The 56,893-nt window shown below is 63.0% G+C and carries 52 protein-coding genes and 1 pseudogene (1 of these 53 cut by a window edge); 17 read left to right on the plus strand and 36 right to left on the minus strand.

Features of this window, described 5'->3' with window-relative positions; all coding sequences use genetic code 11:
* Positions 1-213: 213 nt before the first annotated feature.
* The 4 genes from ACQ4WP_RS19435 to hemC are packed head-to-tail and all read right to left on the minus strand — an operon-like array spanning position 214 to position 4,357.
* Entirely contained in the window at positions 214-1,410 is a 1,197-nt protein-coding gene (locus ACQ4WP_RS19435; protein WP_436523474.1) for a heme biosynthesis protein HemY, read from the minus strand.
* Positions 1,411-1,414: 4 nt separating this feature from the next.
* Positions 1,415-2,569 (minus strand): uroporphyrinogen-III C-methyltransferase, encoded by a 1,155-nt coding sequence (locus ACQ4WP_RS19440; RefSeq protein WP_436523476.1) that lies wholly within the window; start codon positions 2,567-2,569, stop codon positions 1,415-1,417.
* Complete coding sequence (locus ACQ4WP_RS19445) at positions 2,566-3,348, minus strand: uroporphyrinogen-III synthase (protein ID WP_436523478.1); 783 nt, start codon at positions 3,346-3,348, stop codon at positions 2,566-2,568. Before ACQ4WP_RS19445 ends, ACQ4WP_RS19440 begins: the two co-directional genes overlap by 4 nt.
* Positions 3,341-4,357: a hydroxymethylbilane synthase gene (gene hemC, locus ACQ4WP_RS19450; protein WP_436523480.1), complete on the minus strand. Its 1,017-nt coding sequence runs from the start codon at positions 4,355-4,357 to the stop codon at positions 3,341-3,343. The genes ACQ4WP_RS19445 and hemC overlap by 8 nt, the downstream gene beginning before the upstream one ends.
* A 221-nt stretch (positions 4,358-4,578) precedes the next feature.
* Here hemC and ppc point away from each other — a divergent pair, with 221 nt between their 5' ends.
* From ppc to ACQ4WP_RS19470, 4 genes and pseudogenes are all read left to right on the plus strand, one after another.
* Positions 4,579-7,425 carry a phosphoenolpyruvate carboxylase gene (ppc, locus tag ACQ4WP_RS19455; RefSeq protein ID WP_436523482.1) on the plus strand — a complete coding sequence of 949 codons (2,847 nt, stop codon included), beginning with the start codon at positions 4,579-4,581 and terminating at the stop codon, positions 7,423-7,425.
* Between the two features lie 433 nt (positions 7,426-7,858).
* Positions 7,859-8,044 (plus strand): annotated as a pseudogene (locus ACQ4WP_RS19460) (PAS domain-containing protein); the annotation flags it as partial.
* Positions 8,045-8,114: 70 nt separating this feature from the next.
* On the plus strand, positions 8,115-9,380 hold the full coding sequence (locus tag ACQ4WP_RS19465; RefSeq protein WP_436523484.1) for a PAS domain-containing sensor histidine kinase: 1,266 nt from the start codon (positions 8,115-8,117) through the stop codon (positions 9,378-9,380).
* Between the two features lie 55 nt (positions 9,381-9,435).
* Positions 9,436-10,575, plus strand: a complete 1,140-nt coding sequence (locus tag ACQ4WP_RS19470) for an HAF repeat-containing protein (RefSeq protein WP_436523486.1) — start codon at positions 9,436-9,438, stop codon at positions 10,573-10,575.
* A 63-nt stretch (positions 10,576-10,638) separates the two neighbouring features.
* Here ACQ4WP_RS19470 and rpoD read toward each other — a convergent pair whose 3' ends face one another.
* Positions 10,639-13,197, minus strand: coding sequence for an RNA polymerase sigma factor RpoD (gene rpoD, locus ACQ4WP_RS19475; protein WP_436523488.1), 2,559 nt, complete (start codon positions 13,195-13,197; stop codon positions 10,639-10,641).
* 567 nt (positions 13,198-13,764) lie between these two features.
* Here rpoD and ACQ4WP_RS19480 point away from each other — a divergent pair.
* Together ACQ4WP_RS19480 and ACQ4WP_RS19485 are read left to right on the plus strand one after the other, a co-directional pair.
* Positions 13,765-14,265 carry a ProQ/FINO family protein gene (locus ACQ4WP_RS19480; protein WP_436523490.1) on the plus strand — a complete coding sequence of 167 codons (501 nt, stop codon included), beginning with the start codon at positions 13,765-13,767 and terminating at the stop codon, positions 14,263-14,265.
* Between the two features lie 9 nt (positions 14,266-14,274).
* Positions 14,275-14,916, plus strand: a complete 642-nt coding sequence (locus tag ACQ4WP_RS19485; RefSeq protein ID WP_436523492.1) for a 3'-5' exonuclease — start codon at positions 14,275-14,277, stop codon at positions 14,914-14,916.
* A gap of 167 nt (positions 14,917-15,083) precedes the next feature.
* On the opposite strand, the gene ACQ4WP_RS19490 is transcribed toward ACQ4WP_RS19485, so the two are convergent.
* Together ACQ4WP_RS19490 and ACQ4WP_RS19495 are read right to left on the minus strand one after the other, a co-directional pair.
* Positions 15,084-15,431 (minus strand): DUF4870 domain-containing protein, encoded by a 348-nt coding sequence (locus tag ACQ4WP_RS19490; RefSeq protein WP_426072398.1) that lies wholly within the window; start codon positions 15,429-15,431, stop codon positions 15,084-15,086.
* A gap of 252 nt (positions 15,432-15,683) precedes the next feature.
* Positions 15,684-17,111: an aminotransferase-like domain-containing protein gene (locus tag ACQ4WP_RS19495; protein WP_436523494.1), complete on the minus strand. Its 1,428-nt coding sequence runs from the start codon at positions 17,109-17,111 to the stop codon at positions 15,684-15,686.
* 173 nt (positions 17,112-17,284) lie between these two features.
* Here ACQ4WP_RS19495 and ACQ4WP_RS19500 point away from each other — a divergent pair, with 173 nt between their 5' ends.
* Positions 17,285-17,992, plus strand: a complete 708-nt coding sequence (locus ACQ4WP_RS19500; RefSeq protein WP_436523631.1) for a c-type cytochrome — start codon at positions 17,285-17,287, stop codon at positions 17,990-17,992.
* Positions 17,989-19,263, plus strand: a complete 1,275-nt coding sequence (locus ACQ4WP_RS19505; protein WP_436523496.1) for a c-type cytochrome — start codon at positions 17,989-17,991, stop codon at positions 19,261-19,263. The genes ACQ4WP_RS19500 and ACQ4WP_RS19505 overlap by 4 nt, the downstream gene beginning before the upstream one ends.
* Positions 19,264-19,313: 50 nt before the next feature.
* Here ACQ4WP_RS19505 and ACQ4WP_RS19510 read toward each other — a convergent pair whose 3' ends face one another.
* Positions 19,314-19,949 carry a class I SAM-dependent rRNA methyltransferase gene (locus ACQ4WP_RS19510; protein WP_436523498.1) on the minus strand — a complete coding sequence of 212 codons (636 nt, stop codon included), beginning with the start codon at positions 19,947-19,949 and terminating at the stop codon, positions 19,314-19,316.
* A gap of 186 nt (positions 19,950-20,135) precedes the next feature.
* Between ACQ4WP_RS19510 and ACQ4WP_RS19515 the strand changes: the two genes are divergently transcribed.
* Positions 20,136-20,921: a head GIN domain-containing protein gene (locus tag ACQ4WP_RS19515; RefSeq protein ID WP_436523500.1), complete on the plus strand. Its 786-nt coding sequence runs from the start codon at positions 20,136-20,138 to the stop codon at positions 20,919-20,921.
* Positions 20,922-20,981: 60 nt separating this feature from the next.
* On the opposite strand, the gene ACQ4WP_RS19520 is transcribed toward ACQ4WP_RS19515, so the two are convergent.
* Complete coding sequence (locus ACQ4WP_RS19520; RefSeq protein WP_436523502.1) at positions 20,982-21,524, minus strand: YaeQ family protein; 543 nt, start codon at positions 21,522-21,524, stop codon at positions 20,982-20,984.
* Between the two features lie 39 nt (positions 21,525-21,563).
* Entirely contained in the window at positions 21,564-22,433 is an 870-nt protein-coding gene (purU, locus tag ACQ4WP_RS19525) for a formyltetrahydrofolate deformylase (RefSeq protein WP_436523504.1), read from the minus strand.
* Between the two features lie 30 nt (positions 22,434-22,463).
* Here purU and ACQ4WP_RS19530 point away from each other — a divergent pair, with 30 nt between their 5' ends.
* The 4 genes from ACQ4WP_RS19530 (at position 22,464) to ACQ4WP_RS19545 (ending at position 24,385) form a co-directional block, all read left to right on the plus strand.
* On the plus strand, positions 22,464-22,775 hold the full coding sequence (locus ACQ4WP_RS19530) for a hypothetical protein (protein ID WP_436523506.1): 312 nt from the start codon (positions 22,464-22,466) through the stop codon (positions 22,773-22,775).
* Between the two features lie 3 nt (positions 22,776-22,778).
* Positions 22,779-23,291, plus strand: coding sequence for a phasin family protein (locus ACQ4WP_RS19535; RefSeq protein ID WP_436523508.1), 513 nt, complete (start codon positions 22,779-22,781; stop codon positions 23,289-23,291).
* Positions 23,292-23,326: 35 nt separating this feature from the next.
* Positions 23,327-23,722, plus strand: coding sequence for a KGG domain-containing protein (locus tag ACQ4WP_RS19540; protein WP_436523510.1), 396 nt, complete (start codon positions 23,327-23,329; stop codon positions 23,720-23,722).
* 150 nt (positions 23,723-23,872) lie between these two features.
* Positions 23,873-24,385, plus strand: a complete 513-nt coding sequence (locus ACQ4WP_RS19545; protein WP_096234633.1) for a YgjP-like metallopeptidase domain-containing protein — start codon at positions 23,873-23,875, stop codon at positions 24,383-24,385.
* 132 nt (positions 24,386-24,517) lie between these two features.
* Here the strand turns inward: ACQ4WP_RS19545 and ACQ4WP_RS19550 are convergent, their stop codons facing one another.
* The 12 genes from ACQ4WP_RS19550 to ACQ4WP_RS19605 form a co-directional block, all read right to left on the minus strand.
* Positions 24,518-25,114 (minus strand): PEP-CTERM sorting domain-containing protein, encoded by a 597-nt coding sequence (locus tag ACQ4WP_RS19550; protein ID WP_436523633.1) that lies wholly within the window; start codon positions 25,112-25,114, stop codon positions 24,518-24,520.
* A 330-nt stretch (positions 25,115-25,444) separates the two neighbouring features.
* Positions 25,445-25,990, minus strand: a complete 546-nt coding sequence (locus ACQ4WP_RS19555; protein ID WP_436523635.1) for an LOG family protein — start codon at positions 25,988-25,990, stop codon at positions 25,445-25,447.
* A gap of 11 nt (positions 25,991-26,001) precedes the next feature.
* Positions 26,002-26,775: a tetratricopeptide repeat protein gene (locus ACQ4WP_RS19560; RefSeq protein WP_436523512.1), complete on the minus strand. Its 774-nt coding sequence runs from the start codon at positions 26,773-26,775 to the stop codon at positions 26,002-26,004.
* A 41-nt stretch (positions 26,776-26,816) separates the two neighbouring features.
* A complete protein-coding gene (locus ACQ4WP_RS19565) occupies positions 26,817-27,488 on the minus strand; it encodes a TetR/AcrR family transcriptional regulator (protein ID WP_034758777.1) in 672 nt (223 codons plus the stop codon).
* Positions 27,489-27,616: 128 nt separating this feature from the next.
* Positions 27,617-28,210, minus strand: coding sequence for a phasin family protein (locus ACQ4WP_RS19570; protein ID WP_436523514.1), 594 nt, complete (start codon positions 28,208-28,210; stop codon positions 27,617-27,619).
* A 135-nt stretch (positions 28,211-28,345) separates the two neighbouring features.
* On the minus strand, positions 28,346-31,984 hold the full coding sequence (locus tag ACQ4WP_RS19575; protein WP_436523516.1) for an EAL domain-containing protein: 3,639 nt from the start codon (positions 31,982-31,984) through the stop codon (positions 28,346-28,348).
* Positions 31,985-32,285: 301 nt separating this feature from the next.
* Complete coding sequence (locus tag ACQ4WP_RS19580; RefSeq protein ID WP_436523518.1) at positions 32,286-33,242, minus strand: esterase/lipase family protein; 957 nt, start codon at positions 33,240-33,242, stop codon at positions 32,286-32,288.
* Positions 33,239-34,873 carry a GMC family oxidoreductase gene (locus ACQ4WP_RS19585; RefSeq protein ID WP_436523520.1) on the minus strand — a complete coding sequence of 545 codons (1,635 nt, stop codon included), beginning with the start codon at positions 34,871-34,873 and terminating at the stop codon, positions 33,239-33,241. The genes ACQ4WP_RS19580 and ACQ4WP_RS19585 overlap by 4 nt, the downstream gene beginning before the upstream one ends.
* A 10-nt stretch (positions 34,874-34,883) precedes the next feature.
* Positions 34,884-35,408, minus strand: a complete 525-nt coding sequence (locus ACQ4WP_RS19590) for a hypothetical protein (protein WP_436523522.1) — start codon at positions 35,406-35,408, stop codon at positions 34,884-34,886.
* Between the two features lie 86 nt (positions 35,409-35,494).
* The gene (locus ACQ4WP_RS19595) at positions 35,495-36,673 is read right to left on the minus strand and encodes an MFS transporter (RefSeq protein ID WP_436523524.1); all 1,179 of its coding nucleotides are present in this window, start codon (positions 36,671-36,673) and stop codon (positions 35,495-35,497) included.
* A gap of 89 nt (positions 36,674-36,762) precedes the next feature.
* Positions 36,763-37,665 carry a LysR substrate-binding domain-containing protein gene (locus tag ACQ4WP_RS19600; RefSeq protein WP_436523526.1) on the minus strand — a complete coding sequence of 301 codons (903 nt, stop codon included), beginning with the start codon at positions 37,663-37,665 and terminating at the stop codon, positions 36,763-36,765.
* The gene (locus tag ACQ4WP_RS19605; RefSeq protein ID WP_436523528.1) at positions 37,662-38,426 is read right to left on the minus strand and encodes an RNA methyltransferase; all 765 of its coding nucleotides are present in this window, start codon (positions 38,424-38,426) and stop codon (positions 37,662-37,664) included. Before ACQ4WP_RS19605 ends, ACQ4WP_RS19600 begins: the two co-directional genes overlap by 4 nt.
* A 195-nt stretch (positions 38,427-38,621) precedes the next feature.
* Here ACQ4WP_RS19605 and ACQ4WP_RS19610 point away from each other — a divergent pair, with 195 nt between their 5' ends.
* Positions 38,622-39,404, plus strand: a complete 783-nt coding sequence (locus ACQ4WP_RS19610; RefSeq protein WP_035826389.1) for an inositol monophosphatase family protein — start codon at positions 38,622-38,624, stop codon at positions 39,402-39,404.
* 78 nt (positions 39,405-39,482) lie between these two features.
* On the opposite strand, the gene ACQ4WP_RS19615 is transcribed toward ACQ4WP_RS19610, so the two are convergent.
* The 14 genes from ACQ4WP_RS19615 to ACQ4WP_RS19680 form a co-directional block, all read right to left on the minus strand.
* Positions 39,483-41,714: an Ig-like domain-containing protein gene (locus ACQ4WP_RS19615; protein ID WP_436523530.1), complete on the minus strand. Its 2,232-nt coding sequence runs from the start codon at positions 41,712-41,714 to the stop codon at positions 39,483-39,485.
* Positions 41,715-41,764: 50 nt separating this feature from the next.
* Positions 41,765-42,577 (minus strand): LytR C-terminal domain-containing protein, encoded by an 813-nt coding sequence (locus ACQ4WP_RS19620; RefSeq protein ID WP_436523532.1) that lies wholly within the window; start codon positions 42,575-42,577, stop codon positions 41,765-41,767.
* Positions 42,574-43,506, minus strand: coding sequence for a type II secretion system F family protein (locus tag ACQ4WP_RS19625; RefSeq protein ID WP_436523534.1), 933 nt, complete (start codon positions 43,504-43,506; stop codon positions 42,574-42,576). Before ACQ4WP_RS19625 ends, ACQ4WP_RS19620 begins: the two co-directional genes overlap by 4 nt.
* Before the next feature lie 41 nt (positions 43,507-43,547).
* Positions 43,548-44,522: a type II secretion system F family protein gene (locus tag ACQ4WP_RS19630; protein ID WP_436523536.1), complete on the minus strand. Its 975-nt coding sequence runs from the start codon at positions 44,520-44,522 to the stop codon at positions 43,548-43,550.
* 6 nt (positions 44,523-44,528) lie between these two features.
* Complete coding sequence (locus ACQ4WP_RS19635; protein ID WP_436523637.1) at positions 44,529-45,875, minus strand: TadA family conjugal transfer-associated ATPase; 1,347 nt, start codon at positions 45,873-45,875, stop codon at positions 44,529-44,531.
* Positions 45,876-45,923: 48 nt separating this feature from the next.
* Positions 45,924-47,084 carry a CpaE/TadZ family protein gene (locus tag ACQ4WP_RS19640; RefSeq protein WP_436523538.1) on the minus strand — a complete coding sequence of 387 codons (1,161 nt, stop codon included), beginning with the start codon at positions 47,082-47,084 and terminating at the stop codon, positions 45,924-45,926.
* A gap of 37 nt (positions 47,085-47,121) precedes the next feature.
* The gene (locus ACQ4WP_RS19645) at positions 47,122-47,400 is read right to left on the minus strand and encodes a pilus assembly protein (RefSeq protein ID WP_436523540.1); all 279 of its coding nucleotides are present in this window, start codon (positions 47,398-47,400) and stop codon (positions 47,122-47,124) included.
* Positions 47,401-47,410: 10 nt separating this feature from the next.
* A complete protein-coding gene (locus tag ACQ4WP_RS19650) occupies positions 47,411-48,973 on the minus strand; it encodes a type II and III secretion system protein family protein (RefSeq protein WP_436523542.1) in 1,563 nt (520 codons plus the stop codon).
* A 24-nt stretch (positions 48,974-48,997) separates the two neighbouring features.
* Complete coding sequence (gene cpaB, locus ACQ4WP_RS19655) at positions 48,998-49,834, minus strand: Flp pilus assembly protein CpaB (RefSeq protein ID WP_436523543.1); 837 nt, start codon at positions 49,832-49,834, stop codon at positions 48,998-49,000.
* A gap of 16 nt (positions 49,835-49,850) precedes the next feature.
* A complete protein-coding gene (locus ACQ4WP_RS19660; RefSeq protein WP_436523545.1) occupies positions 49,851-51,206 on the minus strand; it encodes a DUF8689 domain-containing protein in 1,356 nt (451 codons plus the stop codon).
* 27 nt (positions 51,207-51,233) lie between these two features.
* A complete protein-coding gene (locus ACQ4WP_RS19665) occupies positions 51,234-51,827 on the minus strand; it encodes an A24 family peptidase (protein ID WP_436523547.1) in 594 nt (197 codons plus the stop codon).
* A 128-nt stretch (positions 51,828-51,955) separates the two neighbouring features.
* Positions 51,956-52,123 carry a Flp family type IVb pilin gene (locus tag ACQ4WP_RS19670; RefSeq protein WP_230541728.1) on the minus strand — a complete coding sequence of 56 codons (168 nt, stop codon included), beginning with the start codon at positions 52,121-52,123 and terminating at the stop codon, positions 51,956-51,958.
* Positions 52,124-52,515: 392 nt separating this feature from the next.
* Complete coding sequence (locus ACQ4WP_RS19675; protein ID WP_436523549.1) at positions 52,516-53,205, minus strand: response regulator; 690 nt, start codon at positions 53,203-53,205, stop codon at positions 52,516-52,518.
* Between the two features lie 39 nt (positions 53,206-53,244).
* Positions 53,245-54,942, minus strand: a complete 1,698-nt coding sequence (locus ACQ4WP_RS19680; RefSeq protein ID WP_436523551.1) for a sensor histidine kinase — start codon at positions 54,940-54,942, stop codon at positions 53,245-53,247.
* 280 nt (positions 54,943-55,222) lie between these two features.
* Here ACQ4WP_RS19680 and ACQ4WP_RS19685 point away from each other — a divergent pair, with 280 nt between their 5' ends.
* The 3 genes in view from ACQ4WP_RS19685 to ACQ4WP_RS19695 are tightly spaced (each overlapping or abutting the next) and all read left to right on the plus strand, a layout consistent with a single transcriptional unit that may run on beyond the window.
* Positions 55,223-55,711 (plus strand): TadE family protein, encoded by a 489-nt coding sequence (locus ACQ4WP_RS19685; RefSeq protein ID WP_436523553.1) that lies wholly within the window; start codon positions 55,223-55,225, stop codon positions 55,709-55,711.
* Positions 55,708-56,328 carry a TadE/TadG family type IV pilus assembly protein gene (locus ACQ4WP_RS19690; protein WP_436523555.1) on the plus strand — a complete coding sequence of 207 codons (621 nt, stop codon included), beginning with the start codon at positions 55,708-55,710 and terminating at the stop codon, positions 56,326-56,328. The genes ACQ4WP_RS19685 and ACQ4WP_RS19690 overlap by 4 nt, the downstream gene beginning before the upstream one ends.
* A protein-coding gene (locus ACQ4WP_RS19695; protein WP_436523557.1) for a vWA domain-containing protein crosses the window boundary here: on the plus strand, positions 56,328-56,893 show its start. 799 nt of this gene lie beyond the right edge of the window; the window shows 566 of its 1,365 coding nt (coding positions 1-566); the start codon lies at positions 56,328-56,330; its stop codon lies off the right edge, out of view. The genes ACQ4WP_RS19690 and ACQ4WP_RS19695 overlap by 1 nt, the downstream gene beginning before the upstream one ends.

Genomic DNA, 56,893 nt, shown 5'->3' on the forward strand with positions numbered 1-56,893 from the left:
CTGCTTGTACGTCATCTCGCCTTTTTCCACCTGCTCGACAACGCTCAATTTAAAAGCCAGACTGTAATCGCGCTGGCTGCGCCTAAACCCTTGTTCCATTTGACACTCCTTCTTTGCGTCGAAAAAGTGTCAACTTATTCCAGGACGGGTCAGCACACACAAAAAAGCCGTTCAGTCTGCACTGAACGGCTTTTTTACGTCTGAATACTCACCTTACAGGATGGTCGCCAGCGCGCACTGCCGGTAATGCGCGGCGGCCTGTTCCGTTTGCTGCAAGGCATCGTGCATCTGCGCCAGCTTCAGGTGGGCGTCGCGCACCATTTGCGGCTCGCTGGCGTCCGACAGGGCTTGCTCCAGGTGGCGCTGGGCCTTGCCCCATAGTTTTTGCTTGAGACACAAGGTGCCCAGGGTCAGGGCCAGTTCCGCATCCAGCGGACGCTGTTTCATCCATTGCTCGCAATGCTCGATCTGCAGCAGCAGGGCTGGCGTGCCGCTCGGGGCCGCCGCTTCGCGGTAGGCGCGCACGACGCGTTCGTCCCAGTCGGCGGCCAGCGACTCTTCGCACACCAGGCGCGCTTCGTCGTGCAAGCCGCGTGCATTCAGGGCCGTGGCGGCGCGGCAGGCGATGTACGGCTTGACCCGGTCCGCGCTGGGCACGGTGGACCACACGCGCATCAAGGATTCGGCGTCATGCGATTGGTCGGACAGCAAATGGTCGTAGGCCAGCTCGCGCAGGCGCGACGACAGGGCCGGATGCAGGGCGCGGTGCTTGTCGAGCGAACGCACGAGGCGCAGCACTTCCGGCCAGTTCTTCGCCTGCTGCTCGGCCTTCAGCGACCATTGCAGGGCGTGGATATGGCGCGTGCCGCTGGCATTGAGTTCGCGCACGGCCGCCAGTGCCGCTTCCGGCTGGTGGTCGTCGACCAGTAATTCCGTCACCGTCATCAAACGGGCCGTCTTCAGGCTCGCATCGCTTTCGACGCGGGCCAGCCAGCTGTCGCGGCGTTCGGACTGGCGCATGCGGTGCGCGGCGCGCGCGCCGATCAGCGCGGCCAGGCCGGCGTTTTCTTCCAGCTCGGCGGCGCGCAAGGCGGCCTTCTCGGCATGGCCGAAACGGCCTTCGAACAGGGCTTTCAAGGCTTCGCGCAAACCCTTGTTGCCATCGCGCTCACGCTTGCGCTGGCGGTAGGCCGCCACTTGCGCCGGCATGCGCACGGTGGCGCGCACGGCGCGCACCAGCAGGTACAGCAGCACGAACAGCACGACCTGCAGCAGCAGGAAGAAGTTCAGCGACAAGTCGATGCGGTAAGGCGGATAGAACAGCACCACGTTGCCGGGGTTGAAACGGGCCGTCACGGCGATACCGATCGCCGCGGCCATCAGGGCGAGTAACCAGAGAAATAGACGCATGGGCTCAGGACTTCGCTTTGTAGTTGCGCACAGCCGTCAGGCTGTCGGACAAGGTTGGCATTTCGATGGCCAGGTTGCTGCCCTGTACCTGGCGCAGCAGGGCTTGCGCCGTCTGCGTGCTCTTGGCACGGGTGTCGAAATACTTGGCCAGCGCATCCTGCGCGGCGATCAGATCATTCCTGAAGGCGGTTTCATTGCGCGACAACAAGGCCATGCGGGCATTGAGCAGGCGCAGCTTGACGTTTTCACGCAAGAAATACGATTGCGTCGGCGACAGCATCAGCGCTTCCGGCGTATCGACGCGGCGGATGCGTATCAATTGACGCACGTCGGCCCACATGTCGCCGCTCCAGGTATTGAAGCCGTCGCGCACTTTTTGCAGCAGCGGTTCCGGCGCCGGCGGCCCTACCAGCTTGCCGCTAGCATCGCGCACGGGCTTGGCCCTGGCCTTGCCCGGTTTTTCCGGTGCGGCCGGCAAGGCCGGCGTTTCATCGGACAGCATCGGCAGCGAGTCGACTTGGGCGATCACGGCATCGAGGCGCAGGGCCACGCCCGTCGAATCGACGCTGGGCAGGGCCTTGAGTTTTTCCATGTCGCGGCCGATGGCGCGGCGGATGGTGATGAATTGCGGCTTGTCCGAGCGCGACAGGCTGCGGTCCGCGTTTTGCAGGGCGATCAGCGCGCCGGGCACGTTGCCGGCCAGTTGCAGCTGCTGGCTGGCCGTCGACAGTACTTGCTCGATTTCCGTCAGCGCCCACTCGTCGCGGTTCTTCGACAAGTCGTTATACAGTTGTTCCAGCGCCAGCTGCTGGCTTTGCGTTTCGCTCTGGCGGTTTTCCAGCGCGCCCACCTTGATTTCCAGCTCTTTCGTGCCTTCTTGCACGTTGCGCGCCAGCACGCCCGTTTCGGCGTTGCTGACATCGCCCTTTTGCAGGCGCTTGGCCACTTCTTCGCGCAGGTTGCGGATTTGCTTGCTGGTCGACCAGCTTTGCGCAGCCAGCAGCACGGCCAGCACGATGACGGCGATGCTCATGGGCTTTTGCAGCTGTTCGAGCAGGGTCGGCGCGCGGCCGGCAGGTTGGTCGGCCGCCTGCGGCGCCGTCTTCACGGCGCTGCCAGGCGTTGCATTCGGTTCGGAGAGTGTAGGCATTTCGTTCATGGTCGTGATTGTAACGCGGCGAGCACTCCTGCGTCGCCTGATCCTGTCAAGGTGACACGGGCAAAACCCAGGGCCGCCGCCGTTTGTGCAATGCGGGCGTGCGGCACGATCAGATGCTGCTGTTGCATTTTCGCAACAGCTATCTTTTTGCCATCCAGTTCCTCGAGCAGCGCCAGCAAACCGCGCAGCGCTTCCGAGCTGGTGATGATCCAGTCATTATTATGCTGCAACAGATTTTCCAGGGTCGCCCGCAAGGCCGGTGTCAGCTTTGGTACCTTGCGGCGGTAGGCTATGACGAACTCGACTTCGGCACCGGCGGCGCGCAAGCCGTCGGCCAGGTAATCGCGTCCGCCATCGCCGCGCACAATCAGCACGCGCTTGCCGCGCAGGGCCGGCAAGTCCAGCGCCAGCAACAGATGTTCGGAATCGCTGCGCGCCGTATCGAGCGGGCTAGTGATGGTCGCATTGGCCTCCGTGACGCCGTACGCCCCCAATGCCATCCGGCTGCCCTCGCCCACTACGGCCAGCGGCAGGCCGGATGGCCAGGCGGGCAAGTGCGCAAAGACGCAGTCGATGGCGTTGGGCGAGACGAAGGCCACCAGATCGTACTCGGCCAGGCGCGCCAGCACAGCTTGCAGCTGCGCGCATTCCTCTTCGCCATCGAGCGCGTGGATTTCCAGCAGCGGCAACAAGGTCACGGGCCAGCCCAGCGCCGCGATGCGGGCGGCCAGCGGCCCCGCTTGCGCCGCGGGCCGCGTGATCACCACGGTGTCAGGCATGCGGCGCCAGGCCTTCATGGTTGTCTGGCGTGACGGCGCACGAGGCGAGGATAGCGGCGGCATCTTGCCCGCGCAGCAGTTCGGCCACCTGTTCACCCAGCAGTTCCGGCGCGCTAGACGGGCCACTGACGTCGGCGCTAGCCATGCGCGCGCCGTCAGGCGTGGCGACCATGGCGCGCAAACGCATCTGTTCACCCTCGACGGTGGCAAACGCGGCCAGCGGAATCTGGCAGCTGCCGCCGAAGATCTTCGACACCTTGCGCTCGGCCGTGACGGCTTGCGCCGTATCGGTATGGTTCAGCGGCGCCAGCAGGCGCACCAGGTCGGCGCCGTCGGCGCGCCCGCTGCGGATCTCGATCGCCATGGCGCCCTGGCCGGCGGCCGGCAAGCTGTCTTCCGGCGCCAGCACGGCGCGGATGCGCGACGCCAGGCCCAGGCGCTTCAGGCCGGCGGCCGCCAGGATGATGGCGGCGTAATCGCCACGGTCCAGCTTGCCCAAACGCGTATCGAGGTTGCCGCGCAGGGGCAAAATCGTCAGGTGCGGATAGCGCGCGGCGATCAGCGACTGGCGGCGCAAGCTGCTGGTGCCGACGACGGCGCCATGCGGCAGCTCGGCCAGGCTGGCGTAATCGTTGGACACGAACGCATCGCGCGGGTCTTCGCGCTCGAGGATGGCGGCCAGGGCAAAGCCATCCGGCAACTCCATCGGCACGTCTTTCAGCGAATGCACGGCCAGGTCGGCGCGGCCTTCTTCCATCGCTACTTCCAGTTCCTTGACGAACAGGCCCTTGCCGCCTACCTTGGACAGGGCGCGGTCCAGAATCTGGTCGCCGCGTGTGGTCATGCCGAGAATTTCAACGCTACACTGCGGATACAGGGCGGCCAGGCGTGCACGCACGTGTTCAGCTTGCCACATGGCAAGACGGCTCTCGCGCGTGGCGATCACCAGGCGGGCGGGTATGTTTGGAGTCAATTCGGATGCTTTCAAAACAAGTTCTTTCGCTGTCATTGTCGTTGCGATTGGCGTTGCCAATTCACCCGTCCGATATCAATTTGTATCGGGTGGCGCCCGGCCTCGCTATAATCGTTATCCCTTAGCCTAGAAGGCCAAGTCAGGCTAGCGTCCATGTTGAAGACCACAAATTTTATCATGCGCCCCCTCCCCTCTGCGGCCAAACGCCCGGTGCGATCCACATTCCCTTGCTTTTACACTTACTTTGGTTCTTTATTATGCTCAATGACGCAGTAGCACCAGAAATAGTCCCAGCGGCCGGCTCCGACAAGGACGCGCCGCTGAAAGAAGACATCCGCCTGCTGGGCCGCCTGCTGGGCGACGTGCTGCGCGAACAGGAAGGCGACGCCGTCTTCAATGTGGTGGAAACCATACGCCAGACGTCCGTGCGCTTCCGCCGCGAAGCGGACGCGGGTGCCGCGCTGGAACTCGACGCCATGCTCAAGGAATTGAGCCGCGAACAGACGATTTCCGTCGTGCGCGCCTTTTCCTACTTTTCGCACCTGGCCAACATTGCGGAAGATCAACACCACATCCGCCGCCGCCGCGCCCACCTGCTGGCCGGCTCGCCGGCGCAAAAGGGCAGCATCAGCTTCGCGCTGAAAAAACTGCGCGCCGCCGGCGTGCCCCGCAAGACCGTCGACACCTTCTTCCAGGACGCCCTGATCGCCCCCGTGCTGACGGCCCACCCGACGGAAGTGCAGCGCAAGAGCATTCTCGACGCCGAGCACGACATCGCCCGCCTGCTGGCCGAGCGCGACGTGCCGCAGACGCCGAAAGAGCGGCAAGCCAACATGCAGCTGCTGCGCTCGCGCGTTTCCACCCTGTGGCAGACGCGCATGCTGCGCTACTCGAAGCTGACGGTGGCCGACGAGATCGAAAACGCCCTGTCCTACTACCGCATCACCTTCCTGCGCGAACTGCCGGGCCTGTATGACGATATCGAGGACGATATCGCCGCCGAATACCCGAATGGCGACGGCACCATCGAGCCCATCAACGCCGCCTACGTGCAGATGGGCAGCTGGATCGGCGGCGACCGCGACGGCAACCCCAACGTGAATGCCGGCACCATGCAGCATGCGCTGGCGCGCCACGCCACCACCATCCTCGACTTTTACCTCGACGAAGTGCACACGCTGGGCGCGGAATTGTCCGTCTCGACCCTAATGGTGGGCGTGAGCGCCGAATTGCAGGCGCTGGCCGACCAGTCGCCGGATGCCTCGCCGCACCGCAGCGACGAACCCTACCGCCGCGCCCTGATCGGCATCTATGCGCGCCTGGCCGCCACGGCGCGCGCCCTGGGCGCCACCAACATCCTGCGCAAGGAAGTGGGCACGGCCGCAGCGTATCCGGACGCGGCCGCGTTTGTCGCCGACTTGCGCACCATCGTCGCCTCGCTCGAATCGCACCACGGCGCGGCCCTCGTGCGCCCGCGCCTGGCCACCCTGGCGCGCGCAGCCGACATCTTCGGTTTCCACCTGGCTTCACTGGACATGCGCCAGACTTCCGACGTGCACGAAAGAGTGCTGGCCGAGCTGTTCGCGAAAAGCGGCGTGGCCGCCGATTACACGAGCCTGTCCGAGGAAGACAAGCAGGCGCTGCTGCTCAATGAACTGGCCCAGCCGCGTTTGCTGTACTCGCCCTACATCGGCTACGCCACGGAAACCGATTCCGAGCTGGCGATCCTGCGCGCGGCGCGCGACATCCGCCAGCGCTACGGCGCGCGCGCCATCCGCAACTACATCATTTCGCACACGGAAACCGTGTCCGACTTGCTGGAAGTGTTGCTGCTGCAAAAGGAGACGGGCTTGCTGCGCACCGACTGGAAGGCGGCAGGCGGCGACAGCACGTGCGAGCTGATGGTCATCCCCCTGTTTGAAACGATACCCGACCTGCAGCGCGCGGCCGGCATCATGAGCCAGGTCATGGCCTTGCCGCTGGTCAAGCAATTGATTGCCAAGCAGGGACAATTGCAGGAAGTCATGCTCGGCTATTCGGATTCGAACAAGGATGGCGGTTTCCTCACCTCGAACTGGGAACTGTACAAGGCGGAACTGGCGCTGGTCGCCGATTTCCAGAAGGCCGGCGTCAAGCTGCGCCTGTTCCATGGCCGCGGCGGCACGGTGGGCCGTGGCGGCGGACCCAGCTACGAAGCCATCCTGGCCCAGCCGCCGGGCACCGTCAACGGCCAGATCCGCCTGACGGAACAGGGTGAAATCATCGCCTCGAAGTTTTCCAACGCGGAAATCGGCCGGCGCAACCTAGAATTGCTGGTGGCCGCCACCCTGGAAGCGAGCCTGGCGCCGCAGGCGGCCAATCCCGCGCACGCGAGCCAGCTGGCGCAGTTCGAAGCCGTGATGGCGCAGCTGTCGGACCTCGCCTATCACGCGTACCGCCACCTCGTGTATGAAACGCCGGGTTTTACGGAGTATTTCTTCTCGGCCACGCCGATTGCGGAAATCGCCGAACTGAACCTCGGTTCGCGCCCCGCCTCGCGCAAGGCCAACCAGCGCATCGAAGACTTGCGCGCCATTCCCTGGGGCTTTTCCTGGGGCCAGTGCCGCTTGCTGCTGCCGGGCTGGTTCGGCTTCGGCAGCGCCATCGAGGCGTGGATCAACGATGGCGCGGGCGCCGCTAAAGATGACAAGATCGCCACCCTGCGCGCCATGTATGCCGAATGGCCGTTCTTTGCCACCTTGCTGTCGAACATGGACATGGTGCTGGCCAAGACGGACCTGGCGATTGCCTCGCGCTATGCGGAACTGGTGGCGGACCAGGACTTGCGCGAACGCATCTACAAGCGCATCACGGACGAGCATGGCAACACCTTGCGCTGCCTGGAGCTGATCACCGGCAACACCGAGCGCCTGGCGGGCAATCCTCTGCTGGCCCGCTCGATCCAGAACCGCTTCGCCTATCTCGATCCGCTGAACCACTTGCAGGTGGAATTGATCAAGCGCAACCGCGCCCTGTCGGCGGAAAGCAAGATCGACGAAAGGGTCCACCGCGGCATCCAGCTGTCGATCAATGGCGTGGCGGCGGGCCTGCGCAACACGGGCTGATCGCGCCAGGCTGCCTTTGGCAGGCAGGGCCGGCACCGCAAAGGCCGGCCCTTTTGCTTGCCCAATGGCAAAATATTCTCAATAAAACAACAATTGGTATTACACTAGCGTCGGATACTTCCCCGCTGCGGCCCCATGCGCACCGCCGCGGCCAACCATGACGCCAGGGACGCGGATGAGCAAATGGTCGATTGAAACGCTGAGTGCGGCATGCGCCGCCCTCATCCTGATCATGCTGGGCTGGCTGGCGGGCGCAGCCTGGCCGGAGCTCGACTTCTGGGAGCATGTCTGGCTGGCTCTGCTGCTGCTGGCCGCCGCCGGCACGGCCATGTGGCTGATGCGCAGGCTGCGCGCCCACCTCGCCAGCACGCGTTCACAGCTGGACGATAGCCTCATGCGCTACCAGCACCTGAGCGTAACGGCGCAGGACGGTATGTGGCAAACGGACGCGCACGGCCGCATCCTGTACGTCAACCAGCGCCTGTGCGACATGCTGGGCATCCCCGCCGGGCAACTGCTGAACCACTCGATGGAGGAATTCCACGACGAGGCCACCTTGCTGCGCCTGTGTCCGCTGCGCCAGACGGCGACAGACAGCTGCATGGGCGAACTGCAATACCGGCATGGCGACGGCACACAGCGTTGGGCGATGCTCAGCGGACGCCGCCTGTACGACCGGCGCGCTGGTCATGGCCAGCGACATCACCGAACACAAGCGGGCCGAACACGCGTTGAGCCTGGCCCATGCGGAGCTGGAAAACCGCGTGGCCCTGCGCACAGCCCAGTTGCTCGATGTCAATATCCAGCTGTCTGCGGAAATCGCCATCCGCGCACAAACGGAAGCGGCCCTGGCGCGCAGCGAAGAGCGGCTGCAAGACATCATTTCCATGATGCCCCTGTCATTATTTCTGAAAGATGCCGCTTCACGCATCGTGCTGATGAACCAGGCCTGCGAACAGCAATGGGGCGTGTGCCAGCAAGACATCGCCGAAGGGCGCGACTTGCAACATTTCCCCAAGGAACAAAACGCGGGCTTCCACGCGGCGGACCAGGAAGCGTTTGCCAGCCGCCAGGTGGTGATCCGCGAAGAACTGGTGTGGAATGCGCAGCTGCAGGAAAACCGCCTGCTGCAGACGCATAAAAAACCCATCTTCGATGCGCAAGGCCGGCCGCAGATGATCATCGCCATGGGCATCGACATCACGGAAAGCAAGCGCAACGAAGAGAACCTGCAGCGCACCCTGGCCCAGCTGCGCGAACTGAGCGACCACCAGCAGACCATCAAGGAAGAGGAAAGACGCCGTATCGCGCTCGACATTCATGACGACCTGGGCCAGAACCTGATGGTGCTGCGCATCGACGTGTCGCTGCTGCATGCGCGCACGGCCAAGGGTCACCCGCGCCTGCACCGCCACGCGCAGCGCGTGCTCGACACCATCGACGCCACCATCCGCTCGGTGCGCACCATCATCAATGACTTGCATCCCAGCACCCTGGAGCTGGGACTGGGCCCGGCCGCCGAATGGCTGATCCGCCAGATGGAGAGCCGTGGCACCATCCGCTACCGACTCACGCTCGACAGCGAGGCGCCCGACCTGGGCCTGGACCAGCGCCAGACGTCGGCCATCTTCCGCGTATTGCAGGAATCGCTGTCGAACATCGTGCGCCACGCCCAGGCCAGCGAAGTGGAAGTGGCGCTGGCGCAAGATACGGACACCATCGTGCTGCGCATCAGCGACAACGGCATCGGCATGCAACCGGGCGACCACGGCAAGCGGGCCGCCTTCGGCCTGAAAAGCATACGCGAACGTGTCCACGCGCTGGGCGGGGAGCTGCGCATCGACAGCCAGGCGGGCCGGGGCACGGCGCTGACCATCCACCTGCCGCAGCAGGCAGGCAAGCACCATGTCGATCATACTAAAACGCAAAAATTATCAAAAACAGTAGTAAATTAAGTATGCATTTATGGCATAAAAAAGTATAGTAAGTTTTTTCTTTGAGGAAACTATCATGCCGCCACGGTTCGCCTGCTTCCCCGCCCCACTGCTCGGTCTGCTCCTGCTGGCCGCCATCCCCACCGCCAGCGCCACCATTTATGCCGAACGCGGCTTTGGTGAAAGGGATGGCAATGGCAGCATCGCGTCCGACCTGAACCCGGCCGGCCTGGTGGCCGGCATCATCATGGAAGAAGAAGGACGGCGCCGCGCCGTGACTTATCAGCATGGCCGCATCCGCGAACTGGGCACCCTGGGTGGCAATGAAGGTTTCACCAAGGCCATCAATACCCATGGCGTGGTGGTGGGCTCGGCACAGACGCCCAATGGCGCCTGGCATGCATTCCGCTTTGAAGAGGCGAGCGGCATGCGCGACCTGGGCACCCTGGGCGGCACCAGCAGCTATGCCACGGCCATCACGCGCGACGGCTCGATTGCCGGCTATGCCGATACCAGCGACGGCGATTTCCACGCCTTTGTCACGAAAGCCGACCACAGCCTGCAGGACCTGGGTACCCTGGGCGGCGCCAGCAGCTATGCCAGCGGCCTGAACACACATGGCGTGGTGGTGGGCACGGCGCAGCGCGGCGACGGCTACCGCCGCGCATTCGTCTACCGCCCCGGCACGGGCATGCAGGAAATCGGCACCCTGCCCGGCGGACGCATCAGTTCAGCCACCGCCATCAATGACGCAGGCCTGGTCGTGGGCGCGTCTGAAACGGAGAAGCGCCGCTGGCACGCGTTTGCCTGGGACGGCAAGCGCATGCTCGACCTGGGCGCCATGATCGGCCAGGGCGACAGCTACGCCACGGCAGTCAACGCGGCCGGACACGTCGTCGGCAGCGTCAGCATCAAAGGCTTTGAGCCGATGACCTTTGTCTACAAGGAAGGCGTGATGACGGTACGCCGCCGCGACGACGGCCTGTACCTGACCAACAAGATCACCGATGCGGGCCTGGTGGTCGGCGCCATCTACACGGGGCACAAGTTCCAGGCCTTCGCCATACCGTCGCAAGCGGCGCCCGCACCGCAACGCAGCAATCCATTGGACTGGCTGCTCATCACCATTCTCATCTCCGCCAGCGGCGTGGTGCTGTACAAATTGCAGCGCAACTATCGTATGGGCCTGCTGGGCGCGCGCACGCGTTTTATGTAGGCAAGGCATGCTACAGGCGTAAAAAAAGAGGCTTGCGCCTCTTTTTTGTTTGCTTGCCGACGCTTAGTTCTGCGTCAGGAACGTTTTCAATTTATCCGAACGCGAAGGCTGGCGCAGCTTGCTCATGGCTTTCGCTTCGATCTGGCGGATACGCTCGCGCGTCACGTCGAACTGCTTGCCCACTTCTTCCAGCGTGTGGTCGTTCGACATTTCCACGCCGTAACGCATGCGCAGCACTTTCGCTTCGCGCGGCGTCAGCGAATCGAGCACTTCCTTGATCACGTTGCGCATCGATGCGTGCAGCGCGGCATCCAGCGGCGCCAGCGTCGTGTTGTCTTCGATGAAGTCGCCCAGTTGCGAATCGCCATCTTCGCCCATCGGCGTTTCCATGGAAATCGGTTCCTTGGCGATCTTCATGATCTCGCGCACCTTGTTTTCCGGCATTTCCATCTTGACGGCCAGGGTCGCCAGGTCCGGCTCGCTGCCCGTTTCCTGCATGATCTGGCGCGAGATGCGGTTCATCTTGTTGATCGTTTCGATCATGTGCACCGGCACGCGGATGGTGCGGGCCATGTCGGCGATCGAACGCGTGATCGCCTGACGGATCCACCAGGTGGCGTAGGTCGAGAACTTGTAGCCACGGCGATATTCGAATTTATCGACAGCCTTCAGCAAGCCGATGTTGCCTTCCTGAATCAGATCAAGGAATTGCAAGCCGCGGTTGATGTATTTCTTGGCGATCGAGATGACCAGGCGCAAGTTGGCGACCGTCATTTCGCGTTTCGCGTGGCGCGCGCGCTTTTCGCCGGCAGCCATCTGCTTGTTGATCTTGCGCAAGTCAGCCAGCGGCAGGGCCACGCGCGCTTGCAGGTCGATCATCTTCTTTTGCAGTTCCTTGACGGCAGGCACGTTGCGGCTGAGGATGGCGCTGTACGGATACTTGCAATCGACTTCGCGGTCGACCCATTCCAGGTCGCATTCATTGCCAGGAAACACCTTGATGAAGTGGGCGCGCGGCATGCCGCATTTGTTCACGCACAGCTCCAGCACGGCGCGCTCGATGTGGCGCACTTCTTCCATCTGGCCGCGCAGGGTGTCGCACAGCTTTTCCACGACCTTGGCCGTGAAGCGGATGCCCAGCAGTTCCTGCGAGATGGCTTCCTGCGCCTTGATGTAGGCTTTCGAGTTGTAGCCCTCGGGCGCCTTGCGCATCTTGTCGTACTGCGTCGAAATGACGTTGAATTTCTCCAACGCATTCTTTTTCAGCTGGGCCAACTGTTCGCTGGAGAAACCGGCCGCGCCGCCATTGGCGTCGCCGTCTTCTTCCTCGGCTTCTTCTTCCTCTTCCTCGTCGTCACCGCTGGCGGCGGCTGGCGCGGCGGCAGCGGCTGGCGCCGGGGCATTGCTTTCGTTCAAATCGACAAAACCGTCGACCACTTCATCGACCTTGATTTCGTCGCGCGCGATTTTTTGCGACAGGGCGACGATTTCGCCGATGGTGGTCGGGCAAGCGGAAATGGCCTGGATCATGTCTTTCAGGCCGCCTTCGATGCGCTTGGCGATCTCGATCTCGCCTTCGCGCGTCAGCAGCGCCACGGCGCCCATTTCACGCATGTACATGCGCACGGGGTCGGTGGTGCGGCCGAAGTCGGAGTCGACCGTCGACAGGGCGGTAGCGGCAGCCGCTTCCACTTCATCGTCGCTGGTGACGGTGGCGACGTTGTCGGTCAACAACAAGCTTTCCGCGTCAGGGGCGCGCTCGTAGACGGCGATGCCCATGTCGTTGAAGGTGGCGATGATGCCTTCGATCGCTTCCGGATCGATGATGTTTTCCGGCAATTGGTCATTGATCTCGGCATAGGTGAGGAAACCGCGTTCCTTGCCCATGTTGATCAAGCCCGTGATCTGCTTGCGGCGGCGTTCCAGGTCCGCTGCCGAGGCTTCCGGATCACCGAGCGCGTCCGCCAGGCCGCCCTTGGCCTTGCGGTCGCGCGCTTTCGACACAGCCTTCAGTTCGGCGCGCTCGACGGCGTTGAGTGCTGCCACTTCATCGTTTTCCGGCGTGAATTCGCTTGGCTTACGGCCACGGCGGCCCGGCACCTTGACGGTCGGCAAGAAGTAATTCGAGGTATCGATGGCGGCCAGGGCATCGGCGTCCGTGGTCTTGCTGACCACTTGCGCGCCGGTGATGATGGTCACGGGCGCCGCTTCGGGCTTGGCGCGCACGACTTTCGAACGGGCGGCCGTCACCACTTTATTCGTGGCGGCGCTTTCGCTGACCTTGCGTGGCGCGGCCGGGGCCTTGGCGCCAGGGGCGATCTTCACGCTTGGGGCCTTGGCCGGTGCGGCATCGGCGACCTCGGCGACCTCGGCAACGGCCTCGGCGTCTGGCGCGCTGACGGCCGCTTCCGCAGCCGTTTCGGCCGCTGGCACGGCAGCCAGGCGCGAACGGCTTTTCTTCACCACGGTGACGACGGTGGGCGCCGTCGTGACGGTGGCTTCCGGATTCGCTTGCGCATTATCGATGAAGTAAGATAAAGTCGTTTTGGGTACGGCAAGTGGCGCCGCAGCTGGGCGTGGCGCCTTGGCGGACAACGTTAAAGTTTTTGGCGTATTCTTCATGAGATATCTCTTAATGCGAGACCAGATGGTGTCGGCGCGAAGTGAATGATTCCACCTAAGCCTGCGAAACCGGACTCGATGGAGCGTGTTGTTGCGGCTGCCGTCAAAGGCAGCGGCGCCTGTCTATCGGGGCGCTCAAAGCCCGCGCATCCCGTAACGAGAGCGGCGGGGCCGAAGCCGGATCAGATAAATAAGCGATGTACATTGCGGAATGAAAAAAAGCCCGTACCAGAACGGGCTTGAATCTATTGTTGTTCAGTGAAGACACAGCGGAGAGCAAGATTATGCACGAAGGCCAGTTATCTGGATAATTGATAAGCAAAATATCTGATATCAAAAATATCAATAATGATGGCCCTGCACCGCACTGCTCCTATCCCCTGCACACCTGAGCCAGACCGTCAAATACGGGGTCCAGTCATCAGCGCAAGCCGACATTATACACATTTCCCGCATTTCGCGCTGCGCGCACTGTAGTACGGCCCCGCTTATCTCAGTGCAAGTTGCCAAAAAAGACAATGCACTTGCCTGTGGCGCGTGCTATGCTCCCCTTTTATAGCCCAACCAATGATGTCGATGACCAGCTCCACGCCAGACCAGCAAGCCACCACTCCTGACACGCCAGTCGATGCAGCCCCAGCGGCCTCAGCGGCCACGCCGGCACCTGCCGGCCTGACCGCGCGCGCCCTGCTGAAGCAGTTCCAGGAGCAATTCCCGCCATTTCGCGATTGCCTGCCATTGTCTATCGGTATTGACAAGCAGATCCTGGCGCGCCTGCCGGACCTGGACCGCAAGCTGATGCGCACGGCGCTGGGCATCCACACGGGTTCGCTGCGCTACCTGCGTATGATGGAAAAAGCCAAGATCCGCTACGACCTCGACGGCACGGCCGGCGCGGAAGTGACGCAAACGCACCGCGACCACGCCACGCAAGTATTGCAGCAGCGCTTCAAGAAGGAAGCCGAGCGCAAGAAAGCCGAGCGCGACGCGGCCGCCGCCGAAGAAGCGAACCGCCTGCGCCAGGAAAAACTGAATCAGCTGACCGCGAAATTCTCGCGCAAAGATTGATCCGGTTTCATGGACACAGCTGCCGCACCGCCACTGCCCCCCTATCAAGGCATTGCACTCGACCACGTCAAGCTGGTACGCACCAGTGACGAAGCCAGGGCAGCCATGGCCGCCCTGCTGGCAGCGGACGCCATCGGCTTCGATACGGAATCGAAACCGACGTTCGTCAAGGGCGAGTCGTCCACGGGGCCGCACCTGATCCAGCTGGCCACCGACGACATCGCCTACCTGTTCCAGGTGGGCGCCACGCCGCCCCTGGCCGAACTGAAAGCCATCCTCGAATCGACCACCACCCTGAAGGTGGGCTTTGGCCTGTCCGACGACGTCAAGCGCCTGCGCAACAAGCTGGGCATTGCCCCAGCTCAAGTGCTGGACCTGTCCGTGGCCCTGCGCGGCGGCCAGCGCAACGACCTGGGCGCGAAGACGGCCGTGGCCAAGTTCTTCGGCCTGCACCTGCAGAAATCGAAAAAAATTTCCACCACCAACTGGGCTACGTCGCGCCTGACGGAAAAGCAGATCCTGTACGCGGCCGACGATGCGCAAGTCGCCCTGCGCGTGTACCGGCGCTGGATCGCCGACGGTGGCAAGGTAGCGCAGCAAAAAACGCCGCGCGCCAGCACGCCGCCGGCCACGCCGCCCGCAGCCGCCTGAGCCGGCGCGCCTTCCTGCAGCATCAGCAAGAGCAAGTCCATCGGTACCCACCGGTGATCGTGCTGTGGTCGCACGAAACAGGCGCCACCACAACGGTGGCGCCCGACTTTGCAGCAGTCCTGGCGCTGCCCGGCCGCCCGGGATGAAACCCGGCGGCCGGTGCTGCCTTATTTGACGAGGCGCAAGGTCAAGGGATAGCGGTAAGTGATGCCATTGCTGGCCTTGACGGCCGCGACGATCGAGCACACCAGGTTGGCCAGCGCCACCACCCAGAACAGGAACAGGCCGATCAGCACGAACGACAGGATGAAGCAGGCGAAATACCAGATGATCAGGGTGATCTGGAAATTCAGCGCTTCGCGGGCGTTCTCGGCCGAGAATTTATCCGCATCATCTTTCTTGATCAAATAAATGATCAGCGGCGCCACCCAACTGGTGAACAGGCCGCCAACGTGGGACAGGATGGCGATCGTCGTATCTTGCGTACGAGCCACTTCCGGCTGCGTGTTATCCATGATCATTCCCATCATTAGTTATAGATACATCAATATAACAGCAATATTTCTTTTTGAAATGAAACACTTGCTGCCGCAAGGGACTTTTTTTTGGCTATGTCACCGTCAAATGTGGGGAATTCTCCCAGTGTCGCCTTTCATTCGGCTGGCCGCATGATTCGCTCCTGCGTGGTGAGTATGCAGAGTCAGACAGCTGCGCAGCGGGAAGATTCCGGCATTTTCCCTATTTAGCGAGAACAGAGCCGACTTTTTTCATGCGCCGCTTGCCGCCGCCGGCACCAGCACCAGCCGCCCCAGCGTGGCGATAGCGCCTTCCATCTGCGGACTCCACGGGTGGCCGTAATTGAGGCGGATGCAATGGCGAAACGCGCGCGTGGCGGAAAAGATAGGGCCGGGCGCGATGCTGATGCCGGCCGCCAGTGCACTGCGGTGCAAGGCCAGCGCATCGACGCCGGCAGGCATCTCCACCCAGACAAAATAACCGCCCTGCGGCCGCGTGACCCGCGTGCCAGGCGGAAAATGCACGGCGATGGCTTGCAGCATGGTGTTTTGCTGTGCCGCCAGGGTCAGCCTGAGCTGGCGCAAATGACGGTCGTAGCCGCCCTGCGCCAGATAATCGGCCAGCGCCATCTGCAGCGGTATCGGCGCCGACAGGCTGGTGGTCAGTTTCAAGCGCTCGACCTGGCGCGCGTAGCGGCCCGCCACGGCCCAGCCCAGCCGGAAACCGGGCGCCAGGGTCTTGGAAAACGAACTGCAATGCATCACCAGCCCCGCGCTGTCATGACTTTTCGTCAGGCCGGGGCGCTGCTTGCCAAAATACAGCTCGCCATACACATCATCCTCGATCAGCGGCACGCCATGGCGCGCCAGCAGTTCCACCAGTGCGCGTTTCTTTTCGGGCGGCATCAGACTGCCCAGGGGATTCTGGAAACTCGTCATCAGCCAGCACGCCTTGGGCTGGTGGCGCTGCAGCAACTCTTCCAGCGCCACCAGGTCGACGCCGTCGCGCGGGCTGGTCGCGATCTCGACTGCCTTGAGTTCCAGCCGCTCCAGCGCCTGCAGGCAGGCATAGAAGCTGGGCGACTCGATCAGCACCGTGTCGCCAGGCCGCGTGACGGCTTGCAGGCACAGGTTCAGCGCTTCCAGCGCGCCATTCGTTATGACGATGTCATCGCTGGAAACGAGCACGCCATCGAGCTGGTAGCGCAGGGCGATCTGGCGGCGCAATTCCGCATTGCCCAGGGATAAGTCCGTCACGGTGCTCCACGGGTCGAGGCGGCGCATGCTGGCCGACACGGCCCGCGCCAGCCGTTCCATCGGAAACAGATGCGGGCTGGGAAAGGCCGAGCCGAAGGGCACGATATCGCGCACGCCCACGGCACCCAGCACTTCGAAGACGAGGTCGCTGACATCGACGGTGGTGCTGGCGTCGAGCGGGCGCGAACTGTCCGGCTCGGGCGCCAGCGCGGCGCGCTGCGGCGCCACGTAATAACCGGAACGGGGACGCGAGACGATCATGCCGCGCGCTTCGAGCAAATAATACGCCTGGAACACCGTCGACGGGCTCACGCCCCTGCGCGCATGCTGCTGGCGCACGGAGGGCAATTTATCACCAGGCAACAACAGCTGCGTGCTGATCATGGCGGCAACCTCTTCCGCCAATGCTTCATATCGTTTCAACCCTGCTCCTCAAACTGATCCGTAGTTTTATTGCATAACTGATCCTGTCACAATGACAGTGCCCGGTATATGCTAGGATAACAACATCCGGGCAGCAACACCGGCACGCCATATCGACCGACGAGACAGCTTATTTTCCCATGCGACTTTCCGTGCAACTGCATTCCCTCTCCATGCTGGCCCTGACCCTGGCCGTCGCCTTGCCCGGTATGGCGCTGGCCGCACCGGCCGCACTGCCAGCCGGCCACGACAGCCTGGAACAGCGCATCAAGGCTTGCACGGCCTGCCATGCGCAGAAGGAACGCCACGACGCCTTCTTTCCCCGCATCGCCGGCAAGCCGGCAGGCTACCTGTATAACCAGCTGCTGAACTTTCGCGAGGGACGGCGCCAGTATCCGATGATGAACTACATGGTCGAGCATTTGCCGGACGACTATCTTCGCGAAATCGCCGAGTATTTTGCGGCCCAGCACGCTGCCCCGCCGCCGGCCCAGCCCAGCAGCGCCGGCACGACGGCCCTGGCGCGGGGCAAGCAACTGGTGCTGCAAGGCGATGCCAGCAAAAAAATCCCCGCCTGTATCGCCTGCCACGGCCAGCAGCTGGCCGGCGTGGCGCCCGCCATTCCCGGCTTGCTGGGCTTGCCGCGTGACTATATCAACGCCCAGCTGGGCGCCTGGAAGAACGCTATTCGCCGCGCCCACGCCCCCGACTGCATGGCGCAAGTGGCGCAGCGCCTGTCCGACGCAGACGTGGGCGCCGTCTCGGCCTGGCTGGGTACGCAAGTTGCCAGCACCGACGCGCGTCCCGCCAGCAGCATCACCTTGCCCTTGCCCCTGCACTGCGGCGGCGTGCCAGGTTCCAGCGCGCAGGTGGCGCCATGAAAAAATGGATGATCGCGGCCGGCCTGGTGCTGATTGCCGGCGGCAGCGCCAAGTTCCTGCTGTACCCGGACGACGACATCGGCCCGCCCGCCGCTGCCAGCACCCTGGGCCAGCAACAGCTGATCGCGCGCGGGGCCTACCTGGCCAAAGCGGGCGACTGCATGGCTTGCCACACGACGCGCGGCGGCGTGCCGTATGCGGGCGGACGGGCCTTGCAGACGCCGTTCGGCAAGGTGCTCTCGCCCAACATTACGGCCGACAAGGAAACGGGCATCGGCAGCTGGACGGCCGACGATTTCTGGCGCGCCATCCACAACGGCAAGTCGAAAGATGGCCGTTTGCTGTATCCCGCCTTTCCGTACACCAGCTACACCAAGGTGCAGCGCGAAGACAGCGACGCCCTGTACGCGTATTTCCAGAGCGTGCCGCCGCACAAACAGGCGAACGCGCCGCATGCGCTGCGCTTCCCCTATAACCAGCAAATCGCGCTGGCCGCCTGGCGCGCGCTGTACTTCAAGCCGGGCGTGTACCAGCCGCTCACGACGCAAAGCATGGAATGGAACCGCGGCGCCTACCTGGTGCAGGGCCTGGGCCACTGCAGTGCCTGTCATAGCAGCCGCAGCACCCTGGGCGGCAGCGACGACAGCCTGTCGGGCGGCCTGATCCCCGTGCTGGGCTGGTACGCGCCTTCGCTGACGTCGGACGCGGAAGCGGGCCTCGGTGACTGGGACACGGCGCATATCGTGGAATTATTGCAAACGGGCGTGTCGCCGCGCGCCACCGTCTTCGGCCCCATGGCCGAGGTGGTGCGGCAAAGCTTGCAGCACATGGGCACTACCGACGTGCAGGCGATGGCCGTGTACCTGAAAAGCTTGCCCGGCCCGGCGCAAGCGGCGCCACGGGCGCCGCGCGAGACGTCGGAGCAAGCCAGGCAACAACTGGCGCTGGGGGTGAAACTGTATGAAGCGCAATGCGCGAGTTGCCACCAGGCCGACGGCAAGGGCCTGCCCCCCGGCTACCCGCCGCTGGCCGGCAACCGCGCGCTGACGACGGAGTCGGCCGTCAACGCCATCCGCCTGGTGCTCAACGGCGGCTTTGCGCCCGGGACAACCGGCAACCCGCGCCCCTACGGCATGCCGCCGTTCGGCCCCGTCATGGATGACGCCGAGGTGGCGGCCGTGGTGACGTATCTGCGCGCCTCATGGGGCAATGATGCGCCGGCCGTGTCGGCGCGGGAGGTCAACAAGTATCGCAGCGTGCCCCTGGAGTAGCAGGCATAAAAAAACCGGCAGCGCCGGTTTTTTATGTCAGGCAGCCGTTCTCAGCGGAACTTGCTTTTATGCCCCGTTTTCAAATCCAGCGCATAGCGCACGCCGTTGTCCGTCAGCATGACTTCATCGGGCGGCTCTTCACCCGCCAGGGCGCCGTCGATCAAGGGCAAGCCTTCGCCCTTGCGCATCAGGTCGTCGCAGCGCTCGTACACATTGGGGCAACCGGTGGAAGCCATCAACGATTGCACGATGGCCACTTTCCACGCATCGACGCCACCGGCATTGAATTCGCAGATCAGATAACCTTGCACGCCGCCAAACAGCTGCACCACCAGGCCCGGCAAGCCCTCGTCTTCGCCCTTGATCAGGGTCAGCAGCTGGTTCTCGCCCGCCTTCTTGATGGCTGGCAACTTTTTCTCGATGGCGGCCTTGACCCGGCGCTTGATCAGCGCGTGGTCGACCGGTTCGTCTTCCTTGAAGCTCCAGATGCGCGCGCGGATCTGCGACTTCGAATTGTAGGCGGCGCGAGCGATGAACTGCTTGGCCGAGCTTTGCACGATGGCCGTCGAGCCGGGCTTCATTTTTTCCTGCGGCTTGCCTTCGACTTTTTCAATCGCGGAGGCGTAAATCCACGATTGGCCCAGCAAGCTCTTTTCCTTGCCCTGTTTGATGGTGATGATCAGCATGTAATTCCAGTAGTGTGACCGGCGCGTGCCGGTCATCGTATGTCCCACCCGCATGATACCTCATGCCATCCTGTCGCATCCTCCTGCATTCTGTCCCGCCGGCATTGCCGTCTGTCGCAGCACGGTACGCAGGCGCCACCGGCTGGCATACCATGCACGCAGTCCAATTGAAAACAGGGAGCAAGAATGACACCGACACTTTTCCAGCCCCACCATGCCCGCGCCGTGACGACCCTGCTGCTGGCCGTCTGCGCCCTGGCCATCCCGGCCGCGCCGGCGCTGGCGTCGCCACTCGACTGGATTTCCAGCAACAGCATCCAGGGCAGCGGCAAGCTGCAAAAGCAGACGCGCGAAGTGGGCAGCTTCCATGGAGTGGCGCTGAGTGTGCAGGGCACGGTTGAATTACGCATTGGCAACACGGACAGCGTCACCATCGAGGCCGACGACAATATCCTGCCGCTGATCGAGACGGTGGTGGAAAACGGCACCTTGCGCATCCGCCCCGCCAGGCGCAATACGATTTTCCGCCAAAGCAACCTGACCATCGTCATCCAGGCGCGCCAGGTAGAACGCATCAGCGTGGGCGGCTCGGGCAGCATCACGGCAACGGGCTTGCGCGCCGAGAAGCTGCGCTTCGACGTGGGCGGTTCCGGCTCCATCGATGCGCGCGACCTCGACAGTCGCATGACCTCCATTTCCATCGGCGGCAGCGGCAACTTCAAGGCCAGCGGCAAGACGGAACAGCTGACGGCATCGGTCGGCGGCTCGGGTAATATCCAGGCGGGCCGCCTGGCCGCGCGCGAGGTGCAGGTGAGCATCGGCGGCTCGGGCGAGGCGGAAGTATGGGCCAAGGATGACTTGACCATCAGCATCGGCGGCTCGGGCGAAGTGAGCTATTACGGCGATCCGCGCATCAGCCGCAGCATGCAGCGCTCGAGCAGCATCAAGCGCCTGGGCAGCGCGCCCAATTAAACGCCTGCAATGACAAAAGCCCGGATCGCTCCGGGCTTTTTGCGTTTCAAACGGTCAAAATCAGCGTGCCGGCTTCACCGGTTCGCGGTCGATCAAGACCGTGTTGACGCTGTCGGTCAGCCAGATCTGGCCATCCTGGATCGTGCATTGCAGCTGCATGCTGCGCTGCGCCAGCTTGCTTATGTCTTGCGCCGCCTCGGATGGCAGGTTGATCACGGTCAAGTTCTTCGCCCGTTCCAGCTTGTTGGCGATCTGCTTCCACCAGATGTGGCTGGTTGCGCCATAGCTGTAGACGATCACCTGTTCCGAACGGCCGCAGGCCTTCAGGATGCGTTTTTCGTCGGGCTGGCCCACTTCGATCCATAGCTGGATGGCGCCCGTCAAGTCCTTCTGCCACAGGTCGGGCTCTTCCGTGTCAAACAAGCCTTTGGTAAACGTCAGCGCTGCGTCAGCATGGATGGCGAACGCCAGCAGGCGTACCATCATGCGCTCGTCCGTTTCGGACGGGTGGCGCGCCAGGGTCAGCGCGTGCTCCTGATAATAGTTGCGGTCCATGTCGGCGATCTGCAGATCGGCTTTGAAAATTGTTGCTTTAAGGGCCATCGTGTTTCTGTCTCGGTAAAGTGAATAATGAAGTCGGTATCAGCGGAAAACCACCGTCTTGTCGCCATTTTTCAGGATGCGGTGCTCGACGAACCATTTCACGGCGCGTGCCAGCACCACGCACTCGACGTCGCGGCCGATGGCCGTCAGGGTTTCGGCATCCATCGCATGGTCGACGCGCTCGACATCCTGCTCGATGATCGGGCCTTCATCCAGGTCGCCCGTGACGAAATGGGCCGTCGCGCCGATCAGCTTGACGCCGCGGTGATGCGCCTGCGCATACGGCTTGGCGCCCTTGAAGCTGGGCAGGAAGGAATGATGGATATTGATGGCGCGGCCGTCGAGCGCCTGGCACAGGCCGGGCGACAGGATTTGCATGTAGCGCGCCAGCACCACCAGGTCGATCTTGTGCGTGTCCATCAACTCGATGATCTTCGCTTCCTGCGCCAGCTTGGCCGTTTCCGGCGCACCGGCCGCCAACGGCAGGTGGTGGAAGGGAATATTGTAGCTGGCCGCCAGTTGGTAGAACTCCATGTGGTTCGAGACGATGGCGGGAATTTCCACGTTCAGCAAGCCGCTCTTGTAGCGGAACAGCAAATCGTTCAGGCAATGGCCGATCTTCGACACCATCAGCATCACGCGCGGCTTGACGCGCGCATCGTGCAATTGGCCATTGAGCTGCATGACTTGCGACAGGTCGGCGAAGTCGCTGCGCAACTGGGCGTCGCTGACGGCGGCGTCTTCCAGCGCGAAATGCACGCGCATGAAGAACAGCTGGGATTCCTGGTCGCCGAACTGGGCGGAATCGATGATGTTGCAGCCGTGTTCGGCCAGGAAGCCGGACACGCGGTGCACGATGCCGCGCTGGTCCAGGCAGGACAGGGTCAGGATGTATTCGGGATGCGTCATGGTCGCGGAATAAGGCAAAAAAGGTGGGCTATGCTCGGCTCAGCCACGCGCGCCGGCCATCGGCTGCGCTGCCGCGAGCCGGCTATTGTCGCACGGCCGGGCCTGGAAGCCGGCATTTTCCACACAAGCTGCATGGCTGCCAGCGGCGGCAAGCCGATTCACGTTCATTTGATCTGGCACAAAGTCATCGCGATTTTCCGCCTGCCAGACGCCATTCTCACGCCAAACGGGTATCCGGCGTGGAACCTGGCACGCCATCTGGCGTCTATCTCTTTGCTTGTTTCAGCACACGTCGCATCCGGTACACCGGGTGTTTCTCGGACCAGATTTTCATTGAGGTAGAACATGTTCACCAACAGTATTCCCCAAAGTCTCAGCCCCGCTCTGAAGTCCCACCTGGAGACCCAGTGCAATTTCGCCACTGAACTATCGCGCAAGCTGTTCGATACGGCGCAGCAACTGGGCGAGCTGCATCTGCGGCTGGCGCAAGACCTGCTGCAGGAATGGAACAGCGCCAGCCAGCAACTGCTGTGCGCGCGCGACACGGGCGAGTTCATGTCGCTGGCCGCTGCTCAGTTGCAGCCGGGCAGCAACAAGCTGCGCCAATACCAGCAGCAACTCGGCAATCTCGTCGCCAACGCCAATGTCGAGATGAACCGCACGGCAGAGAACCACCTGCCCGAAGCGAGCCGCACGGCCGTGGCTTTCGCCGATGAAGTAGTACGCAAGACGGCCGAAGAAACGGAAAAAGCCACACAGCGCCAGCGTGAAATGATTGAAAAAATGCATGCTACGGGCCACCGCGATGGCGCAGGCCACGGCCGCGAGACCGGCAGGCAATCCGATCAGGCGCATTGAGCATCTGATTCCCACTCGACAGCAAGGAGAGCGACATGGCTAACAGTAATGAGCAGGGCAAAGACGCTGGCAGCAGCCAGAAAGCCAGCGAATCGGGCAGCGCCAAAGGCACGAGCAAGCGCGGCTTTGCCGCCATGAACGAGGAGCAGCAACGCGAAATCGCCAGCAAGGGCGGTCAGGCAGCCCATCAAAAGGGCACGGCGCATGAATTCGACTCGGAAGAAGCACGCCGTGCCGGGCAGAAAGGCGGCGAAGCCGTCAGCCGCAACCGCGAACACATGGCGGAAATCGGCCGCAAGGGCGGCGAAAGCAGGCAATCGGCCCAGCGCGCCAACGAAAGCCGCAGCAGTAGCGCGGCACGCAGCGGCAGCGCCGAGCAGCAAGCCAAGGCGAGCCGGCAAGGCAGCAAGGACGAGGATGACAAGGGCTAGGGCTAGGGACTAGGGCTGACCAGGCTGACCTGCGCGCGCCGCTTGACGGCAGAACAGGGCGGCCTTGGCGGCCCCGTGCAAGGGGTGGCGCAGCGCGGGGCACGGCGGTATGGTACATTCTCGCCTTCCCCCCACCCCGCCCTTCCCCGCATGCAGCCATCCCTGAAATACCTGAGCGCCTATTCCGAACAAACGCAGGCGCAAGTGCAGCAACTGATCGCGCAAGACAAGCTGGGCGAAGTCCTGTTAAAACGCTACCCGAACGCGCACGATGTGCGCAACGACAAGGCGCTGTACCAGTACGTGCAAGACTTGAAAAATGAATTCCTGCGCAATGCCGAGCCCATCAACAAGGTGGCGTTCGACAGCAAGATCCATGTGATCCAGCATGCGCTGGGCTTGCATACCTCGATCTCGCGCGTACAAGGCGGCAAGCTCAAGGCCAAGCATGAAATCCGCGTGGCCACCATGTTCAAGGAAGTGCCGCTGGAATTCCTGCGCATGATCGCAGTACACGAACTGGCGCATGTGAAAGAAAAGCAACATGACAAGGCGTTCTACAAGCTGTGCGCGTATATGGAACCGCAGTATCACCAGTACGAATTCGACGTGCGCCTGTACCTGACTCAGCTCGACCTGTCGGGCCAGCGCCTGTGGTCGTGACGCGCGCGTAACGAAGGCGCCCCGCAGTTGCACCGGGGGCTTTGTTCGCGTGCGTCAGCCTGTCAGCATAGCCGCCTGGTAAAACTGGCGGCTTATACGTGTGCGCCGGCATGGCCGGCACCTTGTTCAGGCTCAGGCGACGTTCTTGCGACGGCGCAGGAAGGCCAGCAGGCCCAGTCCGCCCAGCAACATGCCGTACGTGGCCGGTTCCGGCACGGCGCTCACGCTGGCGGCGATATTATCGACCTGGAAGGTGTGCAAGGCGCCTTCCTTCCACGATGCCGACAGCAGGTTGTTGAAGCCCGTGAACGTGTAATCGCTGAAAGTATGGCTGCCATCGAGGCTGAAGGTCTGGGTCACCGTGCCGCCGCCCACCTGGTGGCCGACAAACGTCACGTCGTAGGAGCCAGGCAAGCTCACGAAATCGGCCAGGCTGATCGAGCTGAGCGAGAATGCGGCGCCATCGGTACGGCTCAGCGTTGTCGTCGACAACAGCGTGGCGCCCAGGCCGGCCGAGCCCGCATAGGCAAAGTTGCTTTGATGCGCAGAACTCAACAGGCCCAGGAAGCTGCTGTCGAAATCGTAGCCACCTTCCGAGTAGGAGTTGAAGACGGAGCCGAAGATGCCGGGATGTTCCAGCGCATCGAAGCCGATAATGGTGGTTTCTGCCTGGGCGCCGCCAGCGGCGGCAAGAATGGCGGCGACAGCGGTCGCGCGCAAGAGGGTCATGGGTTTCAAAATAGCATCCTTTCGAGATGATGAAGTAGCGTGGTTGTGGCAACTTGAAACAGATCAGCACCTTTTTTTGGGAGTTTGTACTTTTCGAAGTCTGTACAACACTCGTCGGTGTCCGATATTCCTAACTTTTGAACCATGCCAGTAGACCACACTCATACTTAAAAAGCATCTTCATTTTCAAAAAAGCATGCTTTTATGGAAATATAATAGGCATATTTTTATTAATTGAGTTGTTGAGCTCGATCAATTTTCCCGTGTGGAAATAAAAAAAGCCATGCATTTCACAGTGCATGGCGTTGGATAAGATTCCACAAGGAAAATTTACGGCACACAGTCCTTCAGTCGCTGCACCAAGGTCGCAGGATCTGCGTCAGCATTCAGGAAAGCCGCGTGCTGCGGACGGATGAAGCCCTGCTCCCTGCCGTTTTGCACAAAAGAGATCAAGCCATCATAGAAACGGTCGACATTGAGCAAGCCGATGGGCTTGGCATGCAAGCCCAGCTGGGCCCACGTGAGCATCTCGAACAGCTCTTCCAGGGTGCCATAGCCGCCGGGCATGGCGATGAAGGCATCGGACAGGCTGGCCATCATCGCCTTGCGCTCATGCATGTCCTTCACGATGAACTGGCGCGTCAAGCCCGTGTGGCCCACTTCGCGTTCGACCAGCTGGGTGGGGATCACGCCCGTCACCTCGCCGCCCAGGCGCAGCACTTCATCGGCGATCACGCCCATCAGGCCAACCTTGCCGCCGCCATACACGAGTGAAATATTTTCCGCCACCAGCACGCGCGCCAGTTCACGCGCCGCCACGGCATAGTCCGGCGAGACGCCCGCGTTGGCGCCACAGTACACACATAAAGCCTTGATCACAGTAGCCCTTATCCTTTCAATTCATCGATCGCCGCCTCGACCTCGAGGCGTTCCTTGGCGTCCAGTGCCACGCACTCGGCCGCCTTTTCATACAGGGCCAGCGCTTCCGCCAGCTTTTTCTTTCCGTCGAGCATGTTCAAGGCGCGCGCATATTCGCTGTGCGCCAGCGCCGAATAAGGCGTCAGCGCCAGCGCCGTCTTGAAATGCTGGTAGCCGTCTTCCTTGTTGGCGCCGTAGGTCAGGCTGCCGATCATGGCGCCGACCTTGTCGATAATTTCCGTATGATAAATCCCAAACGCAATATGCGCTTCCGCATGCATGGGCGCCACCGTCATCGTGCGGTCCAGGCTGTTTCGCACGCGCGCCCCCATGCCCTGCGCCAGGGCCTTGACGACGGACGTGCCCAGCGCGTAGCGGCCCAGGCTGTAGGCATGCCAGTAGTAGCCGGCCGGGTTGTCCGGCTGCTCGCTCTGCTGGCGCTCGCAGCGCTCCGCCACTTCTTCGTACATGTCGAGTTTCTGGCTGTCGTTCACTTCCAGGTGCGTGGCGTAGATGCAGGTCGCCTTGTGCGCCACCGCATAGCCGGGCACGCCAACGGCCAGGCCCAGCTTCACGGCGCGCTCGAAGTCGCCCGCATGGAAGGCCAGCCAGGCCTGCACCAGCGCCGGGTGCGTGGGAAACGGTTCCACATCGCCCGCATGCAGGCGCGCCCAGGCCGCCTCCAGGGACTGCGGGGTGTAGACATATGCTGCGTCCGGATAGGGAAATTGTTTCCAAGCCATATATCTCTCCTGTAATTGACGACATGGCGCCAGCAGCCGGGTCAGTCGTTCTTGAGTTTGGTCACATACTCTTCCGACAGTTTGCGAAACAGCAAATGCGTTTCATTGCGCAAATACGGCCCGATCAGGGACAGCACCTGGTAGCAGCCACGCGCCAGCGCATCGGACATCGATTGCTGCTCGCTGTACTTGCGTGGGTTGCGCACATATTCGTACGACAGCCAGTAGGTGGCAACGACCACCATATTCGTCGCCATCGCAGCGACTTCCATGTCCGACGCTTCGAGCGACTGTTCGCTGCGCAAATCTTCGCACAGCTGCGTGGCCACCTTGATCTTGTGCGCCAGGATCAGCTTGAAGTGCAGTTCCAGCTTGCGGTTGCGCGACAGCAAATCATTGAGGTCGCGATAGAAAAAGCGGTAGCGCCAGATCAGTTCGAACATCAGGTGCAGGTACAGCCAGACATCCTCGATATTCGAACGGCGCCCGTCAGGCACGGTCAGGATGCGTTCGATTTCCGCCTCGAACTGGACGAAGATCGAATTGACGATGTCATCCTTGTTACGGAAGTGGTAATACAAGTTTCCCGGCGAAATGTTCATCTCTTCCGCAATCACGGTCGTCGTGATATTCGGCTCACCAAACTCATTGAACAGGCGCAGCGACAACTCCAGGATGCGTTCGCGGGTACGGCGTGGTGCTTTTTGTAGCATGGCGGGCAATCTCTCTGTGTTCTGCCGCAAGCATACCACCTAAGATAGCCGTAATGAAACACTCGGCCCCACGGCGCCGGCGAAAAACGCAGGCAAAAAAAAAGCCTGCGCGAGCAGGCTGCACCAACTCAGGCCGGCGCTGCTTTTTTCTTCGCCGCCGCTCTCGCAGCAGGCTTGCTCACTGGCTTGCTCACTGGCTTGGCTGCGGCGCGGGGCGCGGCCCTGGCTGCCGGCTTGGCCGGGGCCTTGGCGACGGCTGCTTTCGGCGCGGCTTTCGGCGCCGCCTTCACGGCGGGCTTGGCCACAGCCTTCGGTTTGGGCGCCGGCGCGGCCTTGGCCGACAGCGCCGCCACCTGCACGCTCAAGGCATCGATCTTGGCGTGCAGCGCGGCGATATCGTTTTGCATCGGCACGCCGATGGTGGCCAGGGCGCGCGCGACGCGCTCTTCAAACACCTGTTCCAGCTTGTCCCAGGAACCGCTGGCCTGCTTGCCCACGCCATCGGCCAGTTTGCCGACGCTATCGCTGACATCGGCCACCTTGTCTTCGGCGCGCTTCTGGAATTCCGTGCCTTCCTTCACCAGCTTGGAAAACACGCGCCCGCCCTCTTCCTGCGCCTTGGCGAAGGCACCCAGGCCCGCTTGCCAGATCTGCTGCGCGGACGAGCGCACGGCGCTCGCCAATTCCTTGTCTTCCGTCAACTCCTTCAATTTCTTCACCATCGTCCGCTCCCGTCATATGAAAGGCCATGCCACTTCATGGATGCTTTTTATTCTAGAGAGCAAAACTAGAGACGGGAGTCTAATTCGATAGAAAGCTGCTTCTAAACGTGCGCCGGCGCACGCAGTGGCAAGCACCTAGGCCGCCGCTTTCACCGGGCCATGCAGCAGCTTGTGCAGGCGGAAGCCTTCGCGGATGTTCTCGCGCAGCACGGCGCCTTTCCACGGCTTGGTATAGAAACGGTCGATGGCGCCACGATTGATGGCCGCCATGATGGGGGTCAGGTCGGCAAAGGCGGACAACATGATGCGGAAGGTGTCGGGGCACAGGTGCTTGACCCGCTCCATGAATTCGGTGCCGCTCATGAGCGGCATGCACTGGTCGCACAGGATCACCTGCACCTTGTGGCGCGCCAGGATGTCGAAACCTTCGGCGGCCGTCTGCGCCGTGAGAATGCGGTAGCCATCCTGCGCCAGGAAGTCGCTGAGCACGTCGAGCATGAAGACATCGTCGTCGACGATCAGCAAGGTCTGCTGCTCTTCGCCATCGGCATCCTGGGGCGCCTGCAGCAGCTTGCCGCCCATCAGCATCTGCTCGAATTCTTCCTGCGGCACGGGGCGGCTGAAATAATAGCCCTGCATCTCGTCGCAGCCGTGGCGCCGCAGGTAGGCCAGCTGCGCATCGTTTTCCACGCCTTCGGCGATCACTTCCAGCTTCATGCTGTGCGCCATGCTGATGATGGCCAGCACGATGGCCGCGTCGTCCGGATTGCTGGTCACTTCGCGCACGAAGGCGATGTCGATCTTCAGCTTGTCGATGGGGAAGCGCTTCAGATAGGCCAGGCTGGAATAGCCGGTGCCGAAATCGTCGATGGAAATCTGGATGCCCAGCGCCTTCAGGTTGCGCAGCACGGCGATGGTTTCCTCGGCGTTCGACATCAGCGAGCTTTCCGTCAACTCCAGCTCCAGCAGGTCGGGCGCGATATCGTACTTGCTGATCGCCTTGAGCACCTCTTCTTCCAGGCCGCCGACGAAAAACTGGATGCCCGACACATTCACGGACAGGTGTACGGGGCCGATGCTGCTGGCGCCCCACTCGCTGATCTTCTTGCAGGCCTCGTCAAGCACCCAGTTACCGACCCGCACGATCAGCCCCGTTTCTTCCAGCAGGGGGATGAACAGGGCCGGCGAAACCATGCCGTGGCCGGGGCGGCGCCAGCGTATCAGCGCCTCGGCGCCGCTGATGCGTCCCGAGATGATATTCACCTTGGGCTGGAAGAACAGCACGAATTCCTCGTTGTCGATGGCACGCCGCAGCGCATTTTCCATGTCCAGCCGCGCCATCGATTGCGCATTCATTTCCGCCGTGAAGAAGCGGAAGGCATCGCGCCCGGCCTCCTTGGCGCGATACATGGCCGTGTCGGCATATTGAATCAGGGTGTCCGCATCGACGCCGTCTTCGGGGAACACGGAAATGCCGATGCTGACCGTCACCGTCACCTCGTGGCCCTGCAAGTCGAAGGGCTTGCGCATCGCTTCGCGGATCTTGTCGACCACGCCCACGGCATGCTGGGCGCCTTCGGGCAGCAGCAGGATGGTGGCAAACTCATCGCCGCCAAAGCGGCCGATGGTATCGCGCACGCGCAGGCAATCGACCAGGCGGCTGGAAAACTGGCGCAGCAGGTCGTCGCCGAGGGTGTGGCCCAGGGTGTCGTTGATATTCTTGAAGCGGTCGATGTCCATGAACAGCACGGCCACGGCCCACTGGTGCTCGGCCGCCTGGGACAGCGAATGGGTCAGCGAGGCGTAAAACTGGCTGCGGTTCGGCAAGCCCGTCAAGGTGTCGAAATGGGCCAGCTTCATCAGGCGCTGCTCGGCATCCTTGCGCTCGGTGATGTCGCGCGCCACGGCCACCAAAATCCAGCTCTGCCCCGAGCGCAGGGTGCGCCGCTGCACTTCCACCGACAGTGGCGAACCATCCTTGCGCTGCAGCTGCAATTCCGTTATCGGACCGCCCTGATCGCCCGCCAGCAGCTTGTTGTACAGCTCTTCCAGCTGGGTCTCGCCCTCGTTCGCGCGCCCTGGCCCCACGCGCAGGAAATCCTCGCGTTCAAAGCCCAGCATGCGGCAGGCAGTCTGGTTGACGTCGACGAAGCACATGCCGGCGCGGTCGACGAGGAAAATCGCGTCGGCCGTGGCATCCATCGCCAGGCGGAAGCGGCGCAAGTCTTCATCCAGGCGGATACGCGCCGCCATGTCCAGGGTCAGCTGCTCGTGGTGGCGCTTGATCTCGTCGTACAGCAGCAGGTTGTCGTAGGCGACGGCGATCTGCGCCGCCACCGTGGCGGCCACTCGCTCGTCGACTTCGGAAAACTCGTTCGCCCCCAGCTTGTCGACCAGGTACAGCCATCCGTGGCTGCGCTCGCGCGAGGCGATGGCGACGCCCAGGAAGGAATGCACGGGCGGATGGGTGTCGGGCAGGCCCAGTGCGCCGGGGTCACCTTTCAGGCCATTGACACGGTAGGGCTGGCGCTGTTCCAGCAAACGGTTCAGGATGCCCGTGCGCGGCGCGCTGGCGATGCGCTCGAGGTTTTTCTCTGCGCCGCAGGAGGAAAAATAACTGAGCTTTTCGGCGCCCTCTTCCAGCACGCCAATGCAGGCGTACTTGGAGACGCAGATATTCTGCGCCACCTTGCAGCCCGCCTCGATCAAGGCGCGCGGATCGCGTTCTGCGCCCAGCTCGATGCCCAGCTCGATCAGGGCCGTCAGGCGCAGGCTCACCGCCTGCAGGCTCGACAGAGAGCGCGACAGGCGCTCCGTCATGATGCCCAGGTCTTCGGGCATGGCGGCATGGCCTTCGCGCTGGCTGGCCAGTTGCGAAATCTGCTGGCTGCTCGATTCGAGTTCGTCGAGGTAACCGCTGACCTGGTGTTCAATGCCGGCCAGTTGGCCAGTGGCGGGAGGGGCCGCACCGCCGCCCGCGCCCGGCACGGCGGGCACCTGGGAGACCGCCGGCATCAGTCCCAGCGCCTCGTTGACCGTGCGCACGATGACCTCGGGGTCGGACGGCTTGGGCAACACCCAGCGCACGCCGCACGCCTGCGCCAGCAAGATCGCTTCCTGCTCGCGGTAGGTGGCCGTATAAAAAATGATGGGCACGTCGGTCAGCGCGGGATCGGCATGCACGCGCGTGACGAATTCGTAGCCGTCCATGTTCGGCATGAGAATGTCGGAGATAATCAGATCCGGCCGCTCGGTGCGCAGCACTTCCAGCGCGTCGGCGCCATTCGCCGCCGCCAACAGGCGGTGGCCGCCGTAGCCCAGCAGTGCGGTCAGGAACTCGCGGTTCAGCACATGATCGTCAACGATCAATATGGTAGCTATGTCGTTTTTAACTGGCGTCGACGGCGCCCCGGGTAAAAAAGATTCCAGCTCCGCCACGAACAGGTCCGGCTCGATCGGCTTGCCGATATAGCCATTGAAACCCGCTTCGAGCAGGCGTTCGCGGTCGCCCACCATGGCCAGCGCCGTCACGGCCAGGGCCGGGATCTTGCGCAGCAGCGGGTCTTTCTTCAGCTCGGCCACCACGCCATAACCATCGAGCTTGGGCAAATGCACGTCGCAGATGATCAGGTCCGGCAATTCGCTGCGCGCCATGCGCACGCCCTCTTCGCCGTCATAGGCGGCCAGCGGCGTGTACCCGAAGGCACGCAACAGGTACACCATCAATTCCATATTGGTGGCGTTATCTTCGATAATCAGGATACGTGCGGACAATTAGCACCCCTCATGAAAACTGCATAGACTCATTTTCTGCCTGCACCCAACTTTCCGATTGCACAGCAACATGCCAATCCTACAACATTCTGCCATGCATCCCCGCAAATATCTCGCATGCGGATGCGCATGGCGCGGCGCATACGGCCTAGTCAATCATTGCTGACCGTCACCTTGGTGATGCTAGCTTAATACAGGACGCCAGTGGAAAACAGCATTTTCTGTGCCTGTACCTGTTAAACCTGGGCAATAGCAGAGTCAAAAGAGACAGTCTTGCCATGCAGACAAAACACAACAGGATTCAGGAAAAATGGGGGCACGAGGGTGGCTGGACGGCTTCGACCTTGATAGTGATTTCCGCTACCAACTGACGCAGCACGCGCGCATCGCTGGCCAGCGCCACGTGGCCGATGCCGCCGAAGGCCAGATTGCACGCGCCGGGCAAGTGGGCGGAAGTTTGCGGCGCGACAATATTATCGTGATGCGAATACATCGAGGTGATCAGTGCGCGCAGTTCCGGCGTCTCGCTGGCAGCCAGCTGCGCCAGCCAATCGCTCGGTGCGCCATTGATACGGCTCATCTGGCGCGCATTGGCGCCCGCCGCCAGGTTGGCCAACACCGTGCCGTGGTGCGGCGTGCCGATGGTGAAGATGCGCGCCACGCGGGCTGCGCCGTAATGACGCAGCCAGGCGCGCGCCACCAGACCGCCCATGCTGTGGGCGACGATAATGGCTTGCGGCTTGCCCGTGAGCGCGCACAGCTCGTCCAGCGCCCGCTCCACTTGCGTCACATAGCTATCGATGTCGGCATCGAGCGGCTCCAGGTCAATCGCCTTGTGCACGATGCCCGCCTGCGCCAGCTGCCGGCTCAGCTTTGTCCAGTAGCCGCCGTTGCACACATAGCCGTGCACCAGCAGCACTGGCAAAATCTGGCCGGTGATGGTGTCGGCCGCATGCAAACGCGGACGCAGCATGCCCCATGAGGACGTCCACAGGGTGGCGCGCAACTCGTCCAGAAACAGCCGCGCGACGCCCAAGGCACCCAGCTGGTATGGCGCCGGCACGGGGCTGCCCAGGCGCCGGCTCTCCCAAAAGTTGCGCGCCACAATCAGCGCGCGCACGGCCAGCAACATGGCCAGCGCCAGCAGCACGGCCAGTACCGGCGAGGCGACGCCCCACGCCTGCATGGCCAGGTACGCCACGCCCAGCACGGCCAGCACTTGCAGCAGCATCAGCCACTTGAGGATGCGCGCGATCATGCGGCAGCTGGGGCGGGCACGGGGGCCGGTTTTCCCGTCAACTGCTGCGCCAGGCCGCTGGCCAGGCGCGCGGCCAGCGCATACAGCGTCAGCTGCGGATTGGCGCCGATCGAGGTGGGCAACAGCGAACCGTCGTGCACGGACAGGTTGCGCACGCCATGGTAGCGGCCATCGCCCCCCGTCACGCCCAGGCGCACATCGTCCGACATGGCGCAGCCGCCCATCACGTGGGCCGACACCACGCGCGCCAGCAGCGCCTTCATCGGCAAATCGCCGATGGCCTGCTTCGCCTGCGCCCAGCTCGTGTAGTGGCGGGCCAGCTCGTGCACGGGATACACGCTCCGCGCGCCGGCAGCAAACTGGATTTCCGCCATCGACAGCAGCGCGCGCCGCGCGCCATCCCAGATAAAAGGCGTGAGCGGATAGTCGAGCACGGGCGCACCAAAGCTGTCGATGGACACGCTGCCGCCCGCCGAATCGTGGTGAAAGCCGTCGCGCAGCAGCGCCAGCAAGCCGTGCGCATGGGGGAATTCGCGCATGGTACGCGCATGTTCATCGCCGAAGCCGCCCATGGTGGTGGCCATCAGCAACGGGTGCAGGGGCGGCGCCTCGAGCTTGTAACCGATAGGACCATCGATGGGCGCCACGTGCAGGAAATGGTCGGAATAAATCGTCTGCGGCGCGCCCGCGTAGGCATCGACGCGCTGCGGGAACAGGCCGGCCGAAATCAGCGTCGGATGCAGGAAAGTGCGCTGGCCCAGCAAGCCGTGCGGATCGGGCGCCTGCGAGCGCAGCAGCAGGGCCGGCGAGTTGATGGCGCCGCCGGCCAGCACAAAATGCTTGGCGCGCAGCGTGAGGCGCACGCCCGTGGGCGCCTGCCCGGCCGCGTCCAGCGCCGTCACCTGCAGGCTGTCGATGCGCTCGCCCTTGAAGAGGAATCGCTCGGCGCGCGCATGCACGAGCAGGCCCGCGCCCAGCGCCAGCGCCGAGGGGATCGTCGTCACCAGCATCGACTGCTTGGCGTTGGTCGGGCAACCCATGCCGCAGTAACCGAGATTCCAGCAACCGTTCACATTGCGCCGGATGGCGGCGGTGGGGATGCCCAGCGCCGTGGCGCCACGGCGCAACAAGTCGTTGTTTTCATTGGGTGGCGCGGTCCAGTCGCTCACGTGCAGGCGTTTTTCCATCATGGCGAACCACGGCGCCATGGCGTCCACGGAATAGCCGGACAAACCAAAATGCTGGCGCCAGTATTCCAGGGTGCCGGGCGGCGTGCGAAAGCTCGAGGTCCAGTTGACGGTGGTCGAACCGCCTACCGTGCGCCCCTGCAAGATGTTGATGGCCTTGTCGCGCGTCTTGCGCGCGGCCGATTCCTGGTACAGCGCGGGATAAGCGTCCGCTTCGCGCATCTTGAAGTCTTTCGAGGACTTCAAGCCGCCCTCTTCGACGATCAGCACTTTCAGGCCGGCCAGCGCGAGGATTTCGGCCGTCACGCCGCCACCGGCGCCGCTGCCGATGACGACGACATCCGCCTCCAGGGTGCGGTCGGTGTTCAAGGTACTGGCGTCGGTGACGTTCCAGCCTCCGGCCACGCCGATGGCGATGGGATCGGGTATGGGGGATGTGCTCATGGATGCTCTCTTAACTCAGCTCGGGCAGCGGTCCCGGATAGCCGATGGCGGCCCAATGGGCGGCATCGGCATACCAGGCGCCGAGGATCAGGTCGTGCAGGGCCAGGTAGGCCGTCTGCAGGGTGGCCAGGCGGTGCGTGCGCCAAGACTGCAGGAAGGCGGCCACCTGCGCCGGGTCGGCCTCAGGCCAGCCTTTGTCAACGCCAGCGACAAAGCGCCGCGCGGGCGCCAGCGCCAACAAGCCGAACAGGTCCTGCACTTCCTGCTGCGCCGCCAGCGGCAAGCCACGGATGGCCGTGTCCACGCCGGCGATGGCGCCATCGAGGGCCTTGCTGCGCGCATCGCCCCCGTGCGGCAAGGCCACGCCCAGCATGGCCGGCACGATGGCCGCCAGCGCCGCGCGCGCCTCGCCATCGAGCGCGAAGCGGCTAGGCGCCGCCGGCCCCCGCAGCGCGCGGTAGGCGGCGCCGCCGGCGGCCAGCGCACAGGCGCCGAGCACGCCCAGTTTCAGAAACGATCTGCGTCGCATTCCCATGTCTCCCCTTGTTTTGTACGGCCTTTTGCAGGCCAGTGTACGCCAAAGGCAGTGGGCGTTTGAACGCAAAACCTAGAGCGCCGCGTCTATTTTTTCGACGAAAACCATAGCAGCAGCATGGCCAGCAGCGCCGCCACCGCGCCGCCGATGGCGATACTGGGCAAGCCGAAGGCGACGATCAAGGTGGCGCCCAGCGCACCGCCGGCGGCCGTCCCCGCATTGAAGGCGGCGATATTCAGCCCCGCTGCCACCGCGTCGCTGCCCGGACAATGCCGCTGCGCCAGGCGTAGCAAACGCATGGTCGACAGGGTCACGAGGGCAAAGAACAGCAAGCCCAAAATGCCGCACAGGGCCAACATGGCCAGGGGCTGGGCGCGCAGCAGATAAAAGGCCAGCAGATTGAGCGCCAGCGCCGCCAGGGCCAGCACGGTGGCACGCACCGCGGAAGGGCGATCCGCGCACCAGCCGCCCAGCAGGTTGCCGCCGATGGCGCACACGCCAAAGCACAGCATGGCGGCGCCCAGCCAGCCCTCGTCGATTCCACCCAGCTGCAGCAGGAAGGGAGAGATGTACGTAAAAAAACTGAAGGTGGCCACGCTGACCAGCGCCGCCACGCCGGCCGCCAGCAGCAGGGGCGCTTGCAAGATGGCGCGCAGGCTGGCCAGGGCCGATGCGGCGGCGGCTTCCTGGCGCGCGGCCGGCATGGCGAAGCGCAAGCCGGCGCCGCCGCACAGGGCCAGCACGCCGATGGCGGCAAACACCCAGCGCCACGACGAGACGGCGCCCAGCCAGGTCCCCAGCGGCACGCCGCCGGCCAGCGCCAGGGTCAGGCCCAGCCAGACGATGGACAGGGCGCGGCCCGCGCGGGAAGGATCGACCAGGCTGGTGGCCGCATGTGACGCCACAGCCATGAACACGCCATGCGCGAGGCCGACGGCAAAGCGCACACCCAGCAGCGCGCCCAGCGCCGGCGCGGTCGCCATGGCCACGCTGCCGGCCGCCAGCGCGGCCATCGTCGCCACCAGAACCTGGCGCGTAGGCTGGCGCGCCAGCATGGCCGTCAGCACGGGCGCGCCGATGGCCGCTCCCAGCGCATACGCGGCGATGGCGCCACCGGCGGCGGCCACGCTGGCGTGCAAGTCGCGCGCCATGGGGGACAACAGGCCGGCGGCGATGAATTCGCACAGGCCGAAGGCAAAGCTGCACAACGACAGCCAATAAATGGAAGGGGGCAGCGCGCGGCTGCGCGACGAAACGTTGGACATGGCATTCCCGACAATCAAAACGCCATGCTGGCCCCTGGCTCGTCATCTGTAAAATATCTTATTTATATTGAAATGAGACTTTATAAGTCTCAATGTGGGGCAGACAGCCGCAATTGCGCCAGCAGCCGCTCGCGCACGGGGGACGTGCGCTGCGGATCCCACGCCATGTACAGGTCGAGCTGGCGCAGCGGCGCGGGCGCATCGCTGTGCAGCGCGAGCATGACGACGCCCGCTGGCGCGCAGGCGGCCAGGTTGGCCGGCAGCAAGGCCACGCCAAAACCGGCCGCCACCAGTCCCAGCACCGTTTGCAATCGGCGCGCCTGCTGCACCACATGCGGCACGAAGCCCGCGTGCAGGCACAGGCTGGCCAGCTGGTCATGAAAACCCTGGCCCAACGCGCGCGGCGAGGCGACGAAATCATCAAAGGCCAGGTCCGCCAGATCCACGCTTTCCTGCCCCGCGCAACGGTGGCCGGACGGCAGTGCCACCAGGATGTCTTCTCCCGACAGGCGCTCGAAGCGCAAGCCTGGCGTGCTGTGCCCCGGCGCGCGCAACAGGGAGATATCCACCTCGCCCTGCTCCAGCCACTCGACTTGCTGCTGCGTCGACGCTTCGCGCAAGGTAAATTGCACGGCCGGCGAGACGGCGCGGAATGCGCGCAAGGCTTGCAATACATGGGCATACGGCGTGATGTGGATGAAACTGAGGCGCAAATGCCCCTCGATGCCCTGCGCCACGCGGCGCGTGGTCGCCACGCCCTCTTCCAGGCTGGCCAGCACCTGGCGCGCCGTGGCCAGAAAAGTGCTGCCGGCCGGGGTCAGGCTGACCTTGCGGTTGGTGCGCTCGAATACGGGGTAGCCCAGCGCCTCTTCCAGCCGCAGAATCGCCTGCGACAACGGCGGCTGCGCCATGTGCAGCCGTTCGGCCGCGCGGCGGAAATTGAGTTCCTCGGCGACGGCGATGAACTGGCGCAGCAGCCGGGTCTCGATCATGGGCCTTTTTTCGCCATCGCCAGGATATGTCGCGCGATGCCGCGCAGGATGTTGACCTCTTCCGTCTCCAGCCCCGTGCGCGAAAACAGGCGCTTCAAACGGGGCATGAGCTTTTTCGGGTTGTCGGCGTCAAGGAAATCGATGGCCACCAGCGCCTGCTGCAAGTGATCGTACATGCCGTCGACCTGCGCCAGGCTGGCCGCGTCGCCATGGAAACCGACGGGACTGGCGAGCTGCCCATCGCCGAGGGCCGCCACGCGGCATTCATAAGCGACGACCTGCGCCGCCTGCGACAGGTTCAGCGAGGAATACGCGGGATTGGCGGGAATGTTGATCAGTACATTGCATTGCTCGACGATTTCGTTGGGCAAGCCGAAGCGCTCGTTGCCAAAGATGACGGCCGCGTGCAAGTCTTCGCTGGCGGCCAGCTGGCTGGCGATGGCGCGCGGCGCGGTGACGGGCGGCGAGAATTCGCGCAATCTGGCCGAGACGGCGGCCGCGTAATTGCAGCCTTCGAGCGCCTCGGCGATCGAGCCGACGATGCGCGCGCCCGACAAAATATCCTGCGCGCCGCTGGCGAAGGCCACCGCTTCCGCGTCCGTCAAGGCATCGGGAAAGCGGGGATTGACCAGCACCAGATCGGAAAAACCCATCGTTTTCATGGCGCGCGCGACGCCGCCAATGTTGCCAGGACGACTAGTTTCGACAAGAATAAATCGCAGGCGTTTGAAAAGAGACGTGTTGATTTCGGGCAGATTCATTTAAAATAGCGCTATTGCGCGGTATCGATACAGGAAATTTCGGGAAACGGAGTCACAAAACGCTGACTCCAGGCCGGGATTTTAACCACTTCGGCACCGCTCCGCTCTTTAATTCATTCTTGCACTCTATCGTACCGGCGCCGCAAGGCGGCCATGGGCGGTCGCGTGCTTTTAACGGAAGCTCACATGCACCCAATGCTCAACACGGCGATCAAAGCCGCCCGCCGCGGCGCCGCCGTCATCAATCGCGCCTCTTTTGACCTCGACCGCGTCGTCGTCACGGAAAAACAACATAACGATTTCGTCACCGACGTCGACCAGGCGGCCGAACAAGCCATCATCGAGGTGCTGTCCAAAGCCTACCCGGACCACGCGTTCCTGGCTGAGGAATCGGGAGCTTCCGCCAACTCGCACGACGAGAATGAATATCAATGGATCATCGACCCGATCGATGGCACCACCAACTTTATCCACGGCTTCCCGCAATACTGCATCTCGATCGCCCTCGCGCATCGCGGCGTCGTCACGCAAGCCGTCATCTACGACCCGGTCCGCAACGACCTGTTCACGGCCACCAAGGGCGCCGGCGCCTACCTGAACGAAAAACGCATCCGCGTCACCAAGCTGGACCGCATCTCGAACGCCCTGCTGGGCACCGGCTACGTGGCCGGCAGCGCCCGCGCGCTGGACGAATACCTGAAAATGTACGCGATCATGGGCGAACGCAGCCAGGGCGTACGCCGCGCCGGCTCGGCCGCGCTGGACCTGGCCTACGTCGCTTGCGGCCGCCTGGACGGCTTCTACGAAAAAGGCTTGAAGCCTTGGGATATCGCTGCCGGCGCCCTGATGATCACGGAATCGGGCGGCATCGTCGGTGAATTTTCCGGCGAATCGGACTACCTGTACAAGGGCGATGTCATCGCCGCCAGCCCGAAGATCTTTGGCCAGATGATCACCCTCTTGACGCCTTTCGCCTGATTGCCAGACGCGGGCTGATGTAAAAAAAGCTGCCGGAGGAAACTCCGGCAGCTTTTTTATTGCCCGCAGGTATAGCGATCAGTCGCTGACACCATACGTCGCCGACGTCAGGATGCCATTCGGCGTGCGTACCGTCACCGTCAACAGGCCGTTGCGCACGCTGTTCGGCTGGCACGCGGTGCCGATCTGGGTCACGTCGCTGATCATCTGCACGGGATAGATCCAGTTCGCGGAACTGGCGCTGTCCATGCTCGGCACGACAAAGCTGGTGCCGCTGACGATGCTGCCATTGCTCGCCGAGAAGCTGATCGTCGTGCCGGCCGGCAGCGGATTGCCGGGCAAATCCATCACCTGCCCCGTAACGGCGGCACGATTCATGGCAAACACGGTGTCATTGCTGTCGCGGATGGCGAGCGGGAAGGTCCGTACCCGGTTCTCGAACACGCTGCCATCGACACACTTGTCCAGATCAACAGAGGCAGCGCCCAGTGGCGTGATGCGCGCCGTGCTGCCGGACAGCACCTGCACCAGTGCCTGGCGTATATGCACGGTGTTGGCGACCGTCGTATTGGCGCTGGAGGCCGCGCGTCGGATGCCATTGTATTGTCCATCACCGGCCTGGTCCCAGATGCCGTTGCCATTCGAATCAGTTGGCTTTTCGGGACTGACAAGCACGGCATTGCCCGTGCTGTAGGCGTCATCCTTGAAATTGGCATTGCTGCCAACAATGGCGCGGTCATTGCGAAACGGTTCGCCCAGGTCGACATAGCTTTCGCCGGCATCATACAAATTGTTGCCATTCGCATCGACAAAGCTCTCCTCGCCCAAGGCAACGGCCAGGATGGTCACGCGGCCGTCAAGCGGACGGGGATTGCCGGGGCAGAAATGCACGCTGCACGAACCCGGCACGCCCTTCTGCGTGATCACCGTACCGTCCGTCAAGGTGGTGTTGGCCAGGCCCGTCAGGCAGGATGCATCGACGGTGCCGCCTTCGGCCGTGAAGCTGACGGCCGTGCCGTCGGGTACGGGATTGCGGAAATGGTCGCCCAGGCGCACCGTGATGGTGGCGCCCGTCGGTGCGGCGCAGCCGGCAAAATCGCCGCCTTCCGTATTGAACATGGACGTGCTCAAGGTAAAGCCGTCCTGCTCGGATATGCCGGTGGACACCACCAGCTGGTCCGAGACCGTCGACAGGCTGGTGCCTTGCAACGTGGCCGTGACGCGGATCGGCGTACTCATGGTGCCGGAAGCCACCGTGGTGCTGACGCTGCCATCGGCGCCGCTGGTCGATTGCGCCGGATTGAGACTCAGGCCGCCTGCCGTGGTGTTGAGCGAGAAATTGACCGCTTTGCCGCTGACGGGATTGCCATTCCTGTCGAGTACCTTGAAGGTGACGACGGACGACTCTTGCCGGCCCGCACCGCCCGTGCCTTTCAGGGCGATGTTTTGCGGCAGCGCCGAGACAAAGCCGATCTGGCCGGCACTGGCCGTCTGCACCGTCAGGGTGCCCGTCTGGCTCAAGGTGGTGGCATTGAAGACGGTGCTGGCCGTGATCACGTCCGGCGCGCCGCAGCCCTTGTCGATGTACGAGGTACTGGCCACGCCATTGACCGTATTCACGGGGCTGCTGATGACCGCCTTACCGGCGCTGGCGCAAGGCGAGCTGAAGACAACCGACTGTACCGGCGCATACACGGCCGCGCCATTCATCACCGTCACGCTCAGGCCGGCCGTGCCGCCCGCCGACAGGGTCGCCGGCATGACGCCCACGCCGCCCAGGGTCAGGGTCGGGTAGACCACCGTGTAATTGATATTCGACGTCACCACGCTGCCATTCACCGTGGCGCTGGCCGTCAGCGCAAAAGCGCCGCTCTGGCTGCCGGCCGCGATGACGATGCTGGCCACGCCGTTCGCGTCCGTCAGGGCGCTGGCCGCACCCGGGGTGAAGCTGGCGCTCTTGTCGCTGCTGTTCAAGGTCAGCAACACGCCCGGCAGCACCGCACCCTTGCCATCCTTCACGACGGCTTGCACGGTGGCGCTGTTGCCCGGGCTGACCGAGGTGGTCGCCTTGCCGGCCCCGTCTTTCAGGCTCAGCGCCAGGGTCACCGGCACCGGTGCCACGGGAACCACCGGCGTGACGGGCGGCACCACGCAGCCGGGCAGGTTCGGATTGCGGCTCGGGTCCAAGGTGCTGCAATCGCTGCTGGCGGAACCGCCCCCACCACAGCCGGCCAGCAACGTCACTGCCGTGCCGGCAGCCAGACACAGCGCCCAGCGCGCCGGCAAACCGCTACTCATCAATCCAGACATATACTTCTCCCTGTTATTTTGCTGCTGATCATGTGTTAGTGCTATCTTGTTCAAGCCTGGTCGCGCCCCAGGATCAGGCGGATGCCGGCGCTGCGCCCCAGGCCGGCGACGGCCACCAGTTGCATGGCCTCCCCCCGCTGCGCCAGTGCTTGCCGCAAGGCATCGGCCTGGCGTGCGTGGCCGGGCGCGTACAGGATCTGGCTGCGTTCCTGGCGAAAGCCGGGCTGGTTGCGCAGCCGGCTGACCGCCATGCCCCGCGCTTGCACGCGCACGCGCACCTGCGCCGCCATGCCGCGTATGCCATTGCCATTGATGATTTCGATCTCGGCCAGCGCCTCCGGCGCGACAGCCACGGCTGGCGCGGCCGGCACCAACGCCAGTTGCGCCGCCTGCACCAGTTGCAAGTTATTGCGCGCCAGTGCCGTGCCGCCAGCGCGCGCCATGGCCTGCTCGAGCATGCTGGACGCTTGCGCCAGCTCCCCTTGCAGGTAATACACATAGCCGAGATTATTCAGGGGCTGGGCAGCCTCGGGGTAGTCGCGCACCAGCACCAGCAGCGCCGTGGCAGCCTGTTCAAGCCGGCCCTGGCGCGCGTCGAGCACGGCCAGCGCATTGCGCGCTGCCAGTTGCTGCGGGTCAAGGGCGATCGAGGCGGCAAAGGCTTCGGCGGCAAGCACCAGCTGGCCCCGTGCCTGGTAAAACTTGCCCAGTTCAAAATACGTGGCGGCATTCTGGCCTGCGGAATGGCTGATGCGCTGCACGCCCTGAACCTGCCACTGCGGCGTAACGTGCGTGGCCGTACAGCCCTGCAGCAGGCACGCCAGCAGCCACCAGACAGGCAACCTGAACCAGCGCAGCGTCATACCCCTCCCATCGCCGGCAGCAGGGCGCGGCGGATCTGCAGCAGGGCAGGCCCCATGAGCACCACTAGCAAGGACGGGAAAATAAAAAAAATCAGAGGAAACAGCAACTTGAGCGCAATCTTCGCCGCCGTTTCTTCGGCACGCTGGCGCCGTTTGGTGCGCAACTCGTCCGACTGCACGCGCAAGGAAGCGGCGATGCTGGTACCGAAACGCTCCGCCTGTATCAGCAGGGTCACCAGCGCATCGACATCTTCCACGCCCGTGCGCAGGGCCAGGTTGCGCAAGGCCTTGTCCTTGGCGCTGCCGGCGCGCAGTTCCAGGGTCACCAATTGCAATTCCTCGGCCAGGATCATGCTTTTCAGGCCAATTTCCTGTGCCACGCGGGCCAGCGCCGCATCCATCGCCAGGCCCGCTTCGACGCAGACGGTCATCAAGTCCAGCGCATCGGGAAAGGTTTCGAAGATTTCGCGCTGCCGCTCTTTCAGGCAATGCTTGAGCCAGAAGTCGGGCAAGTAATAGCCCAGGGCCGCGGCCAGCACCAGCCACAGGAACAGGTTGTGCTCGCCGTGCCGCAGCAGCAGATAGGCCAGCAAGGGAAACAGCAGCGCCAGCCCCGTCTTGGCCGCGTAAAACAGCGCCGGCGCGGTGCTCTTGCGCCAGCCGGCATTAATAAAGCGGATACGGATGGGCGATACTTCCCAGCCCTCTTCAGGCAAGGATAACTTGGCCAGAGGACGGGTCAGGCTGATCAGGTGGCCCAACCAGCGCTGGTTCATCCGGCCGACCTTGCCGGTATCTATTTTCTGGACGTCCAGGGTATCGAGGCGCACTTGCACCGCGTTGCCCGCAAACAACCGCGCCAGCACCAGGACGATGCCGAACACGATCAGAAACAGCACCACCAACAGGCCAATCTGCAAGCCGCTCATCGTGCCACCCTTCGTATAGTCAATTGCATCATTTCATGGCCTCACACGCGAATCCGGACAATCTTGCGGATGAAAAAGATGCCAATCACCAGCATGCCCAAGGCCATCGCCACCATCTTGCGGCCGCCGCTATCGAGATACAGCACGGAGAGGAACTCGGGGTTTGACACCTGCATCATCAGCGCGGCGGCGAAGGGCAGCGAACCGAGTATCCAGGCGGACATGCGCCCTTCGGCCGACAGCACGCGCACTTGCCCCATCAATTTAAGACGGTCACGGATGATGGCGCTGATACTGTTCAGCAACTCCGTCAGGTTGCCGCCCGTTTCACGCTGGATCAGCACGGCGATGACGAAATAGCGCAGGTCCGTGCTGGGCACGCGCGTCGCCAGGCCCGACAGGGCATCGGACATCGCCACGCCGAAATTGACTTCATCAAACACGGCGCGGAATTCATCGGCCAGGGGGCCCGTCATTTCATCGCCGATCATTTTCAGGGCCGTGGGAAAAGCGTGGCCGGCGCGCATGGCGCGGCTCATCATGTCCAGGGCGTCGGGCAACTTCTGCTCGATGCGTACCAGCCGGCTGGCCTTGGCGCGGATGACGAGCAGGAACGGCAGCGCCGCGCAGGCAAGGCTCAGCAGCAGCCGCAGATACCAGGGCAAGGGGCTGAGGCTGCCCAGCAGCAGCCCGAATAGCAAGCTCAGCAAGCAATAGCCGAGCAGCTTGCCCACATTCCAGTTTTTACCCGACTGCAACAGCAAGCGGTCCAGCCATTGCACGCCAGGCAGCGCCTCCAGCAAGCCTTGTACGCCCGCATGCGAGCTGAGCTGCCGGTTCTTGGTGATCGACACGGTTTTCTGCGCGTCATCGCTGGCCGTATTCATCGCCCGCAAGCGGCGCGCCACGCGCCCGGCACCGGCGCCGCGCGACTGCAGGTTGAAGTAAACGGCGCCCACCAGCAGCATGACCGCCAGGAAGATCAACAGATACACCAGATACGAGAGATAGCCCATGCCGCGTCAGCGCCCGGTGCCGGTCGGTTCGAAGACCGCGCTGGAAATGCCGATGCCAAAACTCTTCAGGCGTTCCAGGAAATGGGGACGGATGCCGCTGGCCGAGAAATACCCGACCACTGCCCCGCTCTCCCCCACCCCCGTCTGCTTGAAGCTGAAGATTTCCTGCATCGTGATGACATCGCCCTCCATGCCCGTGATTTCCTGGATCGACGTGACCTTGCGCTTGCCGTCGATCAGGCGCGATACTTGCACCACCACCGATATAGCCGAGCTGATCTGCTGGCGGATGGCCTTGCTGGGCAGGTTGGCGGCCGCCATGCTGATCATGTTTTCCAGTCGCGTAATGGCGTCGCGCGGGGTGTTGGCGTGGATGGTGGCCATCGAGCCTTCATGGCCCGTGTTCATCGCGCCCAGCATGTCGAGCGCTTCGGCGCCGCGCACCTCGCCCAGGATGATGCGATCGGGACGCATCCGCAAGGCATTGCGCACCAGCGCGCGCTGCGACACTTCCCCTTTGCCTTCGATATTCGGCGGGCGCGTTTCCAGGCGCACCACGTGCGGTTGCTGCAATTGCAGCTCGGCCGCGTCTTCCACCGTGACGATGCGTTCGGTATGGCCGATAAAGCCGGAAATCACGTTCAGCATGGTGGTCTTGCCGCTGCCCGTGCCGCCGGAAATGAGAATATTCATCTTCGCCTTGCCCAGGCCCTGCAGCACCTCGGCCATCTCGGCCGTCATGCTGGTGTAGGCGACCAGGTCGGCCAAGCGCAGGGGATCGACGGAAAAACGGCGGATCGACATCACGGGTCCGTCGATGGCCAGCGGCGGGATGATGGCGTTGACGCGCGAACCGTCGGGCAGGCGCGCATCGACCATGGGGCTCGATTCGTCGATGCGGCGACCCACGCGCGAGACGATCTTGTCGATGATCTTCATCAGATGGGCATCGTCATTGAACACGACATCGGTCAATTCCAGCTTGCCGCGCCGCTCGACATACACTTGCTTGTGGCCATTGACGAGGATATCCGACACGGTCGGGTCCGACAACAAGGTTTCCAGTGGGCCAAAACCGAGCATCTCGTTGCGGATGTCGCGCGTCAGGTTCTTGCGCTCGACATCGTTGATGACCACAGCTTCTTCGTCGAGCAGGCGCTCGACCAGGCTGCGCAACTCGTCGCGGATCTGTTCCTGCGTCAGCCGCTGCATGCTTTCCAGGTCGACGCGCTCGAGCAGCAGCGAGTGGATGCGCTGTTTCAGCTCGCGGTAGCTGCGGTTGTCGATGGATGGTGCGCGCTGCGGCGTCAGGGTAGCGATCTTGCCATTGCCGAGACGCTCGCGGATCGACAGACTGGAGGCGGGAGAAGTTGCCATAAAAGAATTCCTGTTCGAGTGGTGTTAGGCGCGCCGCAGCACGCGGCTGAGCCAGCCCTGCGGCACGGCTTCGACGCTGACGCCCGTCAGACTGGCGGCAAACTCCTGCAGCGAGCGCGTGATGGGACTGTTCTTATCCAGCTGCAAGATCGGCATGCCCTGGTTGACCGATGCGGCGGCCGACGCATAATGATTCGGCACCGTGCGGTCGATCGTGGTGCCATACGCCGCCTCCAGGTCCTGCAAGCGGATTTCGCCGCCCTTGTCGTGCCGGTTGACGATCAGGCGCACCTTGTCCTTGTCGTATTCCAGCGAGCGGAACATGCCCAGCAGGCGCTTGCCATCGCGGATGTACGGCAAGGTCGTTTGCAGGATGGGGAAAATCAGGTCCGCGTGGTCGAGCGCGCGCACGCTGACCGCATCGAGGTTGCGCCCCACGTCGAGCACCACGAAATCATACTGGCGCCGCGCCAGCTTGATGATGGCGTCGATATGTTCGGGCAGCACTTCGCTGGCGTGGGCCGGGTCTTCCGGTGCCGCCAGGACGCTGAAATTGGGCAATACATTGAGCATGCTCGAGGCGAGGAACGACGGGTCCAGGCGGTGGATGTCGCGCGTCACATCGGCCAGGGTGGCCAGCGGCTTGCTCTCGGAAACAAACAGCGAAGCATCGCCGAAGTGCAGGTTCAGGTCCAGCAGCGCAACACGCTTGTGGCCGCTGGCTGCCAGGGCATAGCCGAGGTTGGTGGCGATGAAGGTGGCGCCGCTGCCGCCCTTGCAGGAAATGAAGGCCAGCACCTTGCCATTGCCATTGTCGCGCCGCTCGAGTTTTTCCTCGATGCGCTCGAGCGCCGGGTAGACGCTGGCGGCTGCGGCCGGCGATGGCAATACTTCGCGCACGCCGGCACGCATGGCTTGCAGCAGGAAGTCGGGCGAATGCTGCGGGCACAGCAAGATGACGGCCAGGCGCGGAAACTGATTGCTCAGGCGCTCGATGGCGGCCAGGTCGGCGCCATCGTTGCCGGGCCGGTCGAACATCAGCACATCGGGCAGTTCTTGCGCCGAATATAGTTGCTCCAGCGGTCCGCTGCGGGCATCGACGTCGTCCGCCGGATTGCGGTTGCCGACCAGGCGGCCCAGCTCGGCCAATGCTTTTTCATCCCGGGATATGATGGCGATTTTCACGATATGCCTTGCCTGTTCTGTGGTAACGGTGACATGTTCATTGGCGTCCGAGGCTGATCGTCATGCCGCCCGATTGCGGCACCGGCGCGCTGAACGACTTCTGGTACGCGTTGTAGCCCGCCACTGCCGACTTGCCATCGAGACCAGTCACCGGGTCGCGGTTCAGGCCGGCCTGCGGGTTGATCACTTGCTGGGCGCGCAGCAAATCGACGCTGCGGCCAAAGTTGCGGTCGAAGTGCGGCGTGGTGGCGCAGCCGCTGACGGAAAACGACGCCAGCAGCACGCACAGCAGAGAAAGGAATGAAGGACGCTGCATGCTCACTCTCCTATTGAATGTCGAATCCGGTCGCCGCTGCGGCGCCCGGTTGTTTGTCGGCGGCAGGTTGCGGCTGCGGCTGCCTGGCATTGCCTTCCATTTTTCCTTGCAGGAAAAACTGCGCGCGGCTAGGCGCCACATAGGCATCCGTCGGCAGCACGTAGTCGCCAGCCAGCGGCTTGACCAGGTGCGGTGTGATGATGAACACCAGTTCGGTGCGGTCAGTCTGGAAATCGCTGCTGCGGAACAGGGCGCCCAGCACGGGAATCTCGCCCAGCATCGGCAGCGCCTTGATATTCGTGGTCACGTTGTTCTTGATCAAGCCGCCGATGGCAAAGCTTTGTCCGTCGAACAATTGCACGGTGGTGGTGGCGCGCCGCGTGGTAAACGCCGGCAGGATGGCGCTGCCGGCGGTGCCGCCCGTGCTGATGCCGATGCCGTCCTTGTTGAGTTCCGACACTTCCGGCGCCACCTTCAGGTTGATGCGCCCGCCATCGAGCACGGTGGGCGTGAACTTGACGGCGATACCGAATTCCTTTTCTTCCAGCGTGATCTTGTTGGTGGCGCTGTCTTGCGAGACGGGAATGTAGATCTTGCCGCCGGCCAGAAAGCTGGCCTCCTGGCCGCTGATGGCCATGATGTTCGGTTCGGCCAGCACTTTCACGAGGCCGTCGCGCTTTTGCGCATCGAGCGTGAGGAAATTGCCGTTTTTACCATTAAAACCATCGATCATGCTGGGATTGCCACTCAACAAGTTCGACAGGAAACTGTAGGTCCAGTTGCCGCTGCTGGCGCGCGCGCCGATGCTGGCGCCCAGCTGGTCGACGAGGGTTTTCGAGACCTCCGCGATCTTTACTTCCAGCATCACCTGCTGCGGTGCGGCGATGGTCAGCATGTTGATCACGCTCACACCCGCAGCGCCCGCGCCGGCACCGGCACCGGCTGGACTGGCCACTGGCGCCACGCCCGCAGCGGCAACCGGCGCCGCCCCTTCGCCGGCGCCCCGCTGTGCGAACGCCGTGGCCATGGCCATGATCTGGCTGGCCTTGACGGCATCCGAGACCATGCCCGTCAGCACGATCGCGCCGCCGGCCGAGCTGGCCTTGAGATCTGTTTCACGGGGAAACACAAGCGCCAGCTGCGCCTGCAAGCCGTCGGCATCGACACCGACTTCGATATCGACGATCACGGGACGGTGATCCTTGTCCCACAGAATCAGATTGGTGCTCCCCGGTGCCAGGCCCCAGATATACAGCTCGCTGGAACTGCCCAGCAGCCTGGCGCCCGCCACCTTCGGATCATTGACGGCGATCTGCGAGACGGCCCGCGTCAGGCTGCGCAAGGTCGACTTGCCAACGGACAAACGGATCGGTGGACCCAGCCGGGCGATATCGGCCCCCAGCGACAGGGGGGCTGCCGCCTCGGCTGCCTTGCTGACGGTCTCTGCCTTGCGTAAGGCGGGCGCGGCGCTGGCGCCGGGCTGCCACAGCATGCTCACCGTCAAGCCACTCAGGGCCAGGGCCAGTCTCAAGGTGAAGCGCGGCCTGGCGATACGGGTACGAAATGAGGTCATCAACTATCCCTGGTTCTGATATTTTTAAAATTGCTGGACACGGGTATCCATGCCCGTGATCACTTTGACGCTCTCGGCCGGTGGTGCGGGAGCACGCGGCGCCTGCCGCGCCGGCGCAGCCGCGCGCGGTGCGGCGACCGGCTCCAGCGGCTTGAGTCCCAGCAGCGATTCCTTGGTGGCGCCGCCCGTGTTGACGGGTGCCGGATCGATCTGGTTGCGCAGCACCAGCGACAAGGTGCCTACGCTGCGCGCCAGGTCGAGCTTTTCCACCTGGTCCGGCGTCAATTCCAGGGTCACGGCATTGACCACCTTGGGCTTGTTGTCGTCGCGGTTCGATTCCTGCGCCACGGCCAGCACCAGGATGCGTTCGAGCACGATCTTGGAAATGGCCAGTTCGGCGCCACCGCTGGCCTTGGCGCGGTCATCCTGGGTATTGACGAGGATGTCGACAAAGTTGCCAGGCAAGGCAAAGCCCGCCACCCCCACCACATCGTTGACGCGCACGGTCATGGCGCGCTTGCCGTCTGCCACGATGGACGACAGGCCACCACTCGTGCCCGGCGGCGCTAGCTTGCTTTCCAGCACAGGTTCGCCCAGGCTGACGGCTGTGCGCGTGATGCGCCCGTCGAGCGCCTTGCTGTCGGCAAAGGCGCCGGGCGGCTGCGCGCCGGCGGGCCAGTCCATGCTGCGCAGCATGAGCGGACTGATCTTCGTGCCCACGCCGATATCGACCAGGGCCACGACGATCTTCTGGCTCGACGGCGTACTCTGGCCGCCCATCCAGATCGCCGCCGTCAGCACGGCGGCACCGGCCAGCACCAGGGCCAGCAGCAACATGAGTAAAGCACGGGTATTTCGCATCGTTTTTCCTCTGACTTCAGCTTGATTTCGGTTCACGCCGCTCTTGCACGGCCATGTCGTCCGCGCCCTGGCGCTGATTTGCGCCGGCAAAATAATTATTCCAGGCCCAGTCCAGCACCTGCTCATTCAGTTGCGCCGCCGTGCCCTCGTAGCGGGCCAGGTCGCGTACCTGGCGCAGCAGGTCGCGCGGATAACAGGCCAGCAAGGGCGTCGCGTCGCGCGCATGGCGCTGCAGCAGGAAGGCAAAGGCGGCCGCGTCGAACTCCACACCGTAGATGAAGCAAGTCTGGCGAAACACGGTTTCGTAATGCGCTGCGCTGAGCGCCGGCACTTCGATCTTGTAGCCCAGGCGGCGCAGGAAGGCCGCATCCGACAGGCGCTCGGGCAGGAAATTCGAGGAAAACACCACCACCACGTCGAACGGCACCTGGAAGGTGTGGCCGTTGTGCAGCGACAGGTAATCGATGGCGCGGTCCATCGGCACGATCCAGCGGTTCATCAGCTCCAGCGGCGAACAACGCTGGCGCCCCAGGTCGTCGATGATGAAAATGCCGTTATTGGCCTTCAGGTGCGGCGGCGCGCGGTACAAACGCGTCACGCTGTCGAAGCGCAGGTCCAGCATTTCCAGGGTCAGCTCGCCGCCGGTGAGCACGGCCGGACGGCGCACGCCGCGTACCCAGCGCGCGTCGAGTTGCACGGCGCGCTCGATGCCGGCCGGCGCTTCCTGCTGCTGCGCCGCCGGCAGATGCAGCACCGGGTCATAAAAGGGCACGACTTCGCCATCGACCATGATGGCGTAAGGCAGGGCAATGGCCCCTTGCAACAAGTCTTGCAAGCGTTCGGCAAGATACGTCTTGCCGCTGCCGGCTGCGCCGTAAATGAAAATGGCGCGCCCGGAATTCATGGCCGCGCCCAGCTGGTCGAGCACGGCAGGATTGACTACCACGCCGTCGAAGCTGGCCTGTACCTGCGGGCGCGTGACATGCATGTTGGCCACGCTCTGCGCCGACACCTGCGCATTGTAGGCAGCCAGCGGCACGGGGCATGGGCCCGCGTAGGCATTGCGCGCCAGGCATTCGAGGGCGCGCTGGCGGCCGCTGTCCGTCAACTGGTAATGGATGTCGGCATCCGTGCCGCTGGCGCCGCGGCGCATGACCTCGCACATTTTTTCCTGCCGCATGAAGACCATCACGGGGTCGATCACGCCCAGGCCCAGCTTGACGTAGCTGGCCAGCTCAGGCAGGTGCAGCTGGCCCCGCTGGAACAGCACCTTGACCAGCAGTTCGACCAGGAAGAAAAAGGGCAAGCCCGTCTCTTCGACGGTGCGCGGGGCACGCTGGGACGCTGGCGCGGCAAGCAGATCAGCAGGCATGGGCACAGGTACAGAAGACGCCAGCGATCATGCGAACATTCCCAGCTGGCCACTGGCGGCCAGCAGCAGGTAGAGCGAAGTACCGCTGGCGATGGCGATGGCATAGGGCAACTGACCGCTCGGCACCACTGGCGCGTCGATATCGGGCCGCTGCGCCGCGATGGCCCGCATGAAGCTGTTCAAGGCCATGTGATAGCTATTGCTGCCGACCTGGCGCAAGGTGCCGTGAAAAGCGGCCACGGCCAGTGCCAGAACGCCGCCCGCGAGCAGGCTGGCCAGCAGGCAAAAGAAGACGCTCTGCGGGCCGACAAAGGCCCCCACCATCGCCATCAATTTCACGTCGCCGGCACCCAGTGCCTTGAGCATATACATCGGCAGCAACAACGCCAGGCCCAGAGCCAGGCCGCCCAGGGCCGGCCAGAAGCCGATCGCACCGGGCGTGGCCGTCAACAGGCCTGCACCGGCCGGCAACACTGCGTTGAGCAACAGTCCGGCCAGCGCGCCTGAAAACACCAGGCGATTCGGAATGCGGCGGCTGCGCACGTCGTGGTACACGGCCAGCAGCAGCAAGCCGGCCAGCAGGACTGCCGGCGACCAGGTCAGGAAAAGATCGGTATACATGGGTTATTCGGTACGGGAAGCACGATGACTGAGGCACAAACAACAATGGCCCGGCGCCATACAAGCTGATCCGGGCCACCATCGGCGCGCACCCGGAAGGGGGTGCGTCGCCATTGCACGCGTGGCGATTACTTGCCTGTCAAATTCTTCGATACACTGGTAAATACAGCACCCAGATCGGTGCCCACGGTTTTCACGACGCCAACGATTGCAACCGCGATCAGCGCGGCGATCAGGCCGTATTCGATTGCGGTCACGCCATCTTCTTCAGCGATAAAATTTTTGATGAAATTCATGATTAATCCATTCAGAGTGAGTGTTAACAACGTCATGTGGGACTGCTGATGCAAGCAGTAAATTGCTCACTTATGACCCCTTGCATATGGCCAGCAACGCAAGCAGGAACACCACGGCCATCAGCGACAACAGCAAAGCATGTTCGAAAAATGAGTTACCACTTTGATCGTGCAAGAAATACGCAAGCTCACCCGTCCCACCATCGTTCAAGCACATTTCCAGCTCCTGTCACCGTTCGCATTTTCAGTCTGGCTAACTCAGCGACAATCACCGATTGCTGATGACGGTATTGTATGGGAAGGCACATTGATACCAATCAGACAAAAGTCATTTTGTTGCCGGTACAAAAGAGCCTTTTTTCCTATATGGCATCAGTACATTTGTACTGGCATCAGTATTCCTGGGGCGCCGCAAGCCCGTTCTTCACCGCGTACACATACAGTTCCAGGCGGTTGGCAACGTCCAGCTTGCTGTAAATCGACGTCAAGTGGTTACGCAAGGTTTGCTCGGAAATGAAAGCGCGCTGCGCGATGGTCTTGTTGAGTGCCCCATTGCCGTCGACCATCATGGCGACAATCTTGCGTTCCTTGACGGTCAGCAAGGCAATGCGCGCCATTTCGGGATCGGGCGGCGCCGGCATAGGCGCCGGCTTGAGCAGCGCGCCCAGCAGACTGCCCAGCAAGGCCTGGTCCAGGCACAATTCGCCCCGATGTACCCTGGCAATGGTATCGATCACCTGGTCCGCCGCCGCCTCCTTGCCAATCACGCCGCGCGCACCGCTGCGCACGGCGCGGCCCAGCACCTCTTGGTCGCGCATACCGCTGAACATCACCGCCCGCGTGACGCCATTGGCCAACAGCGCGGGGACGAAATCGACGGAACACACGCCGGCGAGGTCGACGTCCAGCACGACAATATCGGGGCACAAGCTCTCGGCAAGCTCCAGCGCGCGGCCTATCGTACTGGCGCTGGCGACCACCTGCATCGCAGGTTGCGCCTCTTCCAGCAATTTTTCCAGTCCCCACAACATGGTTTTATGATCATCAACCAGCATGACGCGGATGGGATGTAGATTTGACATACGATGGCCTTTAACGGGTCAGCCGTGACGCTCTTGCCGTCAGACGGGAATTTCAATATGCACGGCGGTGGCGCCATCAGCGCCCTGGTTGACCTGCACCCGGCCGCCCAGCGCCATGGCGCGTTCAGCAATGGAGGCAGGCAGGAACTCGACGCGGGAAGACGTTTCGCCGGCATTCTCTATCGAGATCGACAAGGCATGTGCATCGCAGGCGAGTGTCACGCGGCCTTCGCGGGCGGTGGTGTGCTTGCGGATATTGCTCATGCCTTCATTGACAATCTGGAACACTTCGGCTGCCAGCCGGTCACTGAGATCAAACGCGCTGTCCGAGACGATCTCGATCGTGATGCCAAAAAACTTCTTCAGCTGTTCCGCCTGGCGCCGCAGCGCCACCAGCAAGGTCACCTGTTCCCGCTCCGCGCCGCCGCGCACCGTCTGCGCCATCCGGCGCAGGTCGCCAATCACCTGCCCACTCATGTCGATCAACTGGTCGAGATCGGCCAGCAAGGGGCTGTCGGCGGCCACCTTGGCGCGCAAGGCGCTCAAGCCATGGCGCAGGCCGATATACGGCTGGATGGTCGAATCGTGCAAGTCGCGCGCAATCTTTTGCCGCTCGCGGTACGCCGCGCCAGAGGCCAGCTTGTCGAGAATGGCGATGTTTTCAATCAGGGGGAACACTTGCGCAACGATATGCAGCAGGAACCTGGCGTCGGCCCGGGTCAGCCGGTTCTTCGCGGAGATCACGTAGATGCGGCCCAGTCCCTTATGCAAGGGAAGGGGCACGCTGATGAAGGAGCGCGCATCGAGCAGTTCGGCCAGCGCCGTGCCCTGCGGCCCATGTGCATCGAGCCGCTGCCACTTCGCACTGCCGCGTTCGACTCCCACGAGCACGCTCGCCAGCCCCAGGCGCGCGCGCAACGACGGCGCGTACAGCACGCTCTGGCTGGCACCGAACACCATCAGCGGCGCCACCGCGGCTTCGCTCAGCTGGCTGACACGCCCCGCGTATCCGCCTCTCTCTTCGAGCGCCGTACGCAACTGCCACTGCGCCGCATCGCCCTCGCGCATGACCAGGATGCAGCTGCTGGCGTCAAAAAAGGCACGCGCTTTCTGCAAGACCGACGCCACCGTGTGGTCGACGCCAAAGCGGGGATTCGATTGCTGGCTGACCTCGCGCAACAACGCCAGGCGGCGCTTCTGCAACAGCCCCAGGCCGCCCCAGTACGCAATCATGTAGCCGAGCGCCATGACAAAGGTCGTGCGCAGCAACAGGTGCGAAATGATCAGCTCAGGGGTCGATGCCACCGATGCCAGCACCAGCAGGACACAGGAGGCGAGCGTGATGCGCGCGCCTTCATCGAGTCCGCGCTGAAACGACGACGCCAGGATGACGAAGAAAAAGAAGGGGAAAAAATAGCTTTCGGCGCCACCGGTTGCGAACACGATCATGCCGCACCACAGCACGTCCAGCCAGTATATCAGCTTGCCATGCAGCACCGGATGCTTGAAATAAAGAAAAACAAACAGCACTGCGCTATGCAGGACATACGAACACAGGATCAGCCAAGCCAGCTGATTCGGCACACCCAGCTTGCCGGGGTTGATGATCAGCGTTAACAACGCTGTCACCGACAGCAGCAGGCGCATGCCAGAGATCATGATCAAGTCTGCATGATCGACCATTGGCAATGCCGTATCGGCCTTTGGTTCCTCTTGCAGTTGTTGCTGTTGCAGCATGCTGATTTATTCACTTTTCAAAAACACCATCGGCTGGGCCGCCAAGACAATGGTTAATTATTTTTCAATTTCTTAAGCCTCAGCATATTACTCTCTGGAACGTTAATCAGGGGGTGCAGAGCACTCGATTGACTACATTAATTACAATAAACTTGATTTATATACACTTTGATGCCAACCTTGCGCACTCGAAGCGAGATACAATGAAGGCCGCCAAATGGGCAACAGGCCCGCCATCACACCAATGCCGGCGCGAGCCTCGATACGGATACCAGACATAATGCTCAACCAGGCCACACCCCTTCGGCCCCCGCAAGACAGATTCAGGCAATGTGGCTCCACCCTTGTCGAATTCGCCATCATCGCACCGGTTTTCTTGTTACTGATGATAGGCATCATCGAACTGAGCATGGCATATTTCGCCAATCTCACCATGCAGCATGCGGTACGCGAAGGGGCGCGCTATGCCGTGACGGGCAACAGCGATCTCGATCCCGCCAGCAGCAACCAGCAGCGCTACCAGGCTGTCATTCAAAAGATGAAAGCCAGTTCGATGGGCATCTACGACAAGGTCAATCCCGTCATCACGGTGAACGGCACCAGCGGCACCAGCACCGGCATGTTCGGCAACAGCGGCGATATCGTCGTCATCTCCGTCGCCTACAACTGGAAATTCGCCACGCCGATGATGGCCGCCTTCTACAAGGACGGCAAATCGTCCAACGTAGTGGCCGCCACCATGCGTAATGAAAGCTTTGGCGGACTATGACGCGTCCCCGCTCCCTCCCTCCGGCAAGCCGTGCCGCGCGCGGCATCGCCGCCGTGGAATTTGCCATCGTGCTGCCGCTGCTGGCGCTGCTGCTATTCATGGTAGTCGACCTGTCGCGCGCCATCCAGGCCAAGATCATCCTGCTCAACATCAGCCGCGAAGGCGCCAACCTGGCCTCGCGCGCCACGTCCGACCTGAGCGGATCGGGCCAGACCATCATGAATGCGCTGGCTGCCAGCACGCCGCCGCTGGACATGAACGGGCGCGGCATGATCTATATCACCAAGATCATGGGCTATGCGTCCTCGCCCACGGCGGGCGTGCGCAACATCGTGCTGGAACAGTACCGCTGGGACGCTGGCGCGAAGGCCAGCGGCTACCTGCCCGCCAGCCAGGTGTGGCGCTGCAGCAGCTGGAGCAATGGCACGTGCACCGGTATCGCCAAGGACGACAAGGCGCCCGTGCTGACCCTGATGTCCGGCCAGTTGGCCGACGGCGAACTGATCTATGCCGTGGAAACTTTCTACAATTTCGACATGCTCTTCGGCACATTGAAAATTGGCAACAGCACGACGCCCATACTGGGCCCCGACCTTACTTCGATGACGATATTCTGATGCGCATTCCACACCAGCGGCAAAGCGGCCAAGTTCTGATCATGGTGGCGCTGTCGGCCGTCGTCCTGATCGCCTCGGCGGGCCTGGCCATCGATTCGGCCCTCGGCTACTTCGTCAAGGCCAAACTCAATGCGGCCGTCGACTCGGCCAGCCTGGCGGCGGCGCGCGGCGTTACTGCAGGCAACTCGGAAGCGGAACAGCGGGCCAGTGCGCGCAAGTCGGCAAAGGAGTTTTTTGACATTAATTATCCGGACAAATTCCTGCTCTCGACTCCCGTACTCAATCCCGTTGGCGTGGTTTTCGACAGGGGCACCGTCACCATCGACGTCTCGGCCACCGCCTCCTTGCCCGTCTCGCTGATGGGCATACTCGGTTTCAAGACCCTGAACGTGGCGGCCAGCGCGCAAACCATCCGCAAGGACCTGGACATGGTGCTGGTGATGGATACGTCGGGATCGCTGAAAGACAATGCGGACGCCGTGCGGGCGGCGGGCAAGTCCTTCCTGAACAAATTCAATTCCACCGTGGATCGGGTTGGCCTCCTGCATTTCGCCAGCGGTGCGCA

Source organism: Janthinobacterium lyxosi (genome assembly GCF_051380665.1).
In the GTDB taxonomy this organism is placed as follows: Bacteria; Pseudomonadota; Gammaproteobacteria; order Burkholderiales; family Burkholderiaceae_D; genus Janthinobacterium.

Coding starts and splice junctions, on each gene's coding strand:
- ACQ4WP_RS19435 (WP_436523474.1), bottom strand. CDS start 1,410: ATGCGTCTATTTCTCTGGTTACTCGCCCTGATGGCCGCGGCGATCGGT.
- ACQ4WP_RS19440 (WP_436523476.1), bottom strand. CDS start 2,569: ATGAACGAAATGCCTACACTCTCCGAACCGAATGCAACGCCTGGCAGC.
- ACQ4WP_RS19445 (WP_436523478.1), bottom strand. CDS start 3,348: ATGCCTGACACCGTGGTGATCACGCGGCCCGCGGCGCAAGCGGGGCCG.
- hemC (WP_436523480.1), bottom strand. CDS start 4,357: ATGACAGCGAAAGAACTTGTTTTGAAAGCATCCGAATTGACTCCAAAC.
- ppc (WP_436523482.1), top strand. CDS start 4,579: ATGCTCAATGACGCAGTAGCACCAGAAATAGTCCCAGCGGCCGGCTCC.
- ACQ4WP_RS19465 (WP_436523484.1), top strand. CDS start 8,115: ATGGCCAGCGACATCACCGAACACAAGCGGGCCGAACACGCGTTGAGC.
- ACQ4WP_RS19470 (WP_436523486.1), top strand. CDS start 9,436: ATGCCGCCACGGTTCGCCTGCTTCCCCGCCCCACTGCTCGGTCTGCTC.
- rpoD (WP_436523488.1), bottom strand. CDS start 13,197: ATGAAGAATACGCCAAAAACTTTAACGTTGTCCGCCAAGGCGCCACGC.
- ACQ4WP_RS19480 (WP_436523490.1), top strand. CDS start 13,765: ATGATGTCGATGACCAGCTCCACGCCAGACCAGCAAGCCACCACTCCT.
- ACQ4WP_RS19485 (WP_436523492.1), top strand. CDS start 14,275: ATGGACACAGCTGCCGCACCGCCACTGCCCCCCTATCAAGGCATTGCA.
- ACQ4WP_RS19490 (WP_426072398.1), bottom strand. CDS start 15,431: ATGGATAACACGCAGCCGGAAGTGGCTCGTACGCAAGATACGACGATC.
- ACQ4WP_RS19500 (WP_436523631.1), top strand. CDS start 17,285: ATGCTGGCCCTGACCCTGGCCGTCGCCTTGCCCGGTATGGCGCTGGCC.
- ACQ4WP_RS19505 (WP_436523496.1), top strand. CDS start 17,989: ATGAAAAAATGGATGATCGCGGCCGGCCTGGTGCTGATTGCCGGCGGC.
- ACQ4WP_RS19510 (WP_436523498.1), bottom strand. CDS start 19,949: ATGCTGATCATCACCATCAAACAGGGCAAGGAAAAGAGCTTGCTGGGC.
- ACQ4WP_RS19515 (WP_436523500.1), top strand. CDS start 20,136: ATGACACCGACACTTTTCCAGCCCCACCATGCCCGCGCCGTGACGACC.
- ACQ4WP_RS19520 (WP_436523502.1), bottom strand. CDS start 21,524: ATGGCCCTTAAAGCAACAATTTTCAAAGCCGATCTGCAGATCGCCGAC.
- purU (WP_436523504.1), bottom strand. CDS start 22,433: ATGACGCATCCCGAATACATCCTGACCCTGTCCTGCCTGGACCAGCGC.
- ACQ4WP_RS19530 (WP_436523506.1), top strand. CDS start 22,464: ATGCTCGGCTCAGCCACGCGCGCCGGCCATCGGCTGCGCTGCCGCGAG.
- ACQ4WP_RS19535 (WP_436523508.1), top strand. CDS start 22,779: ATGTTCACCAACAGTATTCCCCAAAGTCTCAGCCCCGCTCTGAAGTCC.
- ACQ4WP_RS19540 (WP_436523510.1), top strand. CDS start 23,327: ATGGCTAACAGTAATGAGCAGGGCAAAGACGCTGGCAGCAGCCAGAAA.
- ACQ4WP_RS19545 (WP_096234633.1), top strand. CDS start 23,873: ATGCAGCCATCCCTGAAATACCTGAGCGCCTATTCCGAACAAACGCAG.
- ACQ4WP_RS19550 (WP_436523633.1), bottom strand. CDS start 25,114: ATGACCCTCTTGCGCGCGACCGCTGTCGCCGCCATTCTTGCCGCCGCT.
- ACQ4WP_RS19560 (WP_436523512.1), bottom strand. CDS start 26,775: ATGGCTTGGAAACAATTTCCCTATCCGGACGCAGCATATGTCTACACC.
- ACQ4WP_RS19565 (WP_034758777.1), bottom strand. CDS start 27,488: ATGCTACAAAAAGCACCACGCCGTACCCGCGAACGCATCCTGGAGTTG.
- ACQ4WP_RS19570 (WP_436523514.1), bottom strand. CDS start 28,210: ATGGTGAAGAAATTGAAGGAGTTGACGGAAGACAAGGAATTGGCGAGC.
- ACQ4WP_RS19580 (WP_436523518.1), bottom strand. CDS start 33,242: ATGATCGCGCGCATCCTCAAGTGGCTGATGCTGCTGCAAGTGCTGGCC.
- ACQ4WP_RS19585 (WP_436523520.1), bottom strand. CDS start 34,873: ATGAGCACATCCCCCATACCCGATCCCATCGCCATCGGCGTGGCCGGA.
- ACQ4WP_RS19590 (WP_436523522.1), bottom strand. CDS start 35,408: ATGGGAATGCGACGCAGATCGTTTCTGAAACTGGGCGTGCTCGGCGCC.
- ACQ4WP_RS19595 (WP_436523524.1), bottom strand. CDS start 36,673: ATGTCCAACGTTTCGTCGCGCAGCCGCGCGCTGCCCCCTTCCATTTAT.
- ACQ4WP_RS19600 (WP_436523526.1), bottom strand. CDS start 37,665: ATGATCGAGACCCGGCTGCTGCGCCAGTTCATCGCCGTCGCCGAGGAA.
- ACQ4WP_RS19605 (WP_436523528.1), bottom strand. CDS start 38,426: ATGAATCTGCCCGAAATCAACACGTCTCTTTTCAAACGCCTGCGATTT.
- ACQ4WP_RS19610 (WP_035826389.1), top strand. CDS start 38,622: ATGCTCAACACGGCGATCAAAGCCGCCCGCCGCGGCGCCGCCGTCATC.
- ACQ4WP_RS19615 (WP_436523530.1), bottom strand. CDS start 41,714: ATGTCTGGATTGATGAGTAGCGGTTTGCCGGCGCGCTGGGCGCTGTGT.
- ACQ4WP_RS19620 (WP_436523532.1), bottom strand. CDS start 42,577: ATGACGCTGCGCTGGTTCAGGTTGCCTGTCTGGTGGCTGCTGGCGTGC.
- ACQ4WP_RS19625 (WP_436523534.1), bottom strand. CDS start 43,506: ATGAGCGGCTTGCAGATTGGCCTGTTGGTGGTGCTGTTTCTGATCGTG.
- ACQ4WP_RS19630 (WP_436523536.1), bottom strand. CDS start 44,522: ATGGGCTATCTCTCGTATCTGGTGTATCTGTTGATCTTCCTGGCGGTC.
- ACQ4WP_RS19645 (WP_436523540.1), bottom strand. CDS start 47,400: ATGCAGCGTCCTTCATTCCTTTCTCTGCTGTGCGTGCTGCTGGCGTCG.
- ACQ4WP_RS19650 (WP_436523542.1), bottom strand. CDS start 48,973: ATGACCTCATTTCGTACCCGTATCGCCAGGCCGCGCTTCACCTTGAGA.
- cpaB (WP_436523543.1), bottom strand. CDS start 49,834: ATGCGAAATACCCGTGCTTTACTCATGTTGCTGCTGGCCCTGGTGCTG.
- ACQ4WP_RS19660 (WP_436523545.1), bottom strand. CDS start 51,206: ATGCCTGCTGATCTGCTTGCCGCGCCAGCGTCCCAGCGTGCCCCGCGC.
- ACQ4WP_RS19665 (WP_436523547.1), bottom strand. CDS start 51,827: ATGTATACCGATCTTTTCCTGACCTGGTCGCCGGCAGTCCTGCTGGCC.
- ACQ4WP_RS19670 (WP_230541728.1), bottom strand. CDS start 52,123: ATGAATTTCATCAAAAATTTTATCGCTGAAGAAGATGGCGTGACCGCA.
- ACQ4WP_RS19675 (WP_436523549.1), bottom strand. CDS start 53,205: ATGTCAAATCTACATCCCATCCGCGTCATGCTGGTTGATGATCATAAA.
- ACQ4WP_RS19680 (WP_436523551.1), bottom strand. CDS start 54,942: ATGCTGCAACAGCAACAACTGCAAGAGGAACCAAAGGCCGATACGGCA.
- ACQ4WP_RS19685 (WP_436523553.1), top strand. CDS start 55,223: ATGCTCAACCAGGCCACACCCCTTCGGCCCCCGCAAGACAGATTCAGG.
- ACQ4WP_RS19690 (WP_436523555.1), top strand. CDS start 55,708: ATGACGCGTCCCCGCTCCCTCCCTCCGGCAAGCCGTGCCGCGCGCGGC.